The 55127-nt window shown below is 61.3% G+C and carries 58 protein-coding genes and 1 pseudogene; 28 read left to right on the forward strand and 31 right to left on the reverse strand.

The window, feature by feature from the left end:
* Window positions 1-98: pseudogene (locus ACQ4WN_RS22060) on the reverse strand (IS1595 family transposase); the annotation flags it as partial.
* A 439-nt stretch (window positions 99-537) separates the two neighbouring features.
* Between ACQ4WN_RS22060 and ACQ4WN_RS22065 the strand changes: the two are divergent.
* The 5 genes from ACQ4WN_RS22065 (at window position 538) to ACQ4WN_RS22085 (ending at window position 5323) form a co-directional block, all read left to right on the forward strand.
* Window positions 538-2085, forward strand: a complete 1548-nt coding sequence (locus ACQ4WN_RS22065) for a hypothetical protein (protein ID WP_436553456.1) — start codon at window positions 538-540, stop codon at window positions 2083-2085.
* A gap of 61 nt (window positions 2086-2146) precedes the next feature.
* Window positions 2147-2599, forward strand: coding sequence for a hypothetical protein (locus ACQ4WN_RS22070; RefSeq protein WP_436553457.1), 453 nt, complete (start codon window positions 2147-2149; stop codon window positions 2597-2599).
* 2 nt (window positions 2600-2601) lie between these two features.
* Window positions 2602-3336 carry a C39 family peptidase gene (locus ACQ4WN_RS22075; protein ID WP_436553458.1) on the forward strand — a complete coding sequence of 245 codons (735 nt, stop codon included), beginning with the start codon at window positions 2602-2604 and terminating at the stop codon, window positions 3334-3336.
* A gap of 29 nt (window positions 3337-3365) precedes the next feature.
* Window positions 3366-3869, forward strand: coding sequence for a hypothetical protein (locus tag ACQ4WN_RS22080; protein WP_436553459.1), 504 nt, complete (start codon window positions 3366-3368; stop codon window positions 3867-3869).
* Between the two features lie 116 nt (window positions 3870-3985).
* Window positions 3986-5323, forward strand: a complete 1338-nt coding sequence (locus ACQ4WN_RS22085) for a transporter (protein WP_436553460.1) — start codon at window positions 3986-3988, stop codon at window positions 5321-5323.
* A 45-nt stretch (window positions 5324-5368) separates the two neighbouring features.
* On the opposite strand, the gene ACQ4WN_RS22090 is transcribed toward ACQ4WN_RS22085, so the two are convergent.
* Both ACQ4WN_RS22090 and ACQ4WN_RS22095 read right to left on the reverse strand, forming a co-directional pair.
* Complete coding sequence (locus ACQ4WN_RS22090) at window positions 5369-5917, reverse strand: DUF2939 domain-containing protein (protein ID WP_436553461.1); 549 nt, start codon at window positions 5915-5917, stop codon at window positions 5369-5371.
* 196 nt (window positions 5918-6113) lie between these two features.
* Window positions 6114-6371, reverse strand: a complete 258-nt coding sequence (locus tag ACQ4WN_RS22095) for a hypothetical protein (RefSeq protein WP_436553462.1) — start codon at window positions 6369-6371, stop codon at window positions 6114-6116.
* A gap of 278 nt (window positions 6372-6649) precedes the next feature.
* On the opposite strand from ACQ4WN_RS22095, the gene ACQ4WN_RS22100 reads away from it, so the two are divergent.
* The 4 genes from ACQ4WN_RS22100 (at window position 6650) to ACQ4WN_RS22115 (ending at window position 11254) form a co-directional block, all read left to right on the forward strand.
* On the forward strand, window positions 6650-8248 hold the full coding sequence (locus ACQ4WN_RS22100) for an ABC-F family ATPase (protein ID WP_436553463.1): 1599 nt from the start codon (window positions 6650-6652) through the stop codon (window positions 8246-8248).
* Between the two features lie 245 nt (window positions 8249-8493).
* A complete protein-coding gene (gene nadA, locus ACQ4WN_RS22105) occupies window positions 8494-9627 on the forward strand; it encodes a quinolinate synthase NadA (RefSeq protein ID WP_436553464.1) in 1134 nt (377 codons plus the stop codon).
* On the forward strand, window positions 9624-10490 hold the full coding sequence (nadC, locus tag ACQ4WN_RS22110; protein ID WP_436553465.1) for a carboxylating nicotinate-nucleotide diphosphorylase: 867 nt from the start codon (window positions 9624-9626) through the stop codon (window positions 10488-10490). Before nadA ends, nadC begins: the two co-directional genes overlap by 4 nt.
* A complete protein-coding gene (locus ACQ4WN_RS22115) occupies window positions 10490-11254 on the forward strand; it encodes a substrate-binding periplasmic protein (protein WP_436553466.1) in 765 nt (254 codons plus the stop codon). Before nadC ends, ACQ4WN_RS22115 begins: the two co-directional genes overlap by 1 nt.
* Before the next feature lie 41 nt (window positions 11255-11295).
* Here the strand turns inward: ACQ4WN_RS22115 and ypfJ are convergent, their stop codons facing one another.
* Window positions 11296-12189 (reverse strand): KPN_02809 family neutral zinc metallopeptidase, encoded by an 894-nt coding sequence (gene ypfJ / locus ACQ4WN_RS22120; protein ID WP_436553467.1) that lies wholly within the window; start codon window positions 12187-12189, stop codon window positions 11296-11298.
* A 153-nt stretch (window positions 12190-12342) separates the two neighbouring features.
* On the opposite strand from ypfJ, the gene ACQ4WN_RS22125 reads away from it, so the two are divergent.
* Window positions 12343-13236, forward strand: coding sequence for a GNAT family N-acetyltransferase (locus ACQ4WN_RS22125; protein WP_436553468.1), 894 nt, complete (start codon window positions 12343-12345; stop codon window positions 13234-13236).
* 6 nt (window positions 13237-13242) lie between these two features.
* Here the strand turns inward: ACQ4WN_RS22125 and ACQ4WN_RS22130 are convergent, their stop codons facing one another.
* From ACQ4WN_RS22130 to ACQ4WN_RS22165, 8 genes are all read right to left on the reverse strand, one after another.
* A complete protein-coding gene (locus ACQ4WN_RS22130) occupies window positions 13243-13401 on the reverse strand; it encodes a hypothetical protein (protein WP_436553469.1) in 159 nt (52 codons plus the stop codon).
* Window positions 13398-14078: a DNA alkylation repair protein gene (locus ACQ4WN_RS22135; RefSeq protein WP_436553470.1), complete on the reverse strand. Its 681-nt coding sequence runs from the start codon at window positions 14076-14078 to the stop codon at window positions 13398-13400. The genes ACQ4WN_RS22130 and ACQ4WN_RS22135 overlap by 4 nt, the downstream gene beginning before the upstream one ends.
* Before the next feature lie 60 nt (window positions 14079-14138).
* On the reverse strand, window positions 14139-14915 hold the full coding sequence (locus ACQ4WN_RS22140) for a peptidylprolyl isomerase (protein ID WP_436553471.1): 777 nt from the start codon (window positions 14913-14915) through the stop codon (window positions 14139-14141).
* 105 nt (window positions 14916-15020) lie between these two features.
* A complete protein-coding gene (locus ACQ4WN_RS22145) occupies window positions 15021-15800 on the reverse strand; it encodes a peptidylprolyl isomerase (protein ID WP_077404793.1) in 780 nt (259 codons plus the stop codon).
* Window positions 15801-15885: 85 nt separating this feature from the next.
* On the reverse strand, window positions 15886-16188 hold the full coding sequence (locus tag ACQ4WN_RS22150) for a BolA family protein (RefSeq protein WP_436553472.1): 303 nt from the start codon (window positions 16186-16188) through the stop codon (window positions 15886-15888).
* Complete coding sequence (locus tag ACQ4WN_RS22155; RefSeq protein ID WP_101481402.1) at window positions 16185-16814, reverse strand: septation protein A; 630 nt, start codon at window positions 16812-16814, stop codon at window positions 16185-16187. The genes ACQ4WN_RS22150 and ACQ4WN_RS22155 overlap by 4 nt, the downstream gene beginning before the upstream one ends.
* Window positions 16815-16889: 75 nt before the next feature.
* A complete protein-coding gene (msrB, locus tag ACQ4WN_RS22160) occupies window positions 16890-17291 on the reverse strand; it encodes a peptide-methionine (R)-S-oxide reductase MsrB (RefSeq protein WP_436553473.1) in 402 nt (133 codons plus the stop codon).
* A 9-nt stretch (window positions 17292-17300) separates the two neighbouring features.
* Window positions 17301-18779 carry a protein adenylyltransferase SelO gene (locus ACQ4WN_RS22165; RefSeq protein ID WP_436553474.1) on the reverse strand — a complete coding sequence of 493 codons (1479 nt, stop codon included), beginning with the start codon at window positions 18777-18779 and terminating at the stop codon, window positions 17301-17303.
* A 214-nt stretch (window positions 18780-18993) separates the two neighbouring features.
* Here ACQ4WN_RS22165 and ACQ4WN_RS22170 point away from each other — a divergent pair, with 214 nt between their 5' ends.
* Window positions 18994-20646, forward strand: a complete 1653-nt coding sequence (locus ACQ4WN_RS22170) for a 3-(methylthio)propionyl-CoA ligase (RefSeq protein ID WP_436553475.1) — start codon at window positions 18994-18996, stop codon at window positions 20644-20646.
* A 13-nt stretch (window positions 20647-20659) separates the two neighbouring features.
* Here the strand turns inward: ACQ4WN_RS22170 and ACQ4WN_RS22175 are convergent, their stop codons facing one another.
* From ACQ4WN_RS22175 to ACQ4WN_RS22190, 4 genes are read right to left on the reverse strand one after another with little or no spacing between them, the layout of a single operon-like run.
* Entirely contained in the window at window positions 20660-22171 is a 1512-nt protein-coding gene (locus ACQ4WN_RS22175; RefSeq protein ID WP_436553476.1) for a chemotaxis protein CheW, read from the reverse strand.
* Window positions 22164-22694 carry a chemotaxis protein CheD gene (locus ACQ4WN_RS22180; RefSeq protein ID WP_436553477.1) on the reverse strand — a complete coding sequence of 177 codons (531 nt, stop codon included), beginning with the start codon at window positions 22692-22694 and terminating at the stop codon, window positions 22164-22166. The genes ACQ4WN_RS22175 and ACQ4WN_RS22180 overlap by 8 nt, the downstream gene beginning before the upstream one ends.
* Entirely contained in the window at window positions 22691-23515 is an 825-nt protein-coding gene (locus ACQ4WN_RS22185) for a CheR family methyltransferase (protein ID WP_436553478.1), read from the reverse strand. The genes ACQ4WN_RS22180 and ACQ4WN_RS22185 overlap by 4 nt, the downstream gene beginning before the upstream one ends.
* A gap of 3 nt (window positions 23516-23518) precedes the next feature.
* Window positions 23519-25582 (reverse strand): methyl-accepting chemotaxis protein, encoded by a 2064-nt coding sequence (locus tag ACQ4WN_RS22190; protein ID WP_436553479.1) that lies wholly within the window; start codon window positions 25580-25582, stop codon window positions 23519-23521.
* Between the two features lie 550 nt (window positions 25583-26132).
* Between ACQ4WN_RS22190 and ACQ4WN_RS22195 the strand changes: the two genes are divergently transcribed.
* Window positions 26133-28220 (forward strand): 3-hydroxyacyl-CoA dehydrogenase NAD-binding domain-containing protein, encoded by a 2088-nt coding sequence (locus tag ACQ4WN_RS22195; RefSeq protein WP_436553480.1) that lies wholly within the window; start codon window positions 26133-26135, stop codon window positions 28218-28220.
* Window positions 28221-28265: 45 nt separating this feature from the next.
* Here the strand turns inward: ACQ4WN_RS22195 and ACQ4WN_RS22200 are convergent, their stop codons facing one another.
* The 3 genes from ACQ4WN_RS22200 to ACQ4WN_RS22210 all read right to left on the reverse strand — a co-directional run bounded on the left by ACQ4WN_RS22200 (window position 28266) and on the right by ACQ4WN_RS22210 (window position 29961).
* Window positions 28266-29114, reverse strand: coding sequence for an alpha/beta fold hydrolase (locus ACQ4WN_RS22200; protein ID WP_436553481.1), 849 nt, complete (start codon window positions 29112-29114; stop codon window positions 28266-28268).
* A gap of 108 nt (window positions 29115-29222) precedes the next feature.
* Window positions 29223-29627 carry a VOC family protein gene (locus tag ACQ4WN_RS22205; RefSeq protein ID WP_436553482.1) on the reverse strand — a complete coding sequence of 135 codons (405 nt, stop codon included), beginning with the start codon at window positions 29625-29627 and terminating at the stop codon, window positions 29223-29225.
* A 94-nt stretch (window positions 29628-29721) separates the two neighbouring features.
* On the reverse strand, window positions 29722-29961 hold the full coding sequence (locus tag ACQ4WN_RS22210) for a DUF2798 domain-containing protein (protein WP_436553483.1): 240 nt from the start codon (window positions 29959-29961) through the stop codon (window positions 29722-29724).
* A 97-nt stretch (window positions 29962-30058) separates the two neighbouring features.
* Here ACQ4WN_RS22210 and ACQ4WN_RS22215 point away from each other — a divergent pair, with 97 nt between their 5' ends.
* Both ACQ4WN_RS22215 and ACQ4WN_RS22220 read left to right on the forward strand, forming a co-directional pair.
* Window positions 30059-30982, forward strand: coding sequence for a LysR family transcriptional regulator (locus ACQ4WN_RS22215; RefSeq protein ID WP_436553484.1), 924 nt, complete (start codon window positions 30059-30061; stop codon window positions 30980-30982).
* A 131-nt stretch (window positions 30983-31113) separates the two neighbouring features.
* Complete coding sequence (locus tag ACQ4WN_RS22220; RefSeq protein WP_046682764.1) at window positions 31114-31317, forward strand: hypothetical protein; 204 nt, start codon at window positions 31114-31116, stop codon at window positions 31315-31317.
* A gap of 100 nt (window positions 31318-31417) precedes the next feature.
* On the opposite strand, the gene ACQ4WN_RS22225 is transcribed toward ACQ4WN_RS22220, so the two are convergent.
* A complete protein-coding gene (locus tag ACQ4WN_RS22225; RefSeq protein WP_436553485.1) occupies window positions 31418-33118 on the reverse strand; it encodes an MFS transporter in 1701 nt (566 codons plus the stop codon).
* Window positions 33119-33345: 227 nt separating this feature from the next.
* Here ACQ4WN_RS22225 and ACQ4WN_RS22230 point away from each other — a divergent pair, with 227 nt between their 5' ends.
* The 4 genes from ACQ4WN_RS22230 (at window position 33346) to ACQ4WN_RS22245 (ending at window position 36518) form a co-directional block, all read left to right on the forward strand.
* Window positions 33346-34524, forward strand: coding sequence for an acetyl-CoA C-acyltransferase (locus ACQ4WN_RS22230; RefSeq protein ID WP_436553486.1), 1179 nt, complete (start codon window positions 33346-33348; stop codon window positions 34522-34524).
* A gap of 86 nt (window positions 34525-34610) precedes the next feature.
* Window positions 34611-34913, forward strand: coding sequence for a Dabb family protein (locus ACQ4WN_RS22235; protein ID WP_436553487.1), 303 nt, complete (start codon window positions 34611-34613; stop codon window positions 34911-34913).
* Between the two features lie 123 nt (window positions 34914-35036).
* The gene (locus ACQ4WN_RS22240; RefSeq protein ID WP_436553488.1) at window positions 35037-36032 is read left to right on the forward strand and encodes an NADP-dependent oxidoreductase; all 996 of its coding nucleotides are present in this window, start codon (window positions 35037-35039) and stop codon (window positions 36030-36032) included.
* 60 nt (window positions 36033-36092) lie between these two features.
* Window positions 36093-36518: a GNAT family N-acetyltransferase gene (locus tag ACQ4WN_RS22245; RefSeq protein WP_436553489.1), complete on the forward strand. Its 426-nt coding sequence runs from the start codon at window positions 36093-36095 to the stop codon at window positions 36516-36518.
* Window positions 36519-36587: 69 nt separating this feature from the next.
* Here the strand turns inward: ACQ4WN_RS22245 and ACQ4WN_RS22250 are convergent, their stop codons facing one another.
* From ACQ4WN_RS22250 to ygfZ, 9 genes are all read right to left on the reverse strand, one after another.
* Window positions 36588-37598 carry an ABC transporter permease subunit gene (locus ACQ4WN_RS22250; protein ID WP_071323543.1) on the reverse strand — a complete coding sequence of 337 codons (1011 nt, stop codon included), beginning with the start codon at window positions 37596-37598 and terminating at the stop codon, window positions 36588-36590.
* A gap of 93 nt (window positions 37599-37691) precedes the next feature.
* Window positions 37692-39191 carry a sugar ABC transporter ATP-binding protein gene (locus ACQ4WN_RS22255; protein WP_436553490.1) on the reverse strand — a complete coding sequence of 500 codons (1500 nt, stop codon included), beginning with the start codon at window positions 39189-39191 and terminating at the stop codon, window positions 37692-37694.
* 77 nt (window positions 39192-39268) lie between these two features.
* The gene (locus ACQ4WN_RS22260) at window positions 39269-40204 is read right to left on the reverse strand and encodes an ABC transporter substrate-binding protein (protein WP_436553491.1); all 936 of its coding nucleotides are present in this window, start codon (window positions 40202-40204) and stop codon (window positions 39269-39271) included.
* Window positions 40205-40269: 65 nt separating this feature from the next.
* A complete protein-coding gene (gene tal / locus ACQ4WN_RS22265) occupies window positions 40270-41220 on the reverse strand; it encodes a transaldolase (RefSeq protein WP_436553492.1) in 951 nt (316 codons plus the stop codon).
* 2 nt (window positions 41221-41222) lie between these two features.
* Window positions 41223-42707 (reverse strand): xylulokinase, encoded by a 1485-nt coding sequence (gene xylB / locus ACQ4WN_RS22270; RefSeq protein ID WP_436553516.1) that lies wholly within the window; start codon window positions 42705-42707, stop codon window positions 41223-41225.
* A 31-nt stretch (window positions 42708-42738) separates the two neighbouring features.
* Window positions 42739-43746, reverse strand: a complete 1008-nt coding sequence (locus ACQ4WN_RS22275; protein ID WP_436553493.1) for a LacI family DNA-binding transcriptional regulator — start codon at window positions 43744-43746, stop codon at window positions 42739-42741.
* 198 nt (window positions 43747-43944) lie between these two features.
* Window positions 43945-44682, reverse strand: a complete 738-nt coding sequence (locus ACQ4WN_RS22280; RefSeq protein WP_436553494.1) for an NRDE family protein — start codon at window positions 44680-44682, stop codon at window positions 43945-43947.
* Window positions 44673-44963, reverse strand: a complete 291-nt coding sequence (locus ACQ4WN_RS22285) for a DUF4936 family protein (protein WP_436553495.1) — start codon at window positions 44961-44963, stop codon at window positions 44673-44675. The genes ACQ4WN_RS22280 and ACQ4WN_RS22285 overlap by 10 nt, the downstream gene beginning before the upstream one ends.
* A gap of 7 nt (window positions 44964-44970) precedes the next feature.
* A complete protein-coding gene (ygfZ, locus tag ACQ4WN_RS22290) occupies window positions 44971-46077 on the reverse strand; it encodes a CAF17-like 4Fe-4S cluster assembly/insertion protein YgfZ (protein WP_436553496.1) in 1107 nt (368 codons plus the stop codon).
* 185 nt (window positions 46078-46262) lie between these two features.
* Between ygfZ and mltG the strand changes: the two genes are divergently transcribed.
* Genes mltG through ACQ4WN_RS22305 form a run of 3 tightly spaced genes read left to right on the forward strand, consistent with a single transcriptional unit; the run spans window position 46263 to window position 48962 of the window.
* The gene (mltG, locus tag ACQ4WN_RS22295) at window positions 46263-47249 is read left to right on the forward strand and encodes an endolytic transglycosylase MltG (RefSeq protein ID WP_436553497.1); all 987 of its coding nucleotides are present in this window, start codon (window positions 46263-46265) and stop codon (window positions 47247-47249) included.
* A gap of 26 nt (window positions 47250-47275) precedes the next feature.
* Window positions 47276-47917, forward strand: a complete 642-nt coding sequence (gene tmk, locus ACQ4WN_RS22300) for a dTMP kinase (RefSeq protein ID WP_436553498.1) — start codon at window positions 47276-47278, stop codon at window positions 47915-47917.
* Window positions 47918-47933: 16 nt separating this feature from the next.
* The gene (locus ACQ4WN_RS22305) at window positions 47934-48962 is read left to right on the forward strand and encodes a DNA polymerase III subunit delta' (protein WP_436553499.1); all 1029 of its coding nucleotides are present in this window, start codon (window positions 47934-47936) and stop codon (window positions 48960-48962) included.
* A gap of 63 nt (window positions 48963-49025) precedes the next feature.
* On the opposite strand, the gene ACQ4WN_RS22310 is transcribed toward ACQ4WN_RS22305, so the two are convergent.
* On the reverse strand, window positions 49026-49391 hold the full coding sequence (locus ACQ4WN_RS22310; protein WP_436553500.1) for a hypothetical protein: 366 nt from the start codon (window positions 49389-49391) through the stop codon (window positions 49026-49028).
* A gap of 96 nt (window positions 49392-49487) precedes the next feature.
* Between ACQ4WN_RS22310 and ACQ4WN_RS22315 the strand changes: the two genes are divergently transcribed.
* From ACQ4WN_RS22315 to ACQ4WN_RS22345, 7 genes are all read left to right on the forward strand, one after another.
* Window positions 49488-49682, forward strand: a complete 195-nt coding sequence (locus ACQ4WN_RS22315) for a VOC family protein (protein WP_436553501.1) — start codon at window positions 49488-49490, stop codon at window positions 49680-49682.
* 69 nt (window positions 49683-49751) lie between these two features.
* Window positions 49752-50384 (forward strand): carbonic anhydrase, encoded by a 633-nt coding sequence (locus ACQ4WN_RS22320; RefSeq protein WP_436553502.1) that lies wholly within the window; start codon window positions 49752-49754, stop codon window positions 50382-50384.
* Window positions 50385-50462: 78 nt separating this feature from the next.
* Entirely contained in the window at window positions 50463-51242 is a 780-nt protein-coding gene (locus ACQ4WN_RS22325; protein ID WP_436553503.1) for a TatD family hydrolase, read from the forward strand.
* A gap of 19 nt (window positions 51243-51261) precedes the next feature.
* Window positions 51262-51909, forward strand: coding sequence for an ankyrin repeat domain-containing protein (locus tag ACQ4WN_RS22330; protein WP_436553504.1), 648 nt, complete (start codon window positions 51262-51264; stop codon window positions 51907-51909).
* 253 nt (window positions 51910-52162) lie between these two features.
* A complete protein-coding gene (locus tag ACQ4WN_RS22335; protein ID WP_436553505.1) occupies window positions 52163-53086 on the forward strand; it encodes a class I SAM-dependent methyltransferase in 924 nt (307 codons plus the stop codon).
* Between the two features lie 99 nt (window positions 53087-53185).
* Entirely contained in the window at window positions 53186-53434 is a 249-nt protein-coding gene (locus tag ACQ4WN_RS22340) for a hypothetical protein (protein WP_436553506.1), read from the forward strand.
* 163 nt (window positions 53435-53597) lie between these two features.
* Window positions 53598-53795 carry a hypothetical protein gene (locus tag ACQ4WN_RS22345; RefSeq protein ID WP_096235523.1) on the forward strand — a complete coding sequence of 66 codons (198 nt, stop codon included), beginning with the start codon at window positions 53598-53600 and terminating at the stop codon, window positions 53793-53795.
* A 65-nt stretch (window positions 53796-53860) separates the two neighbouring features.
* Here the strand turns inward: ACQ4WN_RS22345 and ACQ4WN_RS22350 are convergent, their stop codons facing one another.
* Window positions 53861-54979, reverse strand: coding sequence for a phospholipase A (locus ACQ4WN_RS22350; RefSeq protein WP_436553507.1), 1119 nt, complete (start codon window positions 54977-54979; stop codon window positions 53861-53863).
* Between the last annotated feature and the right edge of the window lie 148 nt (window positions 54980-55127).

Raw genomic sequence — 55127 nt, forward strand, 5'->3', positions numbered from 1 at the left:
GGCGCTGCCCCGCGCAGCAGGGCGATGCTCGCCAGGCGTTGACGCTGGCTCAGTGCGGTGAACTGGGCGATGAAGGTTTTCCACTGGGCTGGCTGCATGGAAGACTCCCGTTTGTCTACTATGTACCGTCAGACAGCAGGGCCCCAGGAAAATTCTCGGAATTCCCCTACTTATCGGGGACAGAGCCAAGTTCTTTGCCCGGCGTGTGGATAGTCGCAGCTGTAACGGTGTAACAGGATTGAGACAGTCGCAGAACCGGCCTGGCGTCTTGCAAGTGCTTGATTCTGCGTCGATATCGCTGTTTTTTCAGGCTGTGGCTGAAAAGCGGGTGGCGCATGCCTGTGACAGTTTTCCGTGTTTTGTTTGTCAAGTTTCCGAGGGGAATGCCACGCAAGCCGACGGTCATCGAATTAGGCGTTTCAATTCAATGGCTTGGCCGAGTTCTTTACTGCTGGCACCAAATTTGCTGTGAAGCTGTGTACCTGACGAGTCAGTCTGGTGCCAGCATCCTGATCAACTTTTAAAGAGGAAACTGCAATGAAAAAAACTCTCATCGCGGCAGCGGTAGCGCTGGCCTTCGGCTTCAGCGCCCATGCCCAGAACAATGGCTCGACCAGGGTCGATGATGTCACGGGTAACAATACCCAGACGGCGAGCAACACCACGACACTGTCTGGCTCCGGGCCCGGGGCGAACGCGAACTCTACCGCTACGCAGGATAATAACTCGGACCGGAATAACGACAAGAGCACAGGGCAAAACAATAGCAGCGGCAACGCGAATGCCAGTGCGCTGGGCGCATCCGCGGCAAACAATGGCGGCACCAGCACCAGCAGCGCGGCAAATGCCTTCAATACTTCGACGGCAACTGCAGCGAGCACCCTGAGTGGCGCGGTGTCGGGCAACACGGTCAGTAACATCGGCAATGTCGCCATCAATAATGGCAGTACCAGCGGTGGCACAGGCATGGGGGGCGTCGGCGGCAGAGCACAGGGTGGCGATGCGTACGGCAAGGGTGGCGCCGGTGGTGCTGCCGCCGGTGGCGCTGGCGCGTCGGGTGCGAGCGGGGGCAACGCCAGGAATGGCAGTGCCACGAATGGCGCAGCGATGGTCGGTGACAGCACCGCAGGGGCCGGTGGTGCCGGTGGACTGGCCAGGAATGCCAGCAGCGGTGACGCCGGTGCTGGCGGAACAGGCGGCGCAGGTGGCCGCGGTGCGGCCGGTGGCGATATCTATGGCGGCAACGGCGGCAGGGGTGGCTTGGCAGGCAGTGCCGCGGGCGGCGCTGGCGGCACGACTGGCGCCACGGCAGGCGGCAACGGTGGTGACAGTGGCCAATCCATCGGTGGTGCTGGTGGCGACGGTGGCAACAGCCGCAGCGCCGCTGGCGGGGCGGGCGGCAGCGGCGCTGCCGGCAGCATGGCCAGGAATGCGGGTGGCGGCACGTCTACCTCGACCGGTGGTACAGCGACGGGCGGCGCCGGTGGTGCCGGTGGCACCAATACGGCTGGAGCAGGTGCCGCAGGCGGGGGAAGTGGTTCCGGTGCCGGTGGTGCTGGCGCTGCATTGACGAGTACGGGCGGCGCCGGGGCCGCCGCAACTGGCGGTACGGGTGGTGCCGGTGGTGCCGGTGCCGGTGGCACCAGTACTGGCGGCAGCGGCGCCGCAGGTGCGGCTGGCGGCAGTGGTGGCGGCAGCGGAATGGCGCAAAACACGGGCGGCGCCGGTGCGGCTGGCGGCAGTTCGAGCAATGGCAGTGCGACAAACGGCTCGCCTTCGAACGGCAGTGCCATTGCCGGTGCTGGCGGTGCTGGCGGTGCTGGCGGCGGCAGCAATAGCGGTGGCGTCGCCGGTAGCGGTGGCACCAACACGGGCGGCGCGGCAACTGGCGGTGCCGGCGCTGGCGGCGCTGGCGGTGCCGGTGGCGCGGTGGCCGTCAATGCCGGTGCATTCGATATGTCCAACACGATGAGCGGTACCGCGCAGTCGGCGGCAGGCTTGCTGGTTATCAGCCAGAACAGCGGCATTTCTTCGCTGATACAGCAAAGTGTGACGGTGCAGGCCAATCTGGCAGTGGGACACTAGGCTAGCGCTTGCTTGGTGTCAGGCTCCGCCGTGGCCATGCTGCGGCGGAGCATCACAAGTCATGAACAAGGGGATGAGCATGCGCCTTTTTTTTCATTCGATATGCTGTGCCAGTCTGGCCTGCGTTTCCACAGGTGTCATGGCTGCACAGGAAGCAAGGGCGCTGCCCTTGCTTGCGGGGCCAGAGTATAGTCTGCCGATTATTGTCGCTCCGCCCGCGTCGCTGACCGCGCTGATGCCGCTGACGGCGGATGTGACGTTTGCCTTGGCCCTTGGCCGGGCGGCTGGCGAATCCGCCCTGGATCAGGCGCGTGGCGGTACCGATACGGTTACCAATGAAGCACGTCTGAGCGGTTTCGTCACTGGCAACTCGGCCAGCTACGTCAGCACGGGGGCCAACACGATCGATGGCGCCGCGTTTGCCAACGCTTCCGGCATCCCCATCGTCATTCAGAATTCGGGGGCCAATGTGTTGATCCAGAACGCCACCATCATCAATTTGCAGTTGCGCTAGGCATGGCCACGACTCGCACATGCTCGCTGCTCACGCTTTGCCTGCCCTTGCTGGGCGGCGTAGCATTGCCAGGCGCGGGCGCGACGGATATCGGCGCATTCGGCGCCCGTTTTCAAGTGCCGCTGGTCAGCATGCGCGAGGCGCGTTTCCAGCGCACCTTGCATCAGCAATACGACTTCAGTTGTGGGTCCGCTGCGGTGGCCACCCTGTTGACCCATCATTACGCCGATCCCGTGACGGAAGAGTTTGTTTTTGAACAAATGTATAAGCAAGGTGATCAGCAAAAGATTCGCAAAGAGGGATTTTCCTTGCTCGATATCAAGCGTTTTCTGGCAAGCCGGGGCTTTCTGGCCGATGGGTTTCAGTTGCCGCTCGATAAGTTAGCGGAGGCGGGCTTTCCCGCCATTGTGCTGGTGGCCGAAAAAGGCTATCGGCATTTTGTCGTAGTCAAGGGGCTGAACCAGAGCCGCGTGCTGATCGGCGATCCTGCCGGTGGCACCCGTGCCATGCCGCGCGCCGGTTTCGAGGCGATCTGGCAGGGCCGTTTGCTGTTTGTAATCCATGGCCATGCGACGCCGTCCGCACCAGGCCCTGAGGCTGACGTGGCGATGCAGGCAGCCCGCTTCAATGATGCCGATGACTGGCGCGCGGCGCCGCAAGCGCCACTGGGACTGGCGATCAGCCGCAGCGGGCTCGATCAGCTCACTATGCCGAAGAATGACGGTGGGAATTTCTAATGGCGGGCAAACGCCACGCAGGAGGATGTATGCACAAGAAAGAGCGGTTTGCCGCTGCCAGCCTGGCGTGCCTGCTTGTCGTTGCGCACAATACTGACGCCGCACTGCCGGAAGCGGGATGGGTGGCGGTCAGCGAGGAAACGCTGGGGCAGGCACGAGGCGGCTTCGACATGCCAGGCGGCTTGAGCCTGTCTTTGGGCATAGAGCGCCTGGTCAGCATCAATGGCAACGTGGTTTCCAGCGTGGCGTTCACGATTGCCGACGTGGCGCACCTGAGCGTTGAAGAAGCGAGCCTGGCGCGCACGGCCATCTCGTCGATGAATGTCTTGCAAAATGGCAGCGGCAATGTGTTTTCGCCAGGCCCGATGGCGCAAACGATGGCCGGCACCGTGATCCAGAACAGCTTGAATGACCAGGTCTTGCGTACCCAGACGATCGTCAATAGCAGCGTGAACAGTCTTCAATTGCTGAAGCTGGCGAACTTCCAGGATAGCTTGCAAAATGCACTAGGCGGTGTTGCAGGTCCCAGATAGCGTTTTTAGCAAGCCGTCTGGCGTCCCCGGGCGGCATCGTGCAGTAGCGCAGGGCCGTTGCGGTTGTGCTGCCAGGGCCGGCTACTGATAGGCAGGGCTTGTCATCGGGAGAGACTATGCGGCATCTTTACTTATTGCGATTTGGTACGGCGGGTGTATCGGCGATTGTGCTGTGTGCAGCCGTTCAGGCCCAGCAAGTGCCCGGCGCCAGCCAGGACGATCTGGTGGCGCAGCTGGAAAGCCTGAAAGCGCAATTGGCCGAACAGAGGCACCTGCTGGAGGCGCTGCGCGCATCGATGCATGATCAGCAGCGCCGCATCGACGTGCTGCAAGGCAATGAACCTGTCGACAATAACAGCCTGGCCAGACAGCGGGGCACGGGGTTGCGGGCGGCATACTTGTCGCTGGCGGACATCCAGGACGCCGGGTCCGCTCCACAGGCGCCGTCACCGCAGCCGCCCCAGCCGGTGGGAGTGGCGCCAAGCCCGCCCGTCCGGCCGCCCGAAGTGGCGCCCCTTTTCGAGCAACCCGGGGTGCTGACGCCGAAGGGGAGCTACGTGCTGGAACCGTCGATGCAATTCGGCTACTCGTCCAGCAACCGGGTCGCCCTGGTCGGCTACACCATTATTCCCGCCTTGCTGATCGGCTTGATCGATGTGCGCGAAGTCAAGCGCAATACCCTGACCGGCGCGCTGACCGTGCGCACCGGCTTGACTAACCGCCTTGAAGTCGAAGCCAGGGTGCCTTATGTGTATCGCTCCGATGCTACCGTCAGCCGCGAACTGTTCACCGGCACCGCCTCGGAGCGGGTGTTCGGTACGAGCGGGCGCGCCTTGGGCGATATCGAGGTGGCCGCCCGTTACCAACTGAATAATGGCGGTGCCGACAAGCCATACTACGTGGCCGGCTTGCGCTTCAAGTCGCGCACCGGACGCGATCCCTTCCAGGTCGTCACGGACTGTACGCAGCGCTGCGTGGGGGAAAATGCGACGGGTACGGGCTTGCCGCTGGACTTGCCCACCGGCTCAGGTTTCTATTCCCTGCAGCCCAGCCTGACCTGGCTGTACCCGTCCGATCCGGCCGTATTCTTTGGCAGCATCAGCTACCTGCACAGCTTCAAGCGTACGGATGTCAGCCGCCTGGTGCTCGATGGCGCGCGCGAACCGTTGGGCACCATCGAGCCGGGGAAAATTTTCGGCGTGAATTTCGGCATCGGCCTGGCGCTGAATGAAAAGGCGTCGCTCAGCCTGGGCTACGATCACAGCAGCGTCGGTCGCACGCGTCAAAATGGCGTGACCGTCCCCGGTTCCGTACGCACGCAACTGGGTACCCTGCTGATGGGTTTTTCGTATCGCCTTAGCAAGGATCGGAGCTTGAATGTGTCTGTGGGCGCCGGTCTGACGCGCGATACGCCCGATGTTTCCATATCAGTCAGGTTGCCGATGACCTTTTGAGTGCGGGCGGCAGGCAAGGCAGCCCCAACAGGCTGCCGCTCGCTCCTAGCGGCCAGCCATCGCCGCCGCCACCTCGATCGAACTCAGCTTCCAGCCCCACACGCCGTGGCGCTGCAGCACCAGCGCGCCATTCTGGCGGCTGTCGTCCTTCGCGCGCACGACGAAGGTGTTCACGCCGGCATAGCCTGCCGAATAGTCGGCCTTTTTCTGCGCGCCATCGGCAGGCGCATCCACATTACCTTCTGCTTCCGCCTGCGGGCTGACGGCGCTTTTGTTGACCAGTGCCACCACGCCGGCGGGCGAGACCATGGTGTCGACCATTTTGCCCAGCATGGCGCTGGCGATCGACTGCCCCAGGGCAGCCAGCGGGTTGCCGCTGCCGGCAGTCGCCTCGATGCTGCGCGCCATGCTCGCTTCCAGTTGCGCCTTGACGCTGGCGCGCAGGGCGGGGAAGTCCACATGCCCGGCCAGGGCCTCGGCGTTGCGCTCGGCCAGTGCGGTCTTGATCTGATGCAAGGCATAGTACGGCGACGCATAGGCGCTGGCGGCGATGCCAATGGCGGCCACGGCGGCGGTGATGGTGATTTTTTTCAAGTGGAGCCTGAGAGGTGGAAAGGGATTGAAGTGTTTGTCCTGCCATTTTACTGCGCGCCTGGCGGCGCGGCGCCATGATGGCGTGCGCTGCAAACCCGGTCGTGCCGCAGGGCGTTATCGGGTCGCAAGCGAGGCGCCTGTCACATCCTGCCTGGCGAAGGCGGCGTGCCGGCGCAGCGGTCTGATGCGGGTGGGGCTATTGCTTGCCTTGAATCGTCCCTGGGGATTGCAGGGCGTCCAAGAACTCCTTGGGGTCGACATTCCTTGCTTCCGTATTGCCGCCGCAATTCCTGGCGATCATGGTGCCGAGCGATACGCTGGAGCTGGGTTTGCACTTGTTGGCGGCGAGCTTGGGCGTGCCATCGTCCGCGGCAGGTTCGGGGGCGGCGCAGCCAGCCAGCGACAATGCAGCAATGCTGATCAATAAATAATGGTAACCAGAAAACATTTTCATGCTTATTACCTTTCGTGATGATACACATTCGTTGAAGGAGGTGAGTTGATTGTAACAAAACATAGATCATTTGCTATGATATTTTTTTCAAGTAATATTGGCGAGCGGATGGTCGAGTTATTCGATGAAAATGTCGGCCATCGGCCCGGTCCCTGCCCATCCCGATTGCGCCCAGCGGCCCTTTCCCTCGCTGGCTATAGAGGGATGAGGGTGGGTGCTGTATAATGGGAGAAAAGTACTTAACTAGCTGTTTTAACTGAATAAAGACCTAATATCACATGCTTTCAACCGCAAACATTACGATGCAGTTTGGCGCCAAGCCATTGTTTGAGAATATCTCCGTCAAGTTCGGCGACGGCAACCGCTATGGCTTGATCGGCGCCAACGGCTGCGGCAAATCGACGTTCATGAAGATCCTGGGCGGCGACCTGGACCCGTCGGGCGGTAACGTCATGCTCGATACCAACGAGCGCCTGGGCAAGCTGCGCCAGGATCAATTTGCCTTTGAAGACATGCGCGTGCTCGACGTGGTCATGATGGGTCACACGGAAATGTGGGCCGCCATCCAGCAACGCGACGCGATCTACGCGAACCCGGAAGCGACCGACGACGATTATATGCAGGCGGCCGATCTGGAAGGCAAAGTGGCCGAATACGACGGCTACACGGCCGAATCGCGTGCGGGCGAACTGTTGCTGGGCGCCGGTGTCGCCATTGAGCTGCATCAAGGCCCGATGAGCAATGTCTCGCCAGGCTGGAAGCTGCGCGTGCTGCTGGCGCAGGCGCTGTTCTCGAACCCGGACATCCTGCTGCTCGACGAGCCGACGAATAACCTGGATATCAACACAATTCGCTGGCTGGAAGACGTGCTCAACGAGCGCAACTCCACCATGATCATCATTTCCCATGATCGCCACTTCCTGAACCAGGTCTGCACCCACGTGGCCGACATGGACTATGGCACCCTGAAGATTTACCCGGGTAACTACGACGAGTATATGTTCGCCTCGACCCAGGCGCGTAACCAGCAGCTGGCCAACAACGCGAAAGCGAAAGACAAGGTTGCCGAGCTGCAGGAATTCGTGCGCCGCTTCGCCGCCAACAAATCGAAGGCCCGCCAGGCCACATCGCGCGCCAAGCAGATCGAAAAAATCAAGGTCGATGACATCAAGCCATCGTCGCGTGCCTATCCGTTCGTGCGTTTCGACGGCGAAAAGAAATTGCACCGCCTGGCCGTGGAAGTCGAGAATATCTCGAAAGGTTTTGACCGCCAGCTGTTCAAGAATTTCAGCATCATGGTCGAAGCGGGCGAGCGCATCGCCATCATCGGCGCCAACGGCGCCGGCAAGACCACCATGCTGCGTTGCATCGCGGGCGACATCGCCGGCCTGCAGCCAGACCAGGGCCGCGTGAAGTGGGCGGAAAACGCGAATGTCGGCTACATGCCGCAAGACCCGACGGAAGATTTCGCCAAGGATACCAACCTGACCGACTGGATCGGCCAGTGGACGAAAGAGGGCGACGATGACCAGGCCGTGCGTTCCATCCTGGGCCGCTTGCTGTTCGGTGGCGACGATGTGAAAAAGGCCGTCAAGGTGTTGTCCGGTGGAGAAAAGGGCCGCATGATGTACGGCAAGCTGATGCTGGGCCGCCACAACGTGCTGATGCTCGATGAACCGACCAACCACATGGACATGGAATCGATCGAATCCTTGAACATCGCGCTGGAAAAATACGCTGGCACCCTGATCTTCGTCTCGCATGACCGCGAATTCGTGTCTTCGCTGGCCAACCGCATCATCGAGATCAAGGAAGATGAAGTGGTCGACTATCGCGGCAACTATGAGGATTACCTCAAGAGCCAGGGTATCGATTAAATACCTGATCAAACCTCGCGCGTCGCGTTTTGTGGCCTGTGATGCTCACCGTACTTTGTACGGTGCGCTTCTTGGCCGCAAGGGCGCGCCGAGCCTCGCTGCCGCTCGCTACGATTTATCGGGCGTTTGGAAAGCTGGTGGTGTACTCTGGTATCACCCACACCGACGCGCCGCGGTTTTTTCGTTCCGGCGCACCTGCTTCATTGTGTTCGTGCCGGTCTACCCCGTTTTTGTTTGACACAGCCATGCAAACTTTAGCCATCAAATCCGTCGAGTATGAACATCCACAAGACGGAGCCAGCTGCACTGCCCACGCCTGGGCACGCACGCCAGCGACGCCATCCCCGGCTGAAAAAGCCGAACTGATCACGCGCATCAAGCGCCTGCTGATCGAGCGCGAAGCCGTGCTCGTTGCCCACTACTACGTTGATGCTGACCTGCAAGACCTGGCCGAAGCGACGGGCGGCTGCGTCTCCGATTCCCTGGAAATGGCCCGCTTCGGGCGCGACCATCCGGCCAAGACCCTGGTCGTGGCCGGCGTGCGCTTCATGGGCGAAACGGCAAAAATCCTCAGTCCCGAGAAAACCGTGCTGATGCCGGACCTCGACGCGACCTGTTCGCTCGACCTGGGCTGCCCGGTGGATGAATTTACGGCCTTCTGCGACGCCCATCCGGACCGCACGGTGGTGGTCTACGCCAATACCAGCGCTGCCGTGAAGGCGCGCGCGGACTGGATGGTGACATCATCCATCGGCCTCGACATCGTTGCCCACCTGCATGCGCAGGGCAAGAAAATCCTCTGGGCGCCCGACAAGCACCTGGGCTCATACATCCAGAAGGAAACGGGCGCCGACATGCTGCTGTGGCAGGGTAGCTGCCTGGTGCATGACGAATTCAAGGGCATCGAACTCGATTTGCTCAAGGAAGAGTATCCGCAAGCCAAGGTGCTCGTGCACCCGGAGTCGCCCGCCAACGTGGTGGCGCTGGCCGACATGGTCGGTTCGACGTCGCAAATGATCGCGGCAGCGCAAAGCATGGACACGGACACCTTCATCGTCGCCACCGACAACGGCATCCTGCACAAGATGCGCGCGGCCGCGCCGGGCAAGCGTTTCATCGAAGCGCCCACGGCCGGCAACAGCGCCACGTGCAAAAGCTGCGCACACTGCCCGTGGATGGCCATGAACGGCTTGCTGAACCTGGCGCAAACGCTGGAAAACATGCACAACGAAATCCACGTCGATCCCGCCGTCGGCCAGCTGGCCGTGCGCTCGATCAATCGCATGCTCGACTTCGCCGCCGCCAAGAAGGCGGGCCTCAAGCCGGGCGCGGACCTGGCAAAAGAAACCACATTGTTCCAAGGAATCGGTCCAGCATGAGTAACCTCGTTAATTCTTTCGCTCCTTTCGATGCGGCCCTGGCGCGCGCGTTCGAGGGTAATTTGCTGGCCGCCTTGCTGGAAGACGTGGGCCAGTGCGACCTGACGGGCGAACTGGTGCCGCCCGACCACATCGTCACGGCCAGAGTCATCGTGCGCGAAGCCGCCGTGCTGTGCGGCGCGCCGTGGTTCGAAGGCATCATGAAAAGCCTGGACCGCAGCATCGATATTGCCTGGCATTACGCCGAAGGCGACATGATGACGGCCGACAGCGTCGTGTGCACGATCCAGGCGCCGGCGCGCGCCTTGCTGACGGCCGAGCGCAGCGCCCTCAATTTCCTGCAACTGCTGTCGGCGGTCGCCACGGCCACGCGCCAGTATGTCGATGTGATCGCCGGCACCAAGGCATCCATCCTGGACACGCGCAAGACTTTGCCTGGCTTGCGCCTGGCGCAAAAGTATGCGGTGCGCGTCGGCGGCGGCAAGAACCAGCGCCTGGCCCTGTACGACGGCATCCTGATCAAGGAAAACCATATCGCGGCGGCGGGCGGCGTCAGCCAGGCCCTGGAAAACGCGCGCAACCTCGACGCGGGCGTGCCCGTGCAGATCGAGGTGGAAACCCTGGCGCAATTGCAGGAAGCGCTGGACGCGGGCGCCGTCTCCGTCTTGCTCGATAACTTCAGCAACGACATGATGCGCGCAGCCGTGGCCTTGACGAATGGCCGCGCCTTGCTGGAAGCGTCGGGCGGCATCAACTTCGACACGGTGCGCGCGATTGCCGAAACAGGCGTGGACCGCATCTCGATCGGCAGCCTGACCAAGGATGTGCGGGCTACCGATTACTCCTTGCGCATCGTCGGCTGATGAGAAGGGCAGGGCGGCGCTTGCTGGCCCTGGCGCTGCTGTGGCCCGTGCTGCTTGTGCCATCGCAGGCGCCAGCCCGGGAACTGCTGGCCGTGGGCGCGCAGTTCGAACGCGTGTTCGAGTATCAGGACAGCGGCGAATATGGCGGACTGGGCGCGGAACTGCTGCGCCTGATGGCGGCGCGCACGGGTCATACCGTGCGTTTTCGCATGGTGCCGTGGGCGCGCGCGCAAGCCATGCTGGCGCAAGGCCAGGCCGATATCCTGATCGGCCCCTACAAGACGCCTGAGCGCATCGCCAGCATGGCGTTTTCCGACAAGCCGTTTTACCAGGACCAGATGGTCTTTTATACGCGCCAGGATGCCAGCTTCGGCTGGGATGGAGACTACGCGATGCTGAAGAATCGCAGGGTGGTGCTGCTCAACGGCTGGGCCTATGGCGCAGACTGGGAGCGTGTGCGGCCCGGCTTGCAGGTCAGCGTTGCCAACAATGTGGAAAATGGCTTGAAGATGCTGGTGCACAATCACGTCGACGTGTTCGTCAGCAACCGCCGTAACACCGACCCCGTGATTGGCCGCCTCGGCTATGGGCGACAGGTGAAACCATTGCCCAAGGTCATCGAAGTACAGAATGGCTATTTCGCTTTTCCCCGCTCGCCCGCCTTCGACAAGTTGCGCCTGCAGTTCGACCAGGAACTGAATAGTTTGATCGAGACGGGCGAACTGAAACGGCTGGGCAAACGCTACGACGTTGGCATGCCCTGAGCGCATGCCGCCGACCAGGCGGCATGCTTGCTTTGCCTGTATTACAGCTGGCGCGCCTCAAACGTGTTGCACTGGGAAATCTGGCCGCTCTCGATACCCTTGCTGAACCAGCGCACGCGCTGCTCCGAGGTGCCGTGCGTAAACGAGTCCGGCACCACATGGCCTTGCGACTGGCGCTGCAACGCATCGTCGCCGATGGCCGTGGCCGCTTTCAGGGCCGCTTCCACATCGCCCTGTTCCAGGATTTTGCGGTCCTGGTTCGCGTGGAATGCCCACACGCCGGCAAAGCAGTCGGCCTGCAATTCCAGGCGCACGGACATGGCGTTGGCCTGGCGCTCCGATTGCGTGCGGCGCGCCTTGTCGACCTTCTCGGACAAGCCCAGCAGGTTCTGCACGTGGTGGCCCACTTCATGCGCGATCACGTAGGCTTCGGCAAACTCGCCCGAGACCTTGAAGCGCTGCTGCATCAGATTAAAGAAATCGAGGTCCAGGTAGACTTTCTGGTCGCCCGGGCAATAGAAGGGACCGCTGGCGCTCTGGCCCGTGCCGCACGCCGTCGGCGTGCTGCCCGAGTACAGGACCAGCTTGGGTTTCACGTAGCTGCCGCCTTCGGCCTTGAACAGGGCGCCCCAGGTGTCTTCCGTATCGGCCAGCACGGTTTTCACGAAGCGGGCCATTTCGTCCGATTCGGGTGGCTGGCGCGCGGGCGCCTGGCTTTGCTGGGTGCTGACCTGGCCGCCACCGCCGCTGAGCAGATTCAGCAAGGTCAGGGGATTGACGCCCAGCACATACGAGCCGACGAGGGCGATGACGATGGTGCCAATGCCGATCGAGCGTCCGCCAAAACCAAAGCCGCCGCCCCCACCGCCCCCACCACCGTCTTCGCCACGGCGGTCTTCCACATTGTCGCTTTCGCGATTGCCTTCCCATTTCATGATATCTGCTCCTGCTGCGATTTGCGATTGATTGGTCACGCCTCAAGATGGCTCTTGGGACGAATCTTATAATTATCGCAGCAAACCGCGCCGCGACAGGAGCGACAGTGTTACGCTTTGCAACTTTCCAACCACATCACAACAGGTGCACGCATGGTGCTTGCCAACGATACACGCATTTCGCCCACGGCGGTGGTCCAGGCACAACTGGACGCCTACAATGCACACGATGTGGCAGCCTTGCTGGCCATCTATGCCGATGATGCGCAGCAATTCCAGCATCCCGATACCTTGCTGGCCACGGGCAGTGCGCAGATCGGCCGCCGCTTCACGGCCCGTTTCGCCGCCAGCCGGCCGCAGGCGCAGTTGCTCAACCGTATCGCCTGCGGCAAGCTGGTGATCGACCATGAAATCGTCCATGGCGACACGCCAGGCGGTCTTTCCGCGCAGGAACTGGTGGCGACATATGAGGTAGAGCAGGGACGCATCGCGCGCGCCTGGTTCAGCTTTGGCGCCTTGACCAGCCTGCGCGTGGCGCTGCCGAACGATGTGCCGCAAATGAACGCACTGATCGCCCGTTCCGGCGTGGAACTGAGCGCCGGGTTTTATAGTGAAGAGCAGGCCGAGTCCGTGGCGCGCCATGTATTCGGCGTCGATACGCAGCTCGTTGCCGACCAGACATATTTCGTGATCGAACGTGACGGTGCCATGCTGGCCTGTGGCGGCTGGAGCCAGCGTGCCACCCTGTACGGCGCCGACCGCGCCAAGAGCGGGCCGGACCCGCTGCTCGACCCGGCCAGCCAGCCGGGTCGCATCCGCGCCTTCTTTGTCGAGCCCGCTAGCGCGCGCCAGGGCCTGGGCAGCATGCTGATGCGCCATTGCGAACGGCAGGCGCTGGCCGCCGGTTTCAGTGCGCTGGAACTGGCCGCCACCTTGCCCGGCGTGCCGCTGTACCTGGCCAGTGGCTTTGCCGTCACGGAAGATTTCTACCTCGACTTGCCTGGTGACATCAAACTGCCGCTGACGCGCATGCACAAGCGGCTGTAGCCTTACTTACCTGGGATGCGGGACTTGCTCTCCGCTGGCGGCCTGCAGGCAGCAATCGTCCAGGCGCATGATGCCCGTTTCCAGGGGCAGGGGAAACGGGGCAAGCAAGTCACTCGTGCCGGACCGGGATGCCGTGCGGCGCTTGCTCGTCGGGCAGGCGTTCAAGGTGGCTGGTGCTTCAACGCTTCGCGGCGGCTGAGTGGCGATAGTTGCTGGCGGTGCGCGTTGACAAACGCCGTCACCGCTTCGGGCGCGTGGCGCGCGTAATCGCGCAGGGCCCAGCCGATGGCCTTGCGGATGAAAAACTCGTCTTCATGCGCCAGCACCAGGGCCGCGTCAAATAACCAGGCGGCATTCGTGTCGTCGCGCCAGCCCAGCTGGTGCAGCATGGCGATGCGGCGCAGCCAGAAGTCGTCGTGGCGCAAGGCCGGGACCATATGCGCATGGCCATCGCCGCCACGCCGCAGCTCCGCCTGCAGCACATCGCCGATGACGCCCGTCATGCCGTCGACGCTGTCCCACCAGGCGCGCTGGCGCGCCAGTGCCAACAGGGCGGGGAGGTGATCGATGCTCAGCTGGCGCACGTGCAGGGCCAGCATGTCGAGCGCCACGTGCTGGTATTCGCGCTGTGGCTGTTGCCACAGCAGTTGCGCGTGTTCCAGCAACGTTCCGGGATCGATGCCCTTCATGCCCGCCAACAAGTCCCTGACGGCCAGGCGGCGCTGCGGCGCTGCCACGCCCAGGAAAATGAACTGGTCGCGCATATAGGCTTGCATGGGTGCGGCACGGGTGGGGTCGGCGACTGTTTCGAGCGCTATTCTTAATTCTTCATGTAGATTCATGGCATTTTCAGGCGTAAAAAAAAAGCGCTCCGTGGAGCGCCTTTTCATCTTCATCCAATATTACTGGATTTTTGCCTTCTTCATCAACTCATCGCGGTAAGCGGCGAGTTTCTTCTGTTGCAGCGACTCGGCTACTTGACCCTTGACTTCTTCCAGTGACGGCAGCTTCGTCGGACGGGTTTCTTCCAGCTTGATCACGTGGAAGCCGAATTGCGATTGCACGGGCGTTTGCGTGACCTGGCCTGGTTTCAGGGCAACCATGGCGTCGGAGAATGGCTTCACGTACGAAGCTGGGCTAGCCCAGTCCAGGTCGCCGCCATTGGCTGCCGAACCGTCTTTCGATACTTTCGCCAGTTCTTCGAACTTGGCGCCGCCTTTCAGCTTGGCGATGATGTCTTTCGCTTCGGCTTCGGTGGCCACCAGGATGTGGCGTGCATGGTATTCCTTGTCGCCGGCCTGTGCCTTGAACTTGTCGTACTCGGCCTTGATTTCAGCATCCTTGACAGGGTTCTTCTTCACGTAGTCGGCCAGCAGGGCGTTGATGATGATGCTTTGACGGGCATTGTCGATCTGCGACTTGACTTCCGGACGCGTGCCGTAGCCTTGCTTGTCGGCTTCCTGGATCAGCACTTCACGGCCGATCAGGTCTTTCTTGATGGCTTCGCGCAATTGCGGCGAATCGGCTTGCTTGCCTTGGGCGACGACTTGCTTGACGACCTGGTCAACGCGCGACGATGGGATGGCCTTGCCATTCACGGTGGCGACGTTTTGCGCGAATGCAGGGATCGCGACAACGGCGACCAGGGCTAAGATCAGGCGGGCTGGCTTCAAAATCATGTTCATTCCTAATAGATATACAAAAAGTTTGCGTCTGCCGGGCAGTGCGCATTCAGGCGCAGAATACACGACCGGCGCCGAAAGGGGCGCCGGGGAGGTCAGTTCTTACTGAACTTTTGCTTTTTTGATCATTTCTTCCTGATATGCTTGCAGTTTCTTTTGCTGCAGCGCTTCGGCGATCTGTGGCTTGACTTCTTCCAGGGTCGGCAGTTTTGCCGCGCGGGTGTCGTCCAGCTTGATCACGTGGAAACCGTTAGGCGTTTGCACCGGGGTGTCGGTGACCTGGCCTTTTTGCAGTTTCACGAAGGCGTCGGAGAACACTTTCGGGAAGGACGATGGCGCTGCCCAGTCCAGGTCGCCGCCATTGTCGGCCGAACCGGCATCTTTCGATTGCTTGGCCAGGTCTTCGAACTTGGCGCCGCCTTTCAGCTTGGCGATGATGTCTTTCGCTTCAGCTTCGGTGGCCACCAGGATGTGGCGCACATGGTATTCCTTGTCGCCGGTCTGGGCCACGAAGCGGTCGTATTCAGCCTTGATTTCAGCGTCGTTGACAGGATTCTTTTTCAGGTAGTCGCCGACCAGGGCGTTGATGACGATGGCCTGGCGCGCGTTCTCGATTTGCTGCTTGACGGCTGCATCTTTACCGAAACCTTTGTTTTCCGCTTCTTGCATCAGCACTTCACGGCCGATCAAGTCCTTCTTGATCATTTCGCGCAGTTGCGGCGAATCCGGTTGCTGGCCTTGGGCGACGACTTGCTTGACGACTGCATCAACGCGCGACGATGGAATAGGCTTGCCATTAACAACGGCAACATTTTGCGCAAAAACAGGTACCGCGACAACGGCGAGTAGTGCGATCAGCAAGCGGGCTGGCTTAAAAGTCATTATTAAATCCTGTTAGGGAAAGTTTCGTAAAAAACGCATGGAAAGAAATTGATAACATGGCTCGGGTACGCCAAAAACGCCATCCTTACACTACTTCGGACGGCGCCAGGGCCACAATTGCCAATGCATGTATCTCATTATGCATCATATCGTGCACGGAATCATACACCAGACGATGACGCATGACGAGCCTGAGCCCCTCAAATTGACTAGAAATAATGCGTAGATTGTAATGGCCTCCGCCCGAGGCGGCGCCCGCGTGGCCCCGGTGGCGCGCCGAGTCGTCTTCCAGCACGCATTCCAGAGGAGAAAGTGCCGTTTCCAGGCGGGTACGAATGCGCTGCATCCGCGTTTCCGGCGAAGTATTCTCGGTGGTGGTATTGATCATGCGTCTTCCTTGATATGTTTGGCCAGGAACAGGGTTTGCGCCACGATGAACGCAAAGAAAATGCCCGTCGCGCCAAAGGCCTTGAAACTGACCCAGGCGGCCATGTCGCCCTTGTACAGCACGAAGGCCACGAACAGGTTCAGTGCACCGATGACGCCAAAGAAGATGATCCAGGCGGCCAGCAACTGGTTCCAGACGGCATCAGGCAATTGCACTTGCGCTTCCATGGTTTTGCGGATCAGGTTTTTCTTGAAGCCCACGTGGGCGATCAAGAGGGCCAGGCCGGACAGCCAGTAGATCAGGGTCGGCTTCCATTTCAGGAAGAAATCGTCATGCAGGTAAATGCTGGCGCCGCCGAACACGACAAAGATGAACAGCGATAGCCACAGCATGCCGTCGACCTTGCGGCCGCGCAGCAGCAGATAGCTGACCTGGCAGGCGGTGGCGACGATGCCGACCAGGGTGGCGAGTATCCATGGCGCCTGGTCAGCCTTGATCAGGCCGCCGGACACGAAGCCGGACAAATATTGCTGCACGAAATCGTGCGTGGCCGCTTCATACATGCCGCCCAGCTTGAAGGCGGCGAAGAAGGCGATCAGGGGGAATAGGTCGAATAGAAATTTCATGGCGAGACTTTACACTGGTCTTATTAGAATCATCTTAGGAATGGCTTAGGAGTAATGCCCAAGCCATTGCCGGCATCAAGGCTGCGGATCGAAGCGCAAAGAAGCCGAATTGATGCAATAGCGCAAGCCGGTCGGCGGCGGGCCGTCCGGGAAGACGTGGCCCAGGTGGGCGTCGCAGACGGCGCAGACGATTTCCGTGCGCTCCATGCCGTGGCTGCGGTCGACGATCTCCGTCACGTTGGCCGGGTCGAGGGCCTGGAAATAGCTGGGCCAGCCGCAGCCGGAATCGAACTTGGTATCCGAGGCGAACAGGGGCGTATTGCAGCAGACGCAGGTATAGATGCCGTGTTCATGGTGGTCCCAGAACTTGCCCGTGAAGGCGCGCTCCGTAGCCGCGTGGCGCGTGACTTCGTATTGCATCGAGTCGAGCATGGCGCGCCATTCGGCGTCGGTTTTTTTGACTTTATTGGTGGTCATAATGACTCCTCAGGATGAGCAACTGACTTCAAGGTGGCTGGCCCAGTCGGGCGGCAGGGCCGCATAGTGCTGGTGTTCGGGCTGTTCGTCAAATGGCTTTTGCAGTATTTCCAGCAATTTTGTCACTTCGGTATAGTCCTGCTGCTGGGCTTTTTCGATGGCGACCTGGGCCAGATAATTGCGCAGCACGTATTTCGGGTTGACCTGGTTCATGGCGGCCTGGCGCTGCGCATCGACGCTATTGTCTTGCAACAGGCGCGCGCGGTAACTCACCGCCCAGGCATCGAAGGCGGGGCGATCGATGAACATATCGCGCAGCGCCGTGTCATGTTCGGGGCTGGCCATTTGCAAGGTCGACAGGGCGCGGAAGAAGTTGGTGAAATCCACGTGATTGGCTTGCATCAGCGCAAACATGCTGTCGAACAGCGCCGTGTCTTCATCTTGCACCGTACGCAAGCCCAGCTTGGTGCGCAGCAAGGCATTCATCTTGTCCGCAAAGGCGCTCTGGTAGCTGTCCAGCGCCGCCTGCGCCAAGTCCACTTCGCCGATCAGCGGCAGCAGCGCCTGGCCCAGCGCATAGCAGTTCCAGTGGCCCACCTGCGGCTGGTTGGCGTAGGAATAGCGACCTTGCTGGTCCGTATGGTTGCAGATGTGCTCGGCGTCAAACGCTTCCATGAAGCCGAAGGGGCCGTAATCGAGGGTCAGGCCCAGAATCGACATATTGTCCGTATTCATCACGCCATGCATGAAGCCCACGGCTTGCCAATGCGCAATCATGTGCGCCGTGCGCACGCACACTTCGGCCAGCAAGGCCTGGTAGGGGTTTGATGCGGCGCGCAAATGGGGATAAAAGCCATCGATGACGTAATCGGCAAGGATTTTCAGCTCGTCCGGTTTCTTGCGGTAAAACCAGTGTTCGAACGAACCGAAGCGCACAAAACTGGGTGCCATGCGCGTGACGACAGCCGCCGTTTCCACCGTTTCGCGCATGATGCCTTGCTGCGACCCCATGATGGACAGCGCGCGCGAAGTGGGAATGCCCAGCGCCGCCATGGCTTCCGAACACAGGAATTCGCGGATGGACGAGCGCAGCACGGCGCGACCATCCCCCATGCGCGAATACGGCGTGGCGCCGGCACCTTTCAGCTGCAGCTCCATCGGACCATGTTCGGTGGCGATATCGCCCAGCAGGATGGCGCGGCCATCGCCCAGTTGGCCGGCCCAGACGCCGAACTGGTGGCCCGAGTACACGGCCGAGAGGGGGATGGAGCGCTCGGCCACGACATTGCCGATCAGCAGATCCACAAAGCCAGGTTCGGCCAGGCGCGTGGCATCGAGACCGATCAGACTTGCTGCCGGCGCGCTGGCTGCAACAAAGTAGGGCGCGGGCAGGGGCGTGGGCATCAATCGCGTATAGAACGCGGGTGGCAAGGCCGCAAAGGTGTTATCCAGTGGTAAGGTAGGAGCGGTGATGGCGATTCCATTCAAGTCAATGCGCCGGCAAGGTGCGCCAGGCTGAAACACGATTTTACCGCACGGCGCGAAGGTTCGTACCGGACGCGGGCACGGCAAAAAAACGGAATCGAAAATTCCATGCTGCAATGCAATATCGAAATGCGTTGACGATTTCCGCACGACCGTACGAAACTAAGGAAAGTCTGTAAATTCCAACAATAACCGAGTATCCAGCCCAGGAGACACGATGTCGGCATTCCCCTTGAGTCCAGTGATGGGCCAGATGATGAATCAGCCCCTGCTGATTTCCAGCATTATCGAGTTTGCAGCGCGTCATTATGGAGGCAGCGAAATCATTTCTCGGCGGGTGGAGGGCGATATGCACCGCTACACCTACCGCGATTGCCACCAGCGCGCGCGGCGCCTGGCGAACGCCTTGCATGGCCTCGGCGTCGGCATGGGCGACCGGGTCGCCACCCTTGCCTGGAATGGTTACCGCCACCTGGAAGCCTATTATGCCGTGTCAGGCTCGGGCGCCGTGCTGCATACCATCAATCCGCGCCTGTTTCCCGACCAGATCGCCTATATCTCGAATCACGCGCAAGATCAGGTTTTACTCTTTGATTTGACCTTTTTGCCGGTGGTCGAGAAAATCGCCGCCGACTGCACCTTCGTGCGCCACTTCGTGCTGATGTGCGACCGCGAGCGCATGCCCGCCAGCAGCACCATCCCTGACCTTCTGTGCTATGAAGACTTGATCGCCACGCATTCCGACGAGTACACCTGGCCCTTGTTCGACGAGAATGCGGCGGCCACCCTGTGCTACACGTCCGGCACGACGGGCAACCCCAAGGGCGCCCTGTATTCGCACCGCTCGACCGTGCTGCACGCGTATGCCTCGGCCATGCCCAGCGCCCTGAACGTGCGCGCCTCGGACACGGTGCTGCCCGTGGTGCCCATGTTCCACGTGAATGCCTGGGGCTTGCCATATTCCGTGCCCCTGTCCGGCGCGCGCATGGTATTTCCCGGCGCGGCACTCGATGGCAAATCGCTGTACGAACTGTTCGAGGCGGAAAAAGTGACCTTCTCGGCGGGCGTGCCCACCGTCTGGCTGGGCCTGCTGAACCATGCCTTGCAAAATAACTTGCAATTTTCCACCTTCCGCCGCACGGTGATCGGCGGCGCGGCTTGCCCGCCGGCCATGATGGATACCCTGATCGACAAGTTCGATATCGAGGTCATCCACGCCTGGGGTATGACGGAAATGTCGCCGCTGGGCACGGCCGGCGGCTTGCAGACCAAGCACCTGGACTTGCCGAAGGACGAGCAGCGCAAGATCCTGCAAAAGCAGGGCCATGCCATCTACGGCGTGGACATGAAAATCGTCGATGACGATGGCAAGGAATTGCCGTGGGATGGCATCAGCTATGGCCATCTGCTGGTGAAAGGGCCGTGGATCATTGCCTCGTATTACAAGAACGAGGGCGGCGAAGTGCTGCAGGATGGCTGGTTCCCCACGGGCGACGTGGCCACCATCGACACGGATGGCTACATGCAGATCACAGACCGCAGCAAGGATGTGATCAAGTCGGGCGGCGAGTGGATCGGCACCATCGACCTGGAAAACCTGGCCATGGCGCACCCGGCCGTGCTGCAGGCGGCATGCATCGGCGTATTTCACCCGAAATGGGATGAGCGCCCCGTGCTCGTGGTGGTGCTGCGGCCCGGCATGACGGTCACGCGCGAAGCCTTGCTGCAATTTTTTGAAGGCAAGATCGCCAAGTGGTGGACGCCCGACGACGTGCTGTTCGTCGACGCCTTGCCCATGGGCGCGACGGGCAAGATCCAGAAGAACAAGCTGCGCGAGCAGTTCAAGGGCCACCAGCTGCCCGGCATGTAGCGCTTTAGCGTGCTTATGCGGCTTGCGGCAGCGCCGAGCCCAGCTTTTCCAGCAAATGATCGCATTGGAAAACGGACAGGGTCTGGCGCTGCGCCTGCGTGCCGATATCGATCATTTCATCCATTTCACTGCGCAAGTCGTCATGTTCTCCCGTGCGGATGATTTGCGGCGCCGCGAAGCGCTGGCTGTCGGAAATGGTCATGATGTTGTCGACATGGTCGACAAGGAAGCCGTAGCGCTCGCTACCCCGTTCCACGATGAGGATCTTGCCGGCGCCCGTGTCAGGCAGGGCCGGCATGGCGTACAGCTGGCGCAAGTCGATGATGCTGATCATTTGCTGACGCAAGTTCAGCATGCCGCGCATGCAGGCCGGCATGCCCGGCGGCGTGGTGATGGCGCCGCTGAAGTCGATGATTTCGCGCACCTGGCCGATTTCCACGGCGAAGCGGGTTGCCACGGTAAACGTGATGTAGACGCGGCGCTGCGCCTGGCGCGTGGCGGCCGTGGCCGTTTCCGCGTCGTTTGGATACAGGCGCTTGTGGCCGTCACGCATCTCGACGATCTCCGCCTGCGACAGGATGCCCTTGTGGTCGAGGAAAATGATGTCGCCCAGGCCGTCTTTCGTGATGCAACCGGCGAACATGGCCGCGCGCGCCTTGCTCAGCAGGGGAATCGGCAGCACTTCATCGCCAAAGAAATGCACGATGCTGTCGACGGAGTCGACGAGAAATCCCACGCTCGTGTCATCGAGGCGCACGACGATGATGCGCTGCTCCAGCGTGGCCGCCTTGGCCCCGTTGCCGGACCCGGCCGCTTGCAGCAGGGTACCGAAATCGACGACGGCCACCTGGCTGCCGCGAAAATGCATGCGGCCAAGGCACAGCTCGCTATTCAGCAGGGAGCCGTGCAGTTCGGGCACTTTGATGATTTCCTGGATGGCCAGCATTTCGAAGGCAAACGTGGCCCCGGCCGCATGGAAGCTGACGCACTGCCGGCGCTCGCTTTGCGCATGGTAGCGAGCCGTGTTCAGCTTGGCGCCTGTCGCCTGCAGGGTCAGCACATGGGGCACGTTTTCGATGCGCAGCAAGGCGTGCGGGTCGAGGATTTGCAGCAGGCGCGCGCCGCCGTCGAGCAATATCGTGCCGGCGATGATGGCGTGCGCGTCGCCGGCCGCATACTGCAAGGCACTGCGCGCGCTGGCCGGCACGCGCAGGATGTCGCCCGTATCCTGGAAGACGACGCCGATCAGCACTTGCTGGAAGTCGAGGATGGCGATCTTGTCGGTGGCCACGGCGCGCGGCGCATCGGCGCGGAACAGCAGCCCCAGGTTGACTACCGGAATGACACTGCCGCGCAAGGTGAACATGCCTTCCAGATACGCGGGCGACAGGGGCAGGGCGGTGACTTTCGCGGGGTAGTTCACCACTTCGCGGATGCAACTGGCGGGCAGGGCGAATTCATCGTCGCCCAGATGGAATGAACCGAACAGTTCGGTGGGAGTGTCGTGCCCTTCATGCCTATCCATATGCGCTTTCCTTGCGTGGAGTCAAGCCGGGTTGCGCCACCACATCGGTGACGGCGTAGCTGTGGTGGGCGCAATCGATCAGCAACTGGCGCCCGTGGCGTCCGCCCAGCGCGCAAAAACTGACGTGCAAGCCGCACTGGTCCAGGTATTTTTGCGCCGCTGCCGCGTTTTGCCGCCCTACCTGCAGGCGGCCATGACCATTGTCAGGGCCGAACATGCTGGCGCCGCCCGCCAGCACCACGTCGATATCGGCGTAATCGGCCTGGCGCACGCCCATCAGGCGCAGTAGCGAGGGCACGGCCTGGCTCACATAGCGCGCCCCCAGGCTGCTGTCGGCGCCCGGCGCTTCCGGCAGCAAACAATGGGCCAGGCCGCAGCACGGGCCATTCTTCCAGATGAAGCCGATGCCGATGCAGGAGCCGAGCAAGGCTTGCAGCTGCTCGCCCTGCGTACCCACGCCCAGTTGACCCATGCCAACCAGGTGCAGCGGCGGCGCGTCCGCCTGAGTATGCGTGTGAATCATGCCAGTCCCGCCTTGTAAATCATGGGAAACTCGAATTGATAGCCGGTACCCAGGCGGGCGATGGTTTCCGATTCGCCCAGGATCAGCCGGCCCTCGTCCTTGAGGCTCAGGCGGGCCTGGCGCAGCACGGTTTCCTGGTGCTCGGCATCGAAATAAATCAGCACATTGCGCAGGAAGACCAGGTCGAATTGCCGTGCCGGACGCAACGCTTCGAGCAGATTGTGCTGCGCAAAGCTGACGTGCTGCCGCAGCTCTTCGTTGACCTTGACGCCATATGGCGCGGGCGTAAAATATTTGCGCAACAAGTCCGGGTGCGACAAGCGGATGCGCTCGACGGAACGCCCGCTGTATTGGCCCACCCGCGCGGCGCCCAGGATTTGCTGCGAAATGTCGCTGGCCAGGATCTGGTAGCGGAAAGCGGGCGCTTGCAGTTTGAATTGCTCGCACAGCATGGCGATCGAATACAGCTCTTCGCCGCTGGCCGCCGCAGCCGACCAGATTTCCAGGCAGCCGCCCGGATGGGCGCGGGTCCAGGCGGGCAGGTAGTGGTCGCGGAAGTAATCCCAGATCGAGGGTGTACGGAAAAACAGGGTGTCGTTGGTGGTCACCAGGTCGATGAAATGGGCCACCTCGTCACGGTCGCTGGCCACCCGTTCCAGGTAAGCCTGGTAGCTGTGCAGAGACAGCGCCTGCAGCCGGGGCTGCAAGCGCCGCTCCAGCAAGACGCTCTTGCGCGCAGTCATGGCGATGCCCGTATGTTCGCGCACCAGCGCAATCAGGCGCGTCAGCACCTCGGGCGTTAAGGTGGCCGCATGGCTCATGGCCTACACCACGAAGCCGGAGACAGTCTGGTTCAGGCTGCCCGCGCGCTCGTTTAGTCCATCCGTGGAGCGGGCGATGCTGTCGCAGTTGGCGGCCGACTTTTCCGTTTCCTCGGCGATATACTGGATCGCCGTCGAGACTTCGCGCGCCGTCAGCAGCTGTTCGTTGGCCGCCTTCGAGATATCCGAGATGGCCAGGGTGGTCTTCGCCACCCCCGAGACGATCTTGTCGAAGGCATCGCTGGCCTGGCGCGAAATCTCGCTGCCGGTGGACACGCGCTTGACGGATTCGTTGATCAGCTTGGAAATCTCTTTGGTTGCCTGCGAGGAACGTTCGGCCAGCTTGCGCACTTCGTCGGCAACGACGGAAAAGCCCAGGCCGTGCTCGCCGGCGCGCGCCGCCTCGATGGCCGCATTAAACGCCAGCATATTCGTCTGGTTGGCGATCTCGCTGATGACCTTGACGATTTCGCCGATGTCTTCCGACGAGCGGTTGATCAAGTCCATCGCCTCGATCGACTTGGCGACGGCGCGCGCGCCCGCTTCCGCTTCCTGCTGCGTGGCTTTCGCCAGGAAATCGGCATTCGACGTGTTTTCCGCGATGGAATTGATGGAAAACGTCAGGCCATCGATGGAGGCGTTCATTTCTTCCACCGTGGCACCAAGCGCCTGCGTGCCCACGGCCACGCCCGTCGCCCGTTCGGCGATCGTATGCGAGGCGTCGGCAAAACCGTTGGCCGCCGAGACCACATTGCCGATCAAGCCGCGCAAGTCGACGATCATCTTGCTGATGCCGCCGGCCAGCAGGTCGATCGGCTCGTCGCCCTCAGGCACGATATTGCAGGTCAGGTCGCCTTGCGCCGCGCGCGCCACCGAGTCAAGCAAGGCATTGACCTTGCGGCTGTCGTTGGCGGCCCTGGCCTGGATGCTGTTTTCCAGATTGACCTGGTCCGTGATGTCGATGGCGAACTTGACCACTTTATACGGCTTGCCGTTGAGGTCGAGGATGGGGTTGTAGGTGGCCTGTATCCACACCACCTTGCCATGGTTGCCCAGGCGCTTGTAGCGGCCCGCGTCGAATTCACCCCGGTTGAGCTTTTGCCAGAATTTCTTGTACTCGGCGCTGCCGGCATACTCGGGCTCGCAGAATGTGCGGTGGTGCTCGCCCTTGATATCGCTCAAGTCATAGTCCATGACGGCGAGGAAATTGTCGTTTGCGTCCAGCACATAGCCCTGCATGTCGAATTCGATCACGGCCTGCGCCTTGCCGATGGCGCTGACCTTGCCTTCGTATTCGGCATTGCGCATTTTCAGGGCCGTGATGTCGTTGGCGAACTTGACCACCTTGAAGGGCCGGCCTTCCGCGTCAAAAATGGGATTGTATGAGGCATTGAGCCAGATTTCGTGGCCGTCCTTGGTGACGCGCTTGTATTCGCCCGCGTCGAACTCGCCCTTGGCCAGCTTTTGCCAGAATTGCGCATATTCCTCGCTCTTGGCGTAATCGGGCGCGCAAAACATGCGGTGGTGCTTGCCTTCGATTTCTGCCAGCGTGTAGCCGACGGAGGTAAGGAAATTGTCGTTGGCGCGGATGATGGTGCCGTCGAGCCTGAACTCGATCACGGCCTGGGCCTTGCTGATGGCGTCGATCTTGCCTTCGTAATCAGCATTGCGGCGCTTGCTGGCCGTGATGTCGGTGGCAAACTTGATGACTTTATACGGCTTGCCATCCGCGTCGAGGATGGGGTTGTAGGAAGCATTGATCCACACTTCGCGGCCATCCCTGGCGCGGCGCTTGTATTCGCCCTGGTCGAACTCGCCGCGACCCAGCCTGGCCCAAAAGTCGCCGTATTCAGCCGTTTTCACATACTCGGGGTCGCAGAAGATGGCATGGTGCTTGCCTTGCACCTCGGCCAGTGAATACCCGACGACGCGCAGGAAATTGTCATTCGCATGCAGGATGGTGCCGTCGAGCTCGAATTCGATCACGGCCTGGACACGGTTTAATGCAGTATTTATCGCTTGTAAGTCCAGATCCTGAGAGTCGCTGACATGGCTGGCTGCGTCCATAGTATTTCCTTCAATGTGAGAAGAGAAAGGGGTGGCGATAATACTGACGGCTAATGACGATATAAAAACATTGCATAATTACCCGGAAAGGGCGAATGTGATAATCGGTGAGAATCTGCACGATATGACAAAATCGAACACGGCGTTATCGGGCGGAATTGCTACATAATATTAAATCAGTTGCAGAGTATTGATTTGAATCAATAATTTTATTATTCCTCAGAGCCATGAGAAAAACAAGTGGCCTGAATAAATAATGCTGTAAGTGGCGCCAATGGCCTGCGCATGGATAGGAAGGCATATTCAGAAGATTATAAAACGCTGTTTACTTGTTGTTATTTATTTATTTAAATGAATATGTTATCGATAGTTGCTGGCCCTTTTTTCCGAGGAGGTGGCCAGCCAGCGCGGGCGATGTTGTACCATGCCGACGGGCACAGGCGCTGCGCGCGTCGAGATAAAAATAATACGAGCGTTCTTTTATGCGGTATAGTAAAGCTTCATCCCTTGCAACCACCTCATCGCTGAGCAAAATCAATAAGGAAGAGACATGAGTGCTGAATATCAAGTGAACGGCGCTGTTGCCGTCATTACCCTCGCCAATCCGCCCGTCAATGGTCTGGGCCTGGCGACGCGCACTGCCGCCGTCGCGGGCATCCGTCAGGCGTTGGCGGACGAGGCCGTCAAAGCCATCGTCATCACTGGCGCCGGCAAGGCCTTTTCGGGCGGCGCCGATATCAAAGAATTCAATTCGCCCAAGGCGCTCACCGAACCGACCCTGCACACCCTGATCAACGTCGTCGAACAGTCGACCAAGCCGGTGGTGGCGGCCATCCACAGCGTCTGCATGGGCGGCGGCCTGGAGCTGGCGCTGGGCTGCAACTATCGCGTGGCAGCGCCAGGCGCGCAGATGGCCTTGCCTGAAGTCAAGCTCGGCATCTTGCCGGGCGCGGGCGGTACGCAGCGCCTGCCGCGTGTGCTGGGCCTGGAAATGGCCCTCAACATGATTGTCTCGGGCACGCCCGTCGCGTCCGAGAAACTTGCCGGCACGGCCCTGTTCGACGAAGTCATCGCGCCCGGCGCCGACTTGCTGAACGCCGCCGTGGCCTTCGCCACCAAGGTGGCCGATGTGCGTCCGCTGCCGAAAGTGCGCGAGCGCAAGGTCGATTACCCTAACCATGAAGCCTTTTTGCAGTTTTCGCGCAATACAGTGAAAGCCATATCCGGCCCGTTCCCCGCACCGCTGAAATGCGTCGACGCCGTGGCGGCCGCCGTGACGATGAAGTTCGACGATGGCTTGAAGTATGAGCGCGATCTGTTCATGCAACTGGTGCAGTCGCCTGAATCGAAAGCCCTGCGGCACGCCTTCTTTGCCGAGCGCGTCGCCAGCAAGGTGCCCGACGTGCCGTCCGACACGCCCGTGCGCAGCATCGCCAGCGCCGCGATTGTCGGTGCCGGCACCATGGGCGGCGGCATCGCCATGAATTTCGCCAACGCGGGCATTCCCGTGAAGCTATTGGAAACGCAGCAGGAAGCGCTGGACAAGGGCCTGGCCACCATCCGCAAGAATTACGAGAACACGGTGAAGAAGGGCAAACTGACGCAAGAAAAGGCCGAGCAGCGCATCGCCCTGGTCAGCGGCACGCTGGCGTATGCTGACATTGCGCAAGCCGATATCGTCATCGAAGCCGTCTTCGAAGAGTTGGGCGTGAAGGAAAGCGTCTTCAGGCAGCTCGATGCCGTCATGAAACCGGGCGCCATCCTCGCCTCGAACACGTCGACCCTGGACCTGGACAAGATCGCCGCGTTTACCAAACGCCCGCAGGACGTGATCGGCACGCATTTCTTCAGTCCCGCGAACGTCATGAAGCTGCTGGAAATCGTCCGTGGCAAGGCGACGGGCAAGGACGTGCTGGCCACGGCGCTGGCGCTGTCGAAAAAGCTGAAAAAGACGGGCGTCGTCTCGGGCGTGTGCGACGGTTTCATCGGTAACCGCATGATCGAGCAATACAGCCGGCAGGCCGGCTTCCTGCTGGAAGAAGGCTGTCTGCCGGAACAGGTGGACAAGGCGGCGGAGAAATTCGGTTTTGCCATGGGGCCGTTCCGCATGGGCGACCTGGCCGGCAACGACATCGGCTGGGCCATCCGCAAGCGCCGCACTGTGGAAAAGCCGGAAGTCACGTATTCGAAGACGGCTGATTTACTGTGCGAATTGAAACGCTATGGACAGAAGACGGGCGCCGGCTGGTATGACTACAAAGCGGGCGACCGCAAGGCCTATCCGTCGGAACAGGTCAATGCCATGATAGTGCAGCACTCGGCCGACATTGGCGTGGCGCGGCGCAAGATCAGCGACCAGGAAATCGTCGAACGCCTTGTGTATGCGCTGGTCAACGAGGGCGCGCGCATCCTGGAAGAGGGCATCGCCCTGCGCGCCTCGGACATCGACATGGTGTACTTGACGGGCTACGGCTTCCCCCTGTTCCGCGGCGGCCCCATGTTCTATGCCGATACGGTGGGCTTGCAGAACGTGCAGGGCGCGATTGCCGGCTATGCGAAAGGCCGCCACGGCGAAGCGTGGACACCGGCGCCGCTGCTGGTGAAGCTGGCGGGTGAAAACAAGGGATTCAATAGCTGATGCTGGGCTGTTGAATGGCAAAGGGCAGATTTCTCTGCCCTTTTTTTATTTCTTCTTCGCCAGCATCTTGACCGCCTCGTTGACGATGACGGGGTTGTCTTTCTGGATGTAGTAGCCGGTACCCGTAATGCGCTCGATGGCCGGCGCGCCGGACAGGCGCTGCCAATCTTTTTCCTGGGCCCGCACCACGTTTTCAAACGAGCCCATTTCCTCGATGCCGAACTTGTCGCGCACCAGCAGCATGGCGGGCACGTGCAGCGGGCTGGCCATGTCGACATGCTGCAGGCACTGCGTCTGGGCATCGAATTCAGCCGATTCGGTACTGTTGAACATGAGTTTGCGCCGCGTCTTCACAAGCATGGCGTAGGTGGACGCGTCCGTCTGCATCCGGCTCCATTGCTGCGGGTGCGTGGGATCGAGCAGGACCAGGCCAGCCACGTCCTGCGGGTACAGCCTGGCATATACATACTGGTACAGCCCGCCCAAGCCATGGCCGACCAGCACATAGGGCGGCTTCAAACCCGCTTGCGCCAGCAGGGCGCGCTGTTGGGCGGCAATGGTGCAGGGGTCGCGCGGCGTGGAGGTTTTTTTGCTGTCGCCGTAGCCGGGACGGTCGTACACGAGCACGCGGTGCTGTTTGGCCACCTCGGGCACCACCTTGGCCCACACATCCTTGCCGTCGCCCATGGCCGACTGGAAGACCACGGGCAAGCCGCTCTGGCCGCTCAGGGAGTAGGCGATGCTGGCGTCGGGCAGGGCGGCCGTGGCGGGCACGCCTGGCGTGGCCTGAGACGACGGCAACAGGGAACAGCCGGAAAAACAGCCTGCCAGCAGCAAGCCGGCGCTGGAGAGGAGCATGGTGCGCGCGGGGCGGCCGACAAATAGATGATGCATGAATCTCCTTCTTGGTGCAGGGACCGGGGGGCCGGTATGGCGTGCCAGCCATTATAGGCAAATCGTCACGAAGTGAAAATGCCGAACAGAGATGGATTTCCCGTCCTGTCAGCCGGCGTCGGCACGGTGGCAGACCGCTTCGATGCGGTTGCCGTCCGGATCGAACAAAAAGGCCGCGTAATAGCTGGCGTGATGGTGGCGCAGGCCGGGCGCGCCCAGGTCGATGCCGCCATGCGCCAGGCCCGCATGCCAGAACGCTTCCACGGCCGCGCGCGATGTGGCCTTGAAGCAGCAATGGCGGCGCGGGGCGTCGTCGGGCCTGGGGCCCAGGCGCACGGAAAAATAGCTGCGTTCAGGGTGTTCGGCATCGCTGCGCTCGCCATAGCCTATCCACGCTTGGGCATGCTCGCTGCCCACCTTGGGCACGTCCAGCGCGGCGAAGATGGCGTCGTAGAAGCGCTCGGCGCGTTCCAGGTCGGCAACGGTGAGGGAGACGTGATCGAGCATGGGCATTCCACTGTAAAAACAAGGAGGCCATAGCATAGCCCGGATCAGGGCAGCCGTGGGCGTCAGTGACCGAGTGATACTGCCGGTGCTTAACTGCAGGTTAAGGGCGGCGGACGAGCCGGGTCACGATGGCACGGCTCATCAGCTGCACGCGGGGCGCGAACAGCATCACGGCGCAGAAGGCCACGGGCCAGGCGGCAAAGAACGCATGGCGCCAGCGGGGCAGGAAGTCTGCTTGCAGGCCGATATTGAGCCAGGTGACCCAGGCGCTCATCAGCAGGGTCATCACCAGCGACATCAGGAAGGCAAATACGCAGCGCAAGCGCAGGACATCGGACATGGAGCACTTTCAAAATGATGAGGATGTGGCAGCGTAACGACTTGCAGCAATCTATACTAGAGCCATATTTTTAATTTCAAATTCCGAAAATGCAATCATGCTAGATGATCTCGCCCTGTTTGTCGCCATCGTCGAGGCGGGCAGCCTGCATGCGGCGGCCGTCAAGGAAGACTTGCCCGCCGCTACCGTCACGCGCCGGCTGCAAAAGCTGGAAAGCCAGCTGGGCTACCGCTTGCTCAACCGCAGCGCGCGCCGCCTGCAGCCGACGGCGGAAGGCTGGCAATACTATGAGCAATGCCGACCCCTCGTGCACGCGCTGCGGCAAGCGACGCAGCAGCTCGACGCCAGCCTGTCGGCCGTCTCGGGCAGCATCCGCGTGCTGGCGCCCGTCAACTTCGCCAGCGGCTTGCTGACGCCTGCCTGGGTCAGCTTCATGCAGCAGTATCCGGACATCCGCCTGGAACTGGAACTGTCGAACCTGCTGCAAGACCTGGTGGGCAGCGGCGCCGATCTGGCCATCCGCGTGGGCGCGCTCGACGATTCTTCGCTGATGCAGCGGCGCCTGGGCAGCGCCGCGCTGGTGATGGTGGCCGCGCCCGGCTATCTGGCGCGCGCCGGCGTGCCGCGCGACTTGCAGGAACTGGCACGGCATGAATTGATCGTGGCCGAGCCGCTGCGCAGCTGGCGCTTGCGGCGGCCCGGCGACGGCGCCGAAATGGTAATCGAACCGCAGGCGCGCCTGCGTGTCAACGAGATGCGTCTGGCCGTGGAGATGGCTGACGCGGGCATCGGTATCCTGCTGTGTCCGCTGCTGCAATGCCGCGACGAAGTGGCCAGGGGCAGCCTCGTGCGCGTCTTGCCCGACTGGATGCCGCAGCCGCGCCACGTGTATGCCGTGTGGACGCAGCGGCGCTACCTGCCTGCCCGCGTGCGCGTGCTGCTGGAACACCTGGCGGCGTTTGCGGCCGGCAATCCGCTGCTAAACGAAGCGTTGGACGGGCAGGACGCCGCCGTTGCCTGATCCTTAGCACTAAGTAATACCGAGCGCTTGTACTTTTCGTCAGGATCGCGTTAAGATAAAGCTTGCTCGCTTATCAAGTGGGCAATCTGGTGTTTTTACGCGCAATTTCGTCCCTATCCATGAGAGTAGCAATGAAATATCTGATCGTTCCCTTCTTGCTGGCCATGACTGGCTGTGAAGTCTTGTATGACGCGAACCGGGACAAGATCGGTGAGTATTGCAACAGCCTCAATAATTTTGACGACCGTAATGCCTGCCGCAAGCGCAACCAGACCAGCTACCAGGAATACGTGCAGCAGCGCGACCAGCTGAAAAAGAGCAAGAGCGACAAGTAAGCTCGCCGCCGCATACGCCGCATAAAAAACAAACGCCGCTGACCAGTCAGCGGCGTTTTGCATTGCAGGCCCCGGCCTTGCGGCCGGGGCTGGTGCCGGATCAATCGTCGGCGTAGATATTGTTATCCTTGGTTTCCTTGACGAACAGGGTGCCGATCACGACAGTCGCCAGGGCGACGACGATCGGATACCACAGACCATAATAGATATCGCCCTTGAAGGCCACCAGCGCGAAGGCCGTGGTCGGCAGCAAGCCGCCGAACCAGCCATTACCGATATGGTAGGGCAGGGACATCGAGGTGTAACGGATACGGGTCGGGAACATTTCCACCAGCATGGCGGCGATCGGGCCATACACCATGGTCACGTACAGCACCAGGATGAACAGCAGCAAGACGACCATCGGCTTGTTGATCTGGTCAGGGTCCGCTTTGGCCGGGTAGCCCGCTTCCTTGATGCCGGCGCCGATTTCTTTCTTGAACGCGGCTTCCTTGGCTTTGCTGTCCGCATCGAAATTCAAGCCGTCGGCCGTCATGACGGCGTTAAACGACGTCAATTCCTTGGTGCCTATGCGCACTTTTGCCACGCTGCCGGCCGGTGCATCTTCCTTCGTGTAGTTCACCGAACTGTTCGACAGGAAAGCCGTGGCGATGTCGCACGACGATGGGAACTTCTTCTGGCCCGTCAGGTTGAACTGGAAGTGGCAGGAGGCAGGATCTGCCACCACCACCACTGGCGAATTCTTCAGTGCCGCTTCCAGCTGCGGATTGGCGAAGTGGGTCAGGCCGTTGAAGATCGGGAAGTAGGTCGCCGCGGCGATCAGGCAGCCGCCGAGGATGATGTACTTGCGGCCGATGCGGTCGGACAGGCTGCCGAAGAACAGGAAGAATGGCGTAGCCAGCAGCAGGGCGATGGCGATCAGCACGTTGGCCGTTGCCAGATCCACTTTCAGGGTCTGGATCATGAAGAACAGGGCGTAGAACTGGCCTGTGTACCAGACGACGGCCTGGCCGGCGGTCAGGCCGATCAGGGCCAGGATGACGATTTTCAGGTTTTTCCACTTGCCGAACGCTTCCGTCAGTGGCGCTTTCGAGGTCTTGCCCTCGGCCTTCATTTTGGAAAACGCCGGCGATTCATTCATGGCCAGGCGGATCCACACGGAAATACCCAGCAGGATGACGGAGACCAGGAAGGGAATGCGCCAGCCCCACGCCTCGAAATCCTTCTCGCCGGTTGCCAGGCGGGTGCCCAGAATGACCATCAGCGACAGGAAGAAGCCCAGGGTTGCCGTCGTTTGTATCCACGCCGTGAATGCGCCGCGCTTGCCTTCAGGCGCGTGCTCGGCCACATACGTGGCGGCGCCGCCATATTCCCCGCCCAGCGCCAGGCCTTGCAAGATGCGCAGGATGACGAGGATGATCGGTGCGGCGATGCCGATGGAGGCATGGCCCGGCAGCAGGCCGACGATGAAGGTGGAGCCGCCCATGATCAAAATGGTGATCAGGAAGGTGTACTTGCGGCCGATCATGTCGCCCAGGCGGCCGAAGACCAGCGCGCCGAACGGACGCACGATGAAGCCGGCGGCAAAGGCCAGCAGCGCGAAAATGAAGGTGGTGGTGGGGTCGCCGATGAAGAATTGCTTGGCGATGATGGAAGCGAGCGAACCGTACAGATAAAAATCGTACCATTCAAAGACAGTGCCGAGTGAGGACGCAAAAATGACCTTGCGTTCTTCGGGTGTAATCGGCGTTCCCTTGGTGGAAAATTTCCGTACGTCGGCCGAGCCGGATGGTGTTGCCATGGTTTGTCTCCCTATGTTTTATAGTGAACTGCTGCCGAGGTCTTTTTGACCATTCTTGCAACAGCTTGGGCCGAGTTTGTTCTCCGAACCTTACGTCATGCTTGCTTGAAACTTACACGAAGCTTACAAATTAGCGCTCGCCATAACTTTGCGAACGATCGTACTTAAATGTGCTATTCTGATTCCGCAGATACCCACCCATAATATTTCCCACGAGGAGACACAGCATGAATGAAGCCGTCATCGTATCGACCGCCCGCACGGGCCTGGCCAAGTCCTGGAAGGGCGCGTTCAACATGACGCACGGCGCCACCCTGGGCGGCCATGTGCTGGCGGCCGCCGTCGAGCGCGCGCGCATCGAGGCGGAAGAAGTGGAAGACGTGCTGGTCGGCTGCGCCTTTCCCGAAGGCGCCACGGGCGGCAACATCGCGCGCCAGGTTGCCTTGCGCGGCGGCTGCCCCGTCACCACGGCCGGCATGACCGTCAACCGTTTCTGCTCGTCGGGCTTGCAGGCCATCGCCCTGGCGGCGCAGCGCATCATTGCCGGCGAAGGTGATATCTATGCGGCGGGCGGCGTGGAATCGATTTCCTGCGTGCAAAATGAAATGAATACGCATATGGTTCGCGATGTCTGGCTGCAGCAGCACAAGCCGGAAGTGTACTGGCCCATGCTGCAGACGGCCGAAACCGTGGCCAAGCGCTACCAGATTTCGCGCGAGCGCCAGGACGTGTATGGCGCGCAAAGCCAGCAGCGCGCCGCCGCCGCCCAGGCTGCCGGCCTGTTCGACGCGGAAATCGTGCCGATGACCACCATCATGGGCGTGGCCGACAAGGTCAGCGGCATGCTGGTGTCGCGTGAAGTGACGATTTCAAGCGATGAAGGCATCCGTGCCGACACGACGTATGATGGCGTGGCGAAGATCCGTTCCGCCATGCCGGGCGGCGTCATCAGCGCTGGCAATGCCAGCCAGTTTTCCGATGGCGCGTCGATGGCTATCGTGATGAATGCAAAAGTGGCCGAAGCGAAAGGCTTGCAACCGCTGGGCATCTTCCGCGGTTTTGCCGTGGCCGGTTGCGAACCCGATGAAATGGGCATCGGCCCTGTGTTTGCCATCCCGAAACTGCTGAAAAAGGCGGGCTTGACGGTAGCCGACATCGGCCTGTGGGAACTCAACGAAGCATTTGCCGTGCAAGTGCTGTATTGCGCCGATACGCTGGGCATCCCCATGGACCGCCTGAACGTGAATGGCGGGGCAATTGCCGTCGGCCATCCGTACGGCGTGTCGGGCGCGCGCCTGACGGGCCACGCCTTGATCGAAGGCAAGCGCCGCGGCGTCAAATATGTGGTGGTAACCATGTGCATCGGCGGCGGGCAGGGCGCGGCCGGCCTGTTCGAGGTCGTCTAGTCTGGCCGGATGGTGTGCGTGCTGCAGAGTGGGCCGATAGCGGTTACAGTAGCGGCTCCCTTTGCCTACTCTCCATCGCACCCGCCATGATCAAGCACATCGTTTTCTGGAAACTCAAAGACCACGCCGAAGGCGCCGACCGCGCCACGAATGCCTTGAAATTGAAAGCCTTGCTCGATTCCTGTGCCGACCTGGTGCCAGGCATCCTGACATTCGAGGTAGCCGTGGCCCAGCCGGGCCTGGAAGCCACCTACGACATCGTGCTCTACAGCGAGTTCGCCAGCCGCGCAGCGCTCGACGCCTATCAGAACCATCCCGAGCACGTCAAAATCAAACCGTTTTTTGGCGCCGTGCGGGAAGCAAGGCAATGCATGGATTACGAAGTGTAAATCCGGGATCAGTCGCTTCGCGATCGGAATGCGTCCCACTGGGACGCATTCCCCCGCCGGGTCTGACCCCAGCTCTTGCGTTACGGGCTAAATTCTGAATTCACCCCACAAACAGGAACCCATATGACCACCTACCAACGCATCGTCCTCGCCTCGCGCCCTACGGCTGAAGTGCAGCCAGATAACTTCCGCCTGGAAACGGCTGAGATCCCCGCCATCAAGGACGGAGAATTGCTGGTACGTAACCAGTACCTGTCGCTCGATCCCTACATGCGCGGGCGCATGAGTGCGAATAAAAGCTATGCGGCGCCGCAAGCGCTCGATGAAACCATGATAGGCGGCACGGTGGGCGTGGTGCTGGAGTCAAAGCATGCGAAGTTCGCCGTGGGCGACACGGTGGTGGGGACGTTGGGCTGGGCGGAAGTGGCTGTAACGGACGGCACCATGCTGCGCAAGGTCGACACGACGCATATTCCGGCCTCCGCCTATCTGGGCGCCGTCGGCATGCCCGGCATGACGGCGTGGTATGGCTTGAACCAGATCATGGCGCCGAAAGCGGGCGAGACCGTTGTGGTGTCGGCGGCCAGTGGCGCCGTGGGCAGCGTCGTGGGCCAGTTGGCCAAATTGAAAGGCTGCAGGGTCGTGGGCATCGCCGGCGGGGCGGAAAAATGCGCGTATGTCGTCGAGGAACTGGGTTTCGATGCCTGCGTCGACTATAAGGCGGGCAATCTGGAAGCCGACCTGGCGGCGGCCACGCCGGACGGCATCGACGCCATCTATGAAAACGTGGGCGGCGCCATCTTCGATGCTGCCCTGGCGCGCACCAACGCCTTTGGCCGCGTGGCCGTGTGCGGCTGGATTGCCGGCTACAACGGCGAGCCGACGCAGCTCGACAATGCGCGCTTCATCCTTACCAACCGCCTCACCGTGCGCGGCTTCATCGTCTCGGAACAGCCGGAATTCTGGCCGCAGGGCCTGGCGGAACTGGCTACCTTGGTGGCGACGGGCAAGCTGAAATTCCGTGAATCCGTGGCCGACGGCCTGGCCAGCGCACCCGACGCCTTCATCGGCCTGTTGAAAGGCCGTAATTTTGGTAAACAGCTGGTGAAGCTGGGCTGACCTTCCTCCCTCAAGGCGGGCCATGCGACAATTGCGGCCCGTCTCTTATTAGCACCTACCATGACTAAGCACACCATCCGCCTCGGCGACTGGGCCACCCTGGGCCTTGATGCCACCGCCATCCGTTTTGAAGTTTTCGTCGATGAACAGAAAGTGCCGGCCGAGATCGAACTCGACGACATGGACGCTGTCTGCCTGCATGCCGTTGCCTATGACGATGCTGGCAACGCCATCGGCACGGGCCGATTATTGCCGGACGGCCATATCGGCCGCATGGCCGTGCGCCAGCCGGGCCGTGGTACGGGTGTGGGCGGCGCCATTTTGAGCTTGCTGATGGACAAGGCGCGCGAACGGGGGGATGCAGCGGTGGTGCTGAACGCGCAAACCGTGGCCGCGCCATTCTATGCGCGCCATGGTTTCGTGCAGCAGGGAGAGGTATTTGAAGAGGCAGGGATTGCGCATGTGGAGATGCGGCTGCAGTTTTAAGCGTTAACCCAAGAGCAAGGGCCGGGGTCGGACCTTAAAGGTCCGACCCCGGCCCTTAACGGCTTACTCTTAATTCTGCGCGTGCGACTGGCGCCATTTGTCGAGAATCACCGCCAGCACGATCACGACACCTTTCGCCACATACTGCCAGAACGACGACAGTCCCAGGATCGTCAAGCCATTGTTCATCACGCCGATGATCAGCGCGCCGATGACGGTGCCCCAGACGGAACCCACGCCGCCCATCAGGCTGGTGCCACCGAGCACGACGGCCGCGATGGCGTCCAGTTCATAGCCCGTGCCCCAGTTGCCGTTGGCCGCATACAGACGGCTGGCCGACATGGCGCCGCCCAGGCCCGCGAAGAGGCCGCTGATCGTGTAGACAAACATCAGCACGAGGCCGACCTTGATGCCCGTCAAACGGGCCGCCTGGATATTGCCGCCGACGGCGTAGATATGCAGACCCAGCGTCGTCTTGCGCAAAATAAACCACGTCAGCACGACGACGGCCGCCGCCAGCCAGATCAGCCACGGCACGGCCAGGAAGCTGCCGTTGCCCATCCATTCGAAGCTGGGGATTTCCGTGTTCAGCACGCTGGTGCCATCGGCCAGCAAATAGGCGGCGCCGCGCAGGGCCGTCATGGTACCGAGCGTCACAACGAACGGGTTCAGGCCGACGAGGGCCACCAGCACGCCATTCAGCGCGCCCAGCAGCAAGCCGACGATCAAAAACGTCGGAATCGAAAAGCCGGCGAACTGGGCCGATAGAGACATCAGCATGCCCGCCACGGCCGAGACGGCCAGCACGGAGCCGACCGACAAATCAATGCCGCTGGTCAAAATGACGAAGGTCATGCCAGACGCCAGCACGATATTGATCGACACCTGGCGGAAGATATTCATGGTGTTATTGCTGGTCATGAAGGTGGACGTGCCGTCGGCCGAGAAATACACGGTCAGGCCATACATGGCCAGGTACAGCACGACCAGCACGGGCAACATGCCCAGGCGGCGCATCAGGTTCGAGGCATTGAAGGGTTCGCCGGCGCGCGCGGCGCCGCTGGTGGTACTCGTTGTCATGGTCAATCTCCTGAGTAATTATGCTGATACTTATTCTTGGAACGCCTAACAAAACCGCGACGCGCGACGCGCAGTAGGTTTTGTTGTGCGTTCTTATGCCGCTTCCAGCTGCGTGGCATAGGCGAGGATGTTTTCCTGCGTGATGTCGTCGCCCGTCACTTCGCCCGTCAGGCGTCCTTCGCACATCACCATCACGCGGTCGCAAATGCCGACCAGCTCGGCCAGTTCGCTGGAAATGCACAGCACGGCCGTGCCCGCATCCGCCAACTGGTGGATGATCTTGTAAATTTCACTCTTCGCGCCCACGTCCACGCCCCGCGTCGGCTCGTCGAGTATGAGCACTTTCGGTGCGATGGCCAGCCAGCGCGCCAGCAAGACTTTCTGCTGGTTGCCGCCAGAGAGCCCGCCGACGATGCCTTCTGGCCCCGATACCTTGACGTTGAGGTTGGCGATCGCCTCGCGCGTCAGCTGCGTCAGGGCGCCACGGTTGACCACGCCCGCCGTGGAATGCTTTGCAAGGATGTTCATCGACATGTTTTCCATGGCCGACAATTGCATGAACAAGCCCAGGCTCTTGCGGTCTTCCGGCAGGTAGCCGATGCCGTGGCGTATCGCCGCCAGTGGCCGGTGGATATGCACTTCCTGGCCGTCGAGCCAGACTTGCCCCGATTGCTTCTTGTCGGCGCCAAAGATCAAACGCGCCAGTTCCGTGCGGCCCGCGCCGACGAGGCCCGCCAGGCCCGTCACTTCGCCCGCATGCAGGGCAAACGAGGCAGGCTTGACCTTGCCGCCGCCCACGTTTTCCACGCGCAGGCGCTCGGCACCCCGCGTGGTGCGGCGCTGGTGCGCATAAAAGTCGTCGGCCGGGCGGCCCACCATCATTTGCACGACTTTCTTTTGATCCAGCTCATCCTTGCCCAGCTCGCCAACATAGGCGCCGTCGCGCAGCACCGTGATGCGGCGCGCCAGGCGCTCCACCTCGGCCATGCGGTGGCTGATGTAGAGCACGGCCAATCCCTTGTCGCGCTGTTCTTCGATGATGCGGAACAATTGTTCGGTTTCCCTGTCGGACAGGGCGGCAGTGGGCTCGTCCATGATCAGGATGCGACTTTCGTGCACGAGGGCGCGGGCGATTTCCACCTGCTGCTGCTCGGCGATCGACAGGCTGGCCACCATGGTGTCGGCATCGAAACGGGAACCGAGGTCAGCCAGGATGGCATTCGTGCGCGCGCGCATTTCGCCGCCCTTGACGGTCCAGAACGGTCCTTGCGGTTCGCTGCCCATGAAGACATTCTGCGCCACCGTCATGTTCTTGGCCACGCTCAATTCCTGGTAAATCAGGTTGATGCCCAGCGCGCGGGCCTCGCCCGGGTTGCGGATCTTGATCGGCTTGCCGTCGAGGATGATTTCACCCGCATCTGGCGTGTACACGCCGGACAAAATCTTCATCAGGGTGCTCTTGCCGGCGCCATTTTCGCCCATCACGGCATGGATTTCGCCGCTGCGCACCGTCAGGTGCACGCCGCGCAGCGCGCGCGTGGCGCCAAAGCGCTTCTCGATGCCGCGCATTTCAAAAATAATATCGTCGCTCATGACTGTCCTTCCTTGCTGGTGAAACTGGCGCCGCCTGCCCGCAAGCTGGCGGCGCCACGTGGTTCAGGTCAGGCAGATCAGTTTTTTACCCAGCCCGCGTAGGTGGCGACGTTTTCCTTGGTGATGGCCGGGGTCGGCAACAGCACCATGGTTTGTTTCGGCGTGCGGCCATTCATGATGTCGTAGCCCATCTGCACGGCGTCGGTGGCCATGCGGTAAGGGTTTTGCGCCGAGGTGGCGGCAAACAGGCCGGCCTTGTTTTTCAGGGCGTTCTGGCCATCGGGCGCGCCATCGACGGCCGTGATCAGTTTCACATCCGTGCGCTTCGATTGCTTGATCGCCAGTTCGGCGCCGATGCCCGTCGGGTCATTGATGGCGAATACGCCGTCGATCTTCGGATGGGCCGTCAGCAAATTCGACATCACGGTCATGCCGCCATCGCGGCTGCCGCCCGCGTTCTGGTTGTCGGACAGGATCTTGATATCCTTGAACGCGGCCAGGGTTTTCTTGCAGCCGTTGACGCGGTCGATCACGGAAGTGACCGGCGGGCCGTTCAGGATCACCACATTGCCCTTGCCGCCGATTTGCTTGGCCAGGTAGGCGCACGACACGTCGCCCGCCATGGTGTTGTCGGACATCACGGTGGCCGAAGCACCCACGGCGCCCACGTCGACGGCGATCACGACCACACCCGCATTGCGTGCTTTCTTGATGGCCGGGGCGATGCCCTTGGAATCGACGGCATTCAGGATGATGATGTCGGTTTTGTTGGCAATAAAGTTTTCAATCTGGTCCACCTGGGTGTTCAGGTCATATTTACTGGAAACCGTGGTGACTTTCACGCCAGGGCCGCCCAGCTTTTTCGCGCTTTCTTCTGCGCCGCGGCCAATTGCCACGAAGAAGGGGTTGGCCAGGTCGCCCAGGCTCACGCCGATCGATTTCAATGGCTTGTCGGCAGCAAAGGCGCCGCAGGCGGCGGACAGCAGCAGGGTGGCGGTAATGACTTTTTTCATGAGGATCTCCAAGGGTTTTTATTGTGAAAAGCGACTGGTGCTACGGGTGAAACTTATTGACTGCGTTAGTGAGTACGTAATTTCTCGATCATGGCGTCCAGCTTGCCCGCATCGATGGCGAAGCCGCGTATGCCTTCGGCAAGTTTCTCTGTTGCCATCGCATCGTCGTTCAAGGCGTAGCGGAAAGCGGCCTCGTCATACGTGATGGCCGGCTGCGCTGCGCCCAGGTCGCCGCCCAGCGCGCGCTCGAATGGCGCGTCAAGCGCTTCCAGCTTGGCCAGCAAGTCAGGACTGATGGTCAGCAAGTCGCAGCCGGACAGGGCCATGATCTGCCCCACGTTGCGGAAGCTGGCGCCCATCACTTGCGTGGCGATGCCATGTTGTTTGTAGTAATTGAAGATGCGCGTGACCGACTGTACACCTGGATCGTTGGACAGGCTGCGCGCCGCTTCGTCCCATGCCGCGCCCAGGGATTTCTTGTGCCAGTCGTAGATGCGGCCCACAAACGGCGAAATCAGGCGCACTTTCGCATCGGCGCAGGCGACGGCCTGGCAAAACGCGAACAGCAGGGTCAGGTTGCAAAAGATGCCATCGGCTTCCAGTTCGCGCGCCGCCTGGATGCCTTCCCAGGTGGCGGCGATCTTGATCAGCACGCGCTCACGTTTCACGCCCGCTTGCTCGTACAGCGCGATCAGGCGCCGCGCCCTGGCCAAGGTGGCGGCGCGGTCAAAGCTCAAACGGGCATCAACTTCCGTCGACACGCGGCCCGGCACGACTTTCAAAATTTCCAGACCAAAGCGCACCAGCACCTGGTCGACGATATCGTCCAGCGAAGCGGATTGATGGGCGGCAACCGTGCTTTCCAGCAAGGGCGCGTAATCGGGCTGCAGCACGGCCTTCAGGATCAGCGACGGGTTGGTGGTGGCGTCTTGCGGCGCGAAACGGGCCAGTTGCAAGAAGTCGCCCGTGTCGGCGACGACGGTGCTGGTTTGCTTCAATTGTTGCAGCTGATTCATTACTATTCCTTATCACTGAGTTGGTGCAAGGCTTGCACGGCGGGAAACAGGCTACGGTAGCGGCCGTAGCGGATGCTCAAGGCTGCGCTGTGCGCGGCATCGGGCAGGAAAGTGTTTTTGATGGGCAAGCCCTGCGTCAGCAGGCTGGTGTCGCCGATGGCGGCAAAGCCCAGCTTGGCCGCGCCCAGGCTGGCCGACAGTTCGCTGTTGTGCAGGGTGCGCATTTCGCGGCCCAGCACATTGGCCAGCAATTGTGCCCAGTACTGGCTGCGCGCGCCGCCGCCCACCAGCATGCAGTAGGGCACCACCGCGCCCGTCGAGGTGACGGCCGCCATGGCGTCGCGCAAAGCAAAGGCCACGCCTTCGAGCACGGCATAACCGAGCTGCGCCGGGGTGCTGTCGTGGCCCAGCTGCAAGAAGGCGCCGCGCACTTGCGGGTCATTATGCGGCGTGCGCTCGCCCGACAGATACGGCAGGAACAGGGGCGCGGATGGGGCGATGGCGGTATCGAGCGGCAAGCCTGCTTCCACCAGCGCCAGCAAGGCTGCCTCGTCGGGCTGGCCCAGCACGTTCGTGGCCCAGCGCAGGCAGCTGGCGCCGGACAAGATCGCCCCCATCGCATACCAGCGGCCGGGCAGGGCGTGGCAAAAGCTGTGCACGCCGCCGGCCGGGTTACCCAAGGGCGCTTCGGTGACGGAAACGATGGCGGCGCTGGTGCCCAGCGAGATAAAACTGTCGCCGCCGTGGACGGCGCCGATACCGACGGCCGAGACAGGGTTGTCGCCGCCGCCGCCCGCCACCACCACGTCCATGGGCAAGCCCAGCTGGTCGGCGATGGCAGCCAGCACGGTGCCCGTGGCCGCGTCGCCTTCGGCCAGCGCCGGCATCTGTTCCCGCGCCAGGCCGCAGGCGGCCAGCATGGGGACGAACCAGGCGCGTTTGGCCTCGTCCAGCCACAGGGTACCGGCCGCGTCGGACATATCCGTCAGTTTGATCCCCGTCAAGCGCAGGCGCACATAGTCTTTCGGCGACAGCAGGCAGGCGATGGCGGCAAAGGCATCCGGCTCGTGCTTTTGCAGCCACAGCAGTTTGGGCGCCGTCAGCCCCGCCATGGGCAGGCTGCCCGTCACGTCTGCGTAGGCGGGAAAGTCGCGCGCCAGGGTAGCCGCTTCGGCGTCGGCGCGCGCATCGTTCCACAGGATGGCGGGACGGATCACGGCGTCATTGGCGTCGAGCAGCACGGCGCCATGCATCTGGCCCGACAGGCCGATGCACGCGATGCGCGCGTATTCCTGCGGCCAGCCGGCGCGCAGCTGGCCCAGCGCGTTGACGCAGGCGGCCCACCAGTCCTGCGGCGCTTGTTCGGACCAGCCCGGCTGCGGGCGGCTCACGTCCAGGCGCACGGAAGCCTGGCCGCACACGCTGCCAGTACCGTCCATCAGCACGGTTTTCAATTCGGAGGTACCGAGGTCGATACCGAGGGAAATCGCTGGATGCATATTGTTTTACTGTAAAAGGTCAGGGGCAGCCGCAGGAATTGCGCACGCGCAAGGCTGGCGACAAGCGCTGCACATGCTGGGCGCGGTCCGGGTTGGCGATACGGTCGATCAACAGGTCGACGGCCATGGCGCCCAGCTCTTCGAGCGGCTGGGCCATCACGGTCAGGCGCGGGCTGAAATAATCGGCCCAGTCGAAATCATCGAAGCCGGCCAGCGCGACGTCTTGCGGTACCGCAATGTGGGCGTCGCGCAAGGCGTGCATGGTGCCAATGGTCATCAGATTATTGCCAGCCACGATGGCCGTGGGGCGCTGCCCGGCGGGCAAGGCCAGCAATTCGCGCGTGGCCGCGCCGCTGCGCTCCAGCTTGGAGTCGCCCGAACGCAGCAGCTCCGGGTCAAAGACGATGTTGGCGCGCTGCAAGGCCAGGCGGTAGCCTGCGATGCGCTCGTCCGTCGTGGACAGGCCGGGCGCGCCCGCGATGAAGCCGATGCGGCGGTGGCCGTGGGCAACGATCAAGTGCTGCACCAGTTGCGCCGTCGCTTCGATGTTTTCCACGCCCACCTGGTCGAACGGCTGCGGCGACATGCGGTCGACCAGCACTGACGCGATCTTGTTGCTGGTCAAATAGTCGAGGGTACGGTTGTGCGGATCGCCCGAGGGCGCCAGCACGATGCCGTCGACCCGGCGCTGGTGCAAGTTCTGCACCACTTTGAGTTCCTGTTCAGGATCATCATGCGTATCGGAAAACAGCATCATCAAGCCGTGGCGCGTGCAGGCTGCCTCGATGGCGCGCACGGTTTCGCTGAAGTAATGATTGGTGAAGGCGGAAATGGCCACGCCGATGGTGCCCGACGACGAGCCGGCCAGCGCACGGGCCAGCATGTTCGGCACATAGCCGATCTGCTGCATGGCCGCGTTGACGGCGGCGACGGTTTTCGGGCTGACCTTGCGGGTGCCGTTGAGTACGTGCGAAACAGTCGACAGCGATACGTCCGCCGCCCGCGCTACATCTTCCATGGTGGCCATGGTGTCTCCTGATGATTTTTTATTATTATGTGCTGCGATTGGGTGCAGCTGTGTCGCCGCGTTTGAATCTATCGTAAACAAAAGAAAGCGCTTGCGCAAGCGCTTTCTTTTTTTGTCCGGGCAGCGTTTGCAGAAGAAAGGGGGCGGGGAAACGGGAGGGTAACAGGGCGGAGCCGGACGCTGCCGGCCCCGCGGGCATTACTGAATTACCAGCTCATGCAATTCGCCGGGGGAGTCCGGGAACAGTTTCACGACGGTGGAAGTGCGCGTGCCATAGCCCGGCGTTTCGATGCAGACGGCGGACAGCACGCGCTCGAGGTCGAGCGGCACGCCCGTGTCGGGCAAGCGGAAGTCGGGCGCGCGCGTGGTGTCGGCCAGCATGTCGAAATAGGCGTCATCGGGCGCGCCCTGGCACAGCAGGCTGGCGAACTGGGCCTTGGTCTTCAAGACCTTCGGCCACGGCGCGTCCAGCAGGGCGTTCGACAAGCCGTAGATGCCCGGCTCCAGGGGGTGGCCATTGCGCGCATCGCCATCGCCCCGGTTGGAAAACCAGATCAGCGTATGTGCGTCGCCCAGCACCAGGTTGAAGCCGTTGTAGGCTTTGCATCCGGGGCGGATTTGCGCGATGTAGTCCTGTGGCGACATATTGCCGGCCAGATAGTCGGCCACCAGGGCGCCGCGCGAGGGGGCGTCCGGGTTGCGGTCTTGCGGACTGCGGATATTCGTGATGGCGGCAAAGCGCGAGCTGCCGCTGCCGGCCTGGGTGATGCCCATCCAGCTGCCGCCCGCCTGCAGGTCGCGACCCGCATATACTTGCGGGTGTTCGGGCCAGGCACCGGCGGGGGCGCTGGCGCGTTCATAGAATTCGTCGCGGTTGGCGGCGGCAATCAGCGGGATGTGCGGATTGACTTTCCAGGCAAAAACGATCAGGCACATGGAGGCAAATCCATGAATACTTCCGTATGGCGCGCGCCGGCCGTCAGGGCCAGCAAGCCGGCCTCGTCGGCGGCGCTGGCCAGCAATTCCGCAAAGCCTTCGCCGACGACGGGATAGATTTCCATCCACGTCTGCAAGCCATCCTTCACTTCCGGGCGGCGCTTCAGTTGCGGCGCCACGCCAGAGGCAGCAGCCAGTTTCGCCTGCAGCGCACGAACCCTGGCTTCCAGCGACTGGGCGTGCTCTTCCTTCACTTGATAGTAAATGTACAAATCTTTCATGGCATTCTCACAAGTCGAGTGCGTCGAGCACGTAAGGCATGGGCAGGAACTGCACGTGAACGCCCAGCGCCGAACCGTAGCGCACGGCGCCGGCCGCGCTTGAACCTTCTGCTATCGCCCCCAGCTTCATTTCAACGAGGGCGTCGATGCCACCGCTGCCGTTGGGCGCGGCGTTGACGAGCATGCCGCAAGGCTGGTCCGGGTCGCTGACGGCGAACAGTTCGCCACCGGCCACTGCCGCTGCGTCAGCGATGCTGACGAGGGTGGTGCGGCGCTTGAGCTTGCCCAGGTACTGGCTGCGCGCGACGATTTCCTGGCCCGGGTAGCAGCCTTTCTTGAAATTGACGCCGCCCAGCAGCTCGAAGTTGATCATTTGCGGCACGAATTGTTCTTGCGTAGCGGCCGTGATTTGCGGGATGCCCGCATGGATTTCCGACAATTGCCAGGCGTCGTTGCCGCCCTTGGTCAGCTGTTGCGTCAATTGCGGCCACACGTCGCGCGCCGTGGCGGCGGAGGTCAGCCATTCATAGCGGGCGCTACCGAACGCATCGGCCACGCGCAGCAGGGTGCCCAGCGCATGCTCGACCTTGCTGAACGGCGCGGCGGGGAGCGCGGGGAACCAGGCGGACAGGGCCGCGCTGGCTTGCTTGCCGCCGAGGCCCAGGATGACCTGGTTGGCTGCATCAAACGATGCATCGTGCAGCTTGGCCTTGGCGCGCAGCACGAACATTTGCAAGCGCTTCTGGATGGCAGGCTGTATGGTGCGCGGCAATTGCAGATAAATAGTGGTGGCATTGCGCCACATCAGGAAACTGGCCAGCAGCCGGCCTTTCGGCGTGCAGTAGCCGGCCAGGCGCACTTGCTCCTGGTTCAGGTGTTCCACATCGTTGGTCAGCTGGCCGTGCAGGAAACTGGCTGCCTCGTCGCCGTTCAAGCCGATCAAGCCCTGGTCCGTGATGGCCGCGACAAAACCTTCTTGCAGCTGGGGCACTGTCAGGGACTGGCCGAAATCGTCGATAGTGGCGGCGGCGATGGGGGCGGTGCTGTCAGGCGCGCCATCGATGGCAACGGGGCGGGCGCCTTGGGCAGTTAAAAATTGATTCCAGTTATTCATAATTTCCATTAGATCAGCGATTAAGCATTATCATTACGGGTTCATTATAGTGATGTCGCGCAGATTGCGTCGGCAGCAGCAAGATTGCCAGTATTGGCGCCGCTTTGCGCGCACTTGCTTCACAAATGAACGATCATAACAAGCGCGTGCTGCCCGCCAGTGCCCGCATCACAAGAATCGGAACAATGGCTTTCTTTAAAAAACTTGTAGTCAGTTCAGTCATCGCCGCCATCGGCGTCGGTGGTACTTTTGTGTACTGGGCGCAGCAGCCCATCACCACGGAAGGCGAAGCGATCCCGTTTACGATCAGCCCTGGCAGCGGCGCGCATGCGGCCGGCCAGCAGATCGCGGATGCGGGCGTGCCCATCGTGCCCATCCTGTTCAACATGCTGGCGCGCATCGAAGGCAAGACCTCGAAGATCAAGGCCGGTTCCTACGAGTTGAAACCGGGCACGACACCACAGCGTTTGATCACGCAGCTGGCACGCGGTGAATTCGCGCAAGAGTCGCTGACCATCATCGAAGGCTGGACTTTCAAGCAGATGCGCATGGCCATGGCCAGCCACCCGGGCCTCAAGCACGATACCGTGGGTCTGTCCGACAAGGCACTGATGGCGAAAATCAGCCCCGAATATGTGCATCCTGAAGGCTTGTTCTTCCCGGATACGTATCTGTTCGCCAAGGGCGCCAGCGAAATGCAGATTTTCAAGCAGGCGCACACGGCCATGATAGGCCGCCTGTCCGAGGCGTGGGACAAGCGCGATCCGGCCCTGCCCTATAAAAACCCGTACGAGGCGCTGATCATGGCTTCCATCGTGGAAAAGGAAACGGGACAAAAGTCCGAGCGCGCCATGATCGCCGGCGTCTTCGTCAACCGCCTGAAGACCGGCATGCTGCTGCAGACGGACCCGACCGTAATCTATGGCATGGGCGACAACTACCAGGGCAAGATCCGCAAACGCGACCTGGAAGCGGACACCCCGTACAATACCTACACGCGCGGCGGCTTGCCGCCGACGCCGATCGCCCTGGCTGGCGCGCAATCGCTGACGGCGGCACTGGCGCCGGCCCGCACGCAGGCGCTGTATTTCGTCGCGCGCGGCGACGGCACCAGCCAGTTCTCGGCCAACTTGCCCGACCATAACCGCGCCGTGAACCAGTACCAGCGGTAATTTCACTTGATTAAGTAAGAAGTTTCATGACACAACACTATCAACCCCGCTTCATCACCTTTGAAGGCATCGATGGCGCGGGCAAGTCGACGCATATCGGCTTTGTTACCGACTATTTGCAGCAGCGGGGCGTGCGCCTCGTGTCGTCGCGCGAACCGGGCGGCACCAGCCTGGGCGAAAAGCTGCGCGAACTGCTGTTGCATGAAAAAATGCATTTGGAAACGGAAGCCTTGCTGATGTTCGCCAGCCGCCGCGAACACATCGCGCAAGTCATCGCGCCCGCCCTGGAGCGGGGCGAATGGGTCATTTCCGACCGTTTTACCGATGCCAGCTTCGCCTACCAGGGCGGCGGCCGGGGCATGGACTTGCGCAAGATGGAAGCGCTGGAAGCGTGGGTGCACCCGCACCTGCAGCCGGACCTGACGTTCCTGTTCGACGTGCCGCTGGCCGTGGCCCGGGCCCGCCTGGACGCCACGCGCGCGCTCGACAAGTTCGAGCAGGAGCGATCGGACTTTTTCGCCGCCACGCGCAACGAGTATCTGCGCCGCGCGGCCCAGTTTCCTGAACGCTTCCGCATCATCGATTCCACGCAAAGCATTGCTGACATTCAAGTACAGCTCGCGCAGCTACTTGATGTTCTGCTTGAACAAAGTACTGTAACGCGCTGATTTAAAAGAAAATGATATGACCAGTTCTCTCTATCCGTGGCAACAGGACGCCTGGCAGCAATTGCAAGCGCTGCGCCCGCGCATGCCGCACGCCATCTTGTTCCATGGTGCGCAAGGCATCGGCAAGGCAGACTTCATCGAGCATTTCGCGCAGGCATTGCTGTGCGAAGACGTGCGCGCCGACGGCCATGCCTGCGGCGCGTGCGCCTCGTGCGGCTGGTTTAGCCAGGGCAACCATCCCGATTACCGCAGGGTTCGTCCGGAAGCGCTGGAAGACGAGGTAGCCGACGACGGCGAAGAGGGCGACGGCGCGAAGAAGAGCGCCAAGACCAAGACGCCGTCGAAAGACATCAAGATCGAGCAGATCCGCAACCTGGCCGACTTCATGAACATTTCCACGCACCGCCAAGGCTTGCGCGTGGTGGTGCTGTACCCGGCCGAGGCGCTCAATACGCCCGCGTCGAACGCCTTGCTGAAAACCCTGGAAGAGCCGCCGCCAGGCACTTTGTTCCTGCTGGCATCGAACAGCCTGGACCGATTACTGCCGACCATCCTGTCGCGCTGCAGGAAATTTGCCTTGCCCATGCCCAGCCACGAGCAGGCCTTGGCCTGGCTCAAGCAACAAGGCTTGAACGATGCGGACAACTGGCTGCGCGAGCAGGGCGGCGCGCCGCTGGCCGCGCTGGCCCAATCCGAGTCGGGTGGCCGCGAAGAAACGGAACAGTTGCTGCAAGTGTTGGCCCATCCGGGCGTGGAAGCGGCCCTGAAGGCAGCCGACAAGCTGCAGAAGGCGCCGCTGGCGCCGCTGGTGGCTTCCTTGCAGCGCTGGCTGTACGACCTGTTTTCCGTCAAGCTGTCCGGCACCATCCGTTACTATCCGCGCCACCGGCGCGAGCTGGAAGCGCTGGCCGGACGCATCAACGTCAGCCGTTTGATGGCCGCCATCAAGGCCGCCAATGAGCGCAGGGCGATCGCCGAGCACCCCTTGTCGCCCAAGCTGTTCCTCGAAGACATGCTGCTCGACTACGCTTCAAGTTGTCAATGAAATCAAGTGCTTGCATCATCAAGTTAATGCAGATTATTTGACTCTTGGCGCGATGAAAATGACTTAGCCGCAGGCGCGCGTACAGCTGCGGTAGCGCACCTCGCACACCTGCAAGCGTTCGGCGCGCCGGGCGCGGAAGGCCTGGGCTTGCGTCGGTTGCAGCTGCTGCGACTGGGGCCCCGTTTCCCGGCTCGCGGCAGCATAGGGATTGCTGCTGGGCTTCATCGACAAGATGGGGCTGGTGTCGTCTTGCGTGGCTTGCTGCACTTGTGCGCGGCAATCCTCGCGTGCCGATGCGCACACGGGCGCGCACAGGCCCGCTTCGGCGATGGCCCTGGGCGCGTCGCGCTTGTTCTGCACCTGTACTTGCGCATGCGCTGTCTGGGCCAGGCAGGCCAGCAGTATCAAAGGGCTGGCAATTTTCAGCATGAACACTCTCCACGTTTCCGCGCGCAACCCCATGGCTGCACACCGGCTGTCCACTATATATCTTGATAACATTTTTGCCTAGCGCGCCATGGCCGTTTGCCACGCCCGGAGCCCGGTGTTACAGTCGACGCACTGAATAAGCACGCGGGCGATGCGCTGCTGCAGGCCCTGCGCGACGAAGGCAGCACGGTGCTGGACAAGGCGCCCGACTCGGAATATGGCCAGTTCGGTTGGGTCATCGATCCCGAGGGCAACAAGGTGGAGCTGTGGCAGCCACCGGCAGGGCAATAGGCGGGGGCAATAGGCGAAACCTGCGCCATTCAGCGATAATATCGTCTCAGCCAACCATTCTATATATTTATGCGCGACATTATTGCTGGATTTCTACGCTTCCAAAAAGAGGTTTTTCCCGAGCGCCGCGAGTTGTTCAAGACCTTGGCCACGGGGCAAACCCCCAAGGCCCTGTTCATTTCCTGCTCGGACAGCCGCATGGTGCCGGAACTGGTAACGCAGCGTGAACCAGGCGAGCTCTTCGTGATCCGCAACGCGGGCAACATCGTGCCGTCGTACGGACCCGAACCGGGCGGCGTAAGCGCCACGGTGGAATTTGCCGTGTCCGCCTTGAACGTGAGCGACATCGTCATTTGCGGCCATTCCGATTGCGGCGCGATGAAGGCGATTGCCACCTGTGCCTGCCTGGACCACATGCCGGCCGTGCGCAGCTGGCTGCACCATGCCGATGCGGCGCGCATGATCAACGAGTCGGTCGAGCATCCGACGGAACAGTCGCGCATCGACGGCATGGTGCGCGCCAATGTGGTCGCGCAACTCAATAACCTGCGTACCCATCCTTCGGTGGCGCTGGCCATGGCGCAAAACAGGCTGACCCTGCACGGCTGGGTGTACGACATCGAGAACGGTTCCCTTGACGCGCTCGACGAGTCGACCGGCAACTTCGTTCCGCTGGCGGAACATCCTGCCTCGAAGCTGTAAGCATCCGCACCACCATGGCAGGGGACGGCGGCGCTGTTCCCCTGCCATTTCTTGCTCCCTCCGGTACAATCCCGCCTTATGTATATCGATTCCCATTGCCATATCAATTTCCCCGAGCTGGCTGCTCGCATGCCCGAGATCCTCGCCAAGATGGCCGAGAACAAGGTGACGCACGCGCTGTGCGTGTCCGTCGACTTGCCGGACTTTCCACAGGTGCTGGCCCTGGCCGAGCAGTATCCGCATATTTTCGCCTCCGTCGGCGTGCATCCCGATTACGAAGATACGCCTGAACCGTCCGTGGAAGACCTGGTGCGCCTGGCCGATCACCCGAAGATCATCGCCATCGGCGAGACGGGTCTCGACTATTTCCGCCTGACGGGCGACCTGGAGTGGCAGCGCGAGCGTTTCAGGACGCACATCAAAGCTTCAAGAATCACCCGTAAGCCCTTGATTATTCACACACGGGCGGCCAGCGAAGATACCATCCGCATCATGCGCGAAGAGGGCGCGGGCGTATCCGACGGCGGCGTGGCCGGCGTCATGCATTGCTTTACGGAATCGCTGGAAGTGGCGCGCTCCGCCATCGACATGGGTTTCTATATTTCCTTTTCCGGCATCGTCACGTTCAAGAGCGCGAAAGACTTGCAAGCCGTGGCGCTGGAAGTGCCGCTCGAGCGCATCCTTATCGAGACGGATTCGCCGTACCTGGCGCCCGTACCGTTCCGTGGCCGCATGAACGAACCCGGCTATGTGGCCCACGTGGCGGAATATTTGTCGACCCTGAAAGGTATCCCCCTGGAGCAGGTAGCGCGCCAGACGACGGATAATTTCTTCAAGTTATTCAATCAGTTGCCGTAACTTCTTAAGGTTGAGAATAATGAAAAAACTTGCCCTGGCGATGCTGCTGTGCTGCGCCACAGCCAGCCACGCGGCGCCGGATCCGGACAGCTTCTTCCGCGCCGTGTCCGTCAATAACGCCAGCGGTGTGCGCAGCATGCTGGATGAAGGCATGAATCCAAATCAGGCGGATACGCAGCGGGGCGACATTCCCCTCGTGCTGGCCTTGCGCGACGATGCGGACAAAGTGTTCAAGCTGCTGCTCGACACGCCCGGTATCGACATTGAAGCGCGCTCGGCAAATGGCAACACGGCGCTGATGATGGCCGCCTACAAGCACAAGCAGGACGCCGTGCAAGCCTTGCTGGCCAAGGGTGCCAAGGTCAACCAGAGCGGCTGGACGGCGCTGCACTATGCGGCCTCGGCGGGCGACTTGCCCATCATGAAGATTTTTCTGGACCGCGATGCCGTGGTCGATGCGCGCGCCCCCGCCAACGTCACGCCGCTGATGTTCGCCGCCCGCGAAGGGCAGGAAGGCGCCGTCAAGCTGCTGCTGTCCTGGGGCGCGGACGCCAGTCTGAAAAGCGACCACGGCTGGACGGCCGCGCAATTCGCCCAGGCGGGCGACAAGCCCGGCGTGGTGGCTATCATCGAAGCGGCACAGAAGGCGCGCGCATCCCGTAAGTGATCTTTCTAGTCATATTTTCCATGCCAGCGCTGAAACTGGCATGGAATTGCCTCTCACCTCAGCGCTTTGTTCTCCCGGCCAATTAACGATAATGATCCTGTCGCATTAATCAGGAGATCGTCGCATGGGCAATCCCACCACCGTCAGGCGCCGGCTGTATTGTCGCCGCCCCTCGCGCAGCCCGTGCGATATCACTGCTTTCTGGAATGACAAAACCGATCGGCCATCGGAGCCAGACTCCAAGAGGACAGACATGCTGAATGAACGAGAAATCGAGAGTTGTTACCTGGGGCAATTTATCCCCGTCCATTACCACCACAATATGTTGATGGACCAGAACCGCATGCACGGGTTCAAGTCGGCGATCGATTACGCAGTGAAACCTGGCATGAAGGTGCTGGAACTGGGTGGCGGCACGGGCGTGCTGTCGTGGTTTGCGGCTGCGCGTGCTGACAAGGTGTGGTGCGTGGAGTTCAATCCGGACATGGTCAAGGAAGCGCGCAAGATGCTGGCGCTCAATCCCAACGGTGAAAAAGTGGAAGTCGTCCACGCGGACGCCTTCGAATACCTGCCGCCCGAGCCCGTCGACGTGGTCATTTGCGAAATGATCCATGTCGGCATGCTGCGCGAAAAGCAGGTGGAAGTGATCGAATCGTTCAAGCGCCGCTACCTGGCCCGTTTTGGCGGCCCGCTGCCCATTTTCCTGCCCGAAGCCGTCATCATGGCCGTGCAGCCCATGCAGCAGGAATACGACTTCGAGGGCTTTCATGCGCCCATCGTGCAATTCCAGGAAACCACGGCCATCCACCCGGGCGTGCAGGAACTGGCGCCGCCGTCCGTGTACAGCATCATCGACTTCAGCCAGTCGACGGACAGCGTGTTCGGCTTCGACGGCAAGTTTGTCGTCGAGCGCAGCGGTACCCTGAACGCCTTGCGTTTCGTTACCAAGAATATCCTGGCCGTGGTGCCCGAGCGCTCGACCACCATCGACTGGCTGAACCACTATATGTGTTTGCCGCTGGCCACGCCGGTGGCCGTGAAGGCGGGCGACGTGCTGCAAGTGAGCTTCCAGTACCGCGCGGGCGGCTCGATTCCCTCGCTGGAAGCGTCGATCCGTGCGCAGGTGATCTACGATGTCAACTTGCAAGCGGTGGTGCAGAATCCCGTTTACGCATAAATATCATTAATTTAAAGGCAACGCCGCAGGCATTTCGTCCTGCGGCGTTTGTCCATTCAGGGTATATTCCGTCTTTTACCACTGGACAGCTTTACTATCATGGAACAGATCGATCAGCGTTACCTCGTGCAACAGAACAAAATCAGCGATAGCGAGACCAAGCCGCCCGTGTTCGCCAAGGTGATGCGCAGCAAGGAAGGCGTGTTTGAAGGCGTGTCCTTCATCAAGTCGAAGGACAAGGCCAGCATCCTGACCATCGAAGAGGCCCACCAGGCCATCAAATGGGCCACCAACAAGAAGCCGAACGCGCATGAGTACATCACGAAAGTGATTTGCGTCGGCCAGTAAGCCGCTCGCCAACTACCGTTCATCCCCTTTTTTACCCAGTCCATCCCCGCATTGTGCAGTTCATCGCATGGCCGTTGCCGCCGTCGCGGCGCTTTACTATAGTGCTGTCACGGTAGCGGGGCAAGCACGGCTTGCTCCGCACATTTCATTCGAGGGGAACGCGATGCTGGGATTTGTGCTGTGGCTGCTGCTCTTGCTGGTGTGCTGGCCCCTGGCCCTGCTGGCCCTCGTGCTGTATCCGCTGGCCTGGCTGCTGTTGTTGCCATTGCGCCTGATCGGCATCGGCGTGGAAGGCGTGTTCGAGTTGCTGCGCGCCATCGTCATGCTGCCGGCGCGCGTGCTGGGTGGCGGCCGGCGTTGAAACTTACTTTTCCGCAATAAAAAATGGCGCCCTCGGCGCCATTTTTGTTTGTATCACTGCCTTGCTTACAGATCGACCATGAAACCGGCGCCGATCGATTTCTGCGAATAGTTGTAGTCGATCAAGCTCTGGCCATAGCCGGAGAACAGTTGCAGATAGCCTTTCAGGTTGGCTTTCAATGGGAAAGCCCAGCTGGCCTGCATGGAACCATGCTTCTTGCTGAAATTGCGGCGGGCCGTCACGGCGTATTCATGGCCCTTGTTGCGGTAGCTCACGCGCAAGTCGCCATGCCCCATGTAATCGGTGATGTCGATATTGTCATTGTCGGTCTTGCCATTGTCGAGACGGTGCCAGACGCGCGTCGTGACGGCCAGGTTGTCTTTTTCCACGCCCAGCTCGGCATACACGCGGTTCCAGCTGCGTGACAGGGTCGAGGTCTGCCCATTCGACTGGTGCACCAGGCCGAAATTCAGGTAATTGAATTCCACGCCCGCGAAATTCTTGTTGATCGGCAAGACCAGCATGAGTTCCGGCTGATAGTTGGTCTCGCGGAAGGGGCTTGATGCCTTGCGGTTATACGCCTGCCAGAAACTTTGCTGCGTGTAGCCGAACCACATGTCGATGGGCGTGCCGGCGATGTCTTCCAGCAGCTTCATCTTGAAGCTCAGCTGGAAGGTCAATTCCACATGCTGGCTCTTGACGCCGCCAGGCGTGAAATCCTGGAACGGTTCGTCGTTGGACGCATCGCTATAATTGGCCAGCAACAGATAAGTGTCGCGATGCGGACGGAAGTTGAACAGGCCACGCTTCGAAGCATCATTGAGCTCCCAGGATTGCTGCGTGCGCGAAATCGGCGTTTCCGGAGGTGCCGCGCCAGCTTGCGCGATGGCGGGAATGGCGGCGTTCACCGCTGCCGGCGTGGCCACGCCTGGCGGGCTGACTGGGGTAAAGGGGGCGGCCTCGGCGGCTGCCGCCAGGGTGACGGCCGCAGTGGCAGGATCGCCGCCGGCGGCGATGGTGGCCTTTTCCGCCGCCTTGGCCAGGGTGTCGAAGCAGCCCAGGCGTGCACTGGCGTCACCAAGCACGGCGCAACGCTGCATTTGCTGTTCCAGTTCGCCGGCCATGGCCAGCGCTGGCGATGCCAGCAGGGAGGAGAGGATTATTTTTCTTAGTTGGATAGTCATAGGCTGAGTGGGGCATGTCATTCGGTGCGCACCTGGGCTAGCATGCCGGCGGCGTCGCCTTGCACGATACATTATCGCGCGTCTTGATTTTGATTAATCTTTATTGGATTAATAAAGTTGAAAGTATAGCGGAATCTCTTGTTTGTTC

The sequence above is a fragment of the Janthinobacterium pasteuri genome (assembly GCF_051380775.1).
Classification (GTDB): Bacteria; Pseudomonadota; Gammaproteobacteria; order Burkholderiales; family Burkholderiaceae_D; genus Janthinobacterium.

Bases quoted from the DNA above. Each gene is read 5' to 3' on its own strand.
- ACQ4WN_RS22065 (WP_436553456.1), top strand. From the start codon at position 538: ATGAAAAAAACTCTCATCGCGGCAGCGGTAGCGCTGGCCTTCGGCTTC.
- ACQ4WN_RS22070 (WP_436553457.1), top strand. From the start codon at position 2,147: ATGAACAAGGGGATGAGCATGCGCCTTTTTTTTCATTCGATATGCTGT.
- ACQ4WN_RS22075 (WP_436553458.1), top strand. From the start codon at position 2,602: ATGGCCACGACTCGCACATGCTCGCTGCTCACGCTTTGCCTGCCCTTG.
- ACQ4WN_RS22080 (WP_436553459.1), top strand. From the start codon at position 3,366: ATGCACAAGAAAGAGCGGTTTGCCGCTGCCAGCCTGGCGTGCCTGCTT.
- ACQ4WN_RS22085 (WP_436553460.1), top strand. From the start codon at position 3,986: ATGCGGCATCTTTACTTATTGCGATTTGGTACGGCGGGTGTATCGGCG.
- ACQ4WN_RS22095 (WP_436553462.1), bottom strand. From the start codon at position 6,371: ATGAAAATGTTTTCTGGTTACCATTATTTATTGATCAGCATTGCTGCA.
- ACQ4WN_RS22100 (WP_436553463.1), top strand. From the start codon at position 6,650: ATGCTTTCAACCGCAAACATTACGATGCAGTTTGGCGCCAAGCCATTG.
- nadA (WP_436553464.1), top strand. From the start codon at position 8,494: ATGCAAACTTTAGCCATCAAATCCGTCGAGTATGAACATCCACAAGAC.
- nadC (WP_436553465.1), top strand. From the start codon at position 9,624: ATGAGTAACCTCGTTAATTCTTTCGCTCCTTTCGATGCGGCCCTGGCG.
- ACQ4WN_RS22115 (WP_436553466.1), top strand. From the start codon at position 10,490: ATGAGAAGGGCAGGGCGGCGCTTGCTGGCCCTGGCGCTGCTGTGGCCC.
- ypfJ (WP_436553467.1), bottom strand. From the start codon at position 12,189: ATGAAATGGGAAGGCAATCGCGAAAGCGACAATGTGGAAGACCGCCGT.
- ACQ4WN_RS22125 (WP_436553468.1), top strand. From the start codon at position 12,343: ATGGTGCTTGCCAACGATACACGCATTTCGCCCACGGCGGTGGTCCAG.
- ACQ4WN_RS22135 (WP_436553470.1), bottom strand. From the start codon at position 14,078: ATGAATCTACATGAAGAATTAAGAATAGCGCTCGAAACAGTCGCCGAC.
- ACQ4WN_RS22140 (WP_436553471.1), bottom strand. From the start codon at position 14,915: ATGATTTTGAAGCCAGCCCGCCTGATCTTAGCCCTGGTCGCCGTTGTC.
- ACQ4WN_RS22145 (WP_077404793.1), bottom strand. From the start codon at position 15,800: ATGACTTTTAAGCCAGCCCGCTTGCTGATCGCACTACTCGCCGTTGTC.
- ACQ4WN_RS22150 (WP_436553472.1), bottom strand. From the start codon at position 16,188: ATGATCAATACCACCACCGAGAATACTTCGCCGGAAACGCGGATGCAG.
- ACQ4WN_RS22155 (WP_101481402.1), bottom strand. From the start codon at position 16,814: ATGAAATTTCTATTCGACCTATTCCCCCTGATCGCCTTCTTCGCCGCC.
- msrB (WP_436553473.1), bottom strand. From the start codon at position 17,291: ATGACCACCAATAAAGTCAAAAAAACCGACGCCGAATGGCGCGCCATG.
- ACQ4WN_RS22170 (WP_436553475.1), top strand. From the start codon at position 18,994: ATGTCGGCATTCCCCTTGAGTCCAGTGATGGGCCAGATGATGAATCAG.
- ACQ4WN_RS22175 (WP_436553476.1), bottom strand. From the start codon at position 22,171: ATGGATAGGCATGAAGGGCACGACACTCCCACCGAACTGTTCGGTTCA.
- ACQ4WN_RS22180 (WP_436553477.1), bottom strand. From the start codon at position 22,694: ATGATTCACACGCATACTCAGGCGGACGCGCCGCCGCTGCACCTGGTT.
- ACQ4WN_RS22185 (WP_436553478.1), bottom strand. From the start codon at position 23,515: ATGAGCCATGCGGCCACCTTAACGCCCGAGGTGCTGACGCGCCTGATT.
- ACQ4WN_RS22190 (WP_436553479.1), bottom strand. From the start codon at position 25,582: ATGGACGCAGCCAGCCATGTCAGCGACTCTCAGGATCTGGACTTACAA.
- ACQ4WN_RS22195 (WP_436553480.1), top strand. From the start codon at position 26,133: ATGAGTGCTGAATATCAAGTGAACGGCGCTGTTGCCGTCATTACCCTC.
- ACQ4WN_RS22200 (WP_436553481.1), bottom strand. From the start codon at position 29,114: ATGCATCATCTATTTGTCGGCCGCCCCGCGCGCACCATGCTCCTCTCC.
- ACQ4WN_RS22205 (WP_436553482.1), bottom strand. From the start codon at position 29,627: ATGCCCATGCTCGATCACGTCTCCCTCACCGTTGCCGACCTGGAACGC.
- ACQ4WN_RS22210 (WP_436553483.1), bottom strand. From the start codon at position 29,961: ATGTCCGATGTCCTGCGCTTGCGCTGCGTATTTGCCTTCCTGATGTCG.
- ACQ4WN_RS22215 (WP_436553484.1), top strand. From the start codon at position 30,059: ATGCTAGATGATCTCGCCCTGTTTGTCGCCATCGTCGAGGCGGGCAGC.
- ACQ4WN_RS22220 (WP_046682764.1), top strand. From the start codon at position 31,114: ATGAAATATCTGATCGTTCCCTTCTTGCTGGCCATGACTGGCTGTGAA.
- ACQ4WN_RS22225 (WP_436553485.1), bottom strand. From the start codon at position 33,118: ATGGCAACACCATCCGGCTCGGCCGACGTACGGAAATTTTCCACCAAG.
- ACQ4WN_RS22230 (WP_436553486.1), top strand. From the start codon at position 33,346: ATGAATGAAGCCGTCATCGTATCGACCGCCCGCACGGGCCTGGCCAAG.
- ACQ4WN_RS22235 (WP_436553487.1), top strand. From the start codon at position 34,611: ATGATCAAGCACATCGTTTTCTGGAAACTCAAAGACCACGCCGAAGGC.
- ACQ4WN_RS22240 (WP_436553488.1), top strand. From the start codon at position 35,037: ATGACCACCTACCAACGCATCGTCCTCGCCTCGCGCCCTACGGCTGAA.
- ACQ4WN_RS22245 (WP_436553489.1), top strand. From the start codon at position 36,093: ATGACTAAGCACACCATCCGCCTCGGCGACTGGGCCACCCTGGGCCTT.
- ACQ4WN_RS22250 (WP_071323543.1), bottom strand. From the start codon at position 37,598: ATGACAACGAGTACCACCAGCGGCGCCGCGCGCGCCGGCGAACCCTTC.
- ACQ4WN_RS22255 (WP_436553490.1), bottom strand. From the start codon at position 39,191: ATGAGCGACGATATTATTTTTGAAATGCGCGGCATCGAGAAGCGCTTT.
- ACQ4WN_RS22260 (WP_436553491.1), bottom strand. From the start codon at position 40,204: ATGAAAAAAGTCATTACCGCCACCCTGCTGCTGTCCGCCGCCTGCGGC.
- tal (WP_436553492.1), bottom strand. From the start codon at position 41,220: ATGAATCAGCTGCAACAATTGAAGCAAACCAGCACCGTCGTCGCCGAC.
- ACQ4WN_RS22275 (WP_436553493.1), bottom strand. From the start codon at position 43,746: ATGGCCACCATGGAAGATGTAGCGCGGGCGGCGGACGTATCGCTGTCG.
- ACQ4WN_RS22280 (WP_436553494.1), bottom strand. From the start codon at position 44,682: ATGTGCCTGATCGTTTTTGCCTGGAAAGTCAATCCGCACATCCCGCTG.
- ACQ4WN_RS22285 (WP_436553495.1), bottom strand. From the start codon at position 44,963: ATGAAAGATTTGTACATTTACTATCAAGTGAAGGAAGAGCACGCCCAG.
- ygfZ (WP_436553496.1), bottom strand. From the start codon at position 46,077: ATGAATAACTGGAATCAATTTTTAACTGCCCAAGGCGCCCGCCCCGTT.
- mltG (WP_436553497.1), top strand. From the start codon at position 46,263: ATGGCTTTCTTTAAAAAACTTGTAGTCAGTTCAGTCATCGCCGCCATC.
- tmk (WP_436553498.1), top strand. From the start codon at position 47,276: ATGACACAACACTATCAACCCCGCTTCATCACCTTTGAAGGCATCGAT.
- ACQ4WN_RS22305 (WP_436553499.1), top strand. From the start codon at position 47,934: ATGACCAGTTCTCTCTATCCGTGGCAACAGGACGCCTGGCAGCAATTG.
- ACQ4WN_RS22310 (WP_436553500.1), bottom strand. From the start codon at position 49,391: ATGCTGAAAATTGCCAGCCCTTTGATACTGCTGGCCTGCCTGGCCCAG.
- ACQ4WN_RS22320 (WP_436553502.1), top strand. From the start codon at position 49,752: ATGCGCGACATTATTGCTGGATTTCTACGCTTCCAAAAAGAGGTTTTT.
- ACQ4WN_RS22325 (WP_436553503.1), top strand. From the start codon at position 50,463: ATGTATATCGATTCCCATTGCCATATCAATTTCCCCGAGCTGGCTGCT.
- ACQ4WN_RS22330 (WP_436553504.1), top strand. From the start codon at position 51,262: ATGAAAAAACTTGCCCTGGCGATGCTGCTGTGCTGCGCCACAGCCAGC.
- ACQ4WN_RS22335 (WP_436553505.1), top strand. From the start codon at position 52,163: ATGCTGAATGAACGAGAAATCGAGAGTTGTTACCTGGGGCAATTTATC.
- ACQ4WN_RS22340 (WP_436553506.1), top strand. From the start codon at position 53,186: ATGGAACAGATCGATCAGCGTTACCTCGTGCAACAGAACAAAATCAGC.
- ACQ4WN_RS22345 (WP_096235523.1), top strand. From the start codon at position 53,598: ATGCTGGGATTTGTGCTGTGGCTGCTGCTCTTGCTGGTGTGCTGGCCC.
- ACQ4WN_RS22350 (WP_436553507.1), bottom strand. From the start codon at position 54,979: ATGACTATCCAACTAAGAAAAATAATCCTCTCCTCCCTGCTGGCATCG.